The 57,671-nt window shown below is 52.7% G+C and carries 53 protein-coding genes and 2 pseudogenes (2 of these 55 running past the window's edge); 26 read left to right on the forward strand and 29 right to left on the reverse strand.

Annotation, left to right across the window (positions count from 1 at the left end; all coding sequences use genetic code 11):
• The 3 genes in view from RAC65_RS12320 to RAC65_RS12330 are tightly spaced (at most 59 nt apart) and all read right to left on the reverse strand, a layout consistent with a single transcriptional unit that may run on beyond the window.
• Positions 1 to 192 carry the start of a GNAT family N-acetyltransferase gene (locus RAC65_RS12320; RefSeq protein ID WP_006122039.1) on the reverse strand. The gene continues 273 nt to the left of window position 1, outside the view, so 192 of the gene's 465 nt are visible here — the first part of the coding sequence; it begins with the start codon at positions 190 to 192; its stop codon lies beyond the left edge, outside the window.
• A gap of 59 nt (positions 193 to 251) precedes the next feature.
• Positions 252 to 854 carry a LysE family translocator gene (locus RAC65_RS12325; RefSeq protein ID WP_054634070.1) on the reverse strand — a complete coding sequence of 201 codons (603 nt, stop codon included), beginning with the start codon at positions 852 to 854 and terminating at the stop codon, positions 252 to 254.
• Positions 855 to 906: 52 nt separating this feature from the next.
• Positions 907 to 1,281 carry a VOC family protein gene (locus RAC65_RS12330; protein WP_006122041.1) on the reverse strand — a complete coding sequence of 125 codons (375 nt, stop codon included), beginning with the start codon at positions 1,279 to 1,281 and terminating at the stop codon, positions 907 to 909.
• A gap of 65 nt (positions 1,282 to 1,346) precedes the next feature.
• On the opposite strand from RAC65_RS12330, the pseudogene RAC65_RS12335 reads away from it, so the two are divergent.
• Positions 1,347 to 1,741, forward strand: a pseudogene (locus RAC65_RS12335) (YybH family protein).
• Positions 1,742 to 1,758: 17 nt separating this feature from the next.
• Here RAC65_RS12335 and RAC65_RS12340 read toward each other — a convergent pair.
• A complete protein-coding gene (locus RAC65_RS12340; protein WP_039339591.1) occupies positions 1,759 to 2,172 on the reverse strand; it encodes an ASCH domain-containing protein in 414 nt (137 codons plus the stop codon).
• 59 nt (positions 2,173 to 2,231) lie between these two features.
• Positions 2,232 to 2,783: a thioredoxin domain-containing protein gene (locus RAC65_RS12345; protein ID WP_033742311.1), complete on the reverse strand. Its 552-nt coding sequence runs from the start codon at positions 2,781 to 2,783 to the stop codon at positions 2,232 to 2,234.
• Positions 2,784 to 3,126: 343 nt separating this feature from the next.
• Between RAC65_RS12345 and RAC65_RS12350 the strand changes: the two genes are divergently transcribed.
• From RAC65_RS12350 to RAC65_RS12360, 3 genes are all read left to right on the forward strand, one after another.
• A complete protein-coding gene (locus RAC65_RS12350; RefSeq protein ID WP_277284881.1) occupies positions 3,127 to 3,711 on the forward strand; it encodes a flavin reductase family protein in 585 nt (194 codons plus the stop codon).
• 12 nt (positions 3,712 to 3,723) lie between these two features.
• Positions 3,724 to 4,740: an NAD(P)-dependent alcohol dehydrogenase gene (locus tag RAC65_RS12355; protein WP_006122045.1), complete on the forward strand. Its 1,017-nt coding sequence runs from the start codon at positions 3,724 to 3,726 to the stop codon at positions 4,738 to 4,740.
• Positions 4,741 to 4,852: 112 nt separating this feature from the next.
• Positions 4,853 to 5,380 (forward strand): sterol desaturase family protein, encoded by a 528-nt coding sequence (locus RAC65_RS12360; RefSeq protein WP_033742309.1) that lies wholly within the window; start codon positions 4,853 to 4,855, stop codon positions 5,378 to 5,380.
• Here the strand turns inward: RAC65_RS12360 and crtB are convergent.
• The 6 genes from crtB to RAC65_RS12390 form a co-directional block, all read right to left on the reverse strand.
• Entirely contained in the window at positions 5,319 to 6,248 is a 930-nt protein-coding gene (crtB, locus tag RAC65_RS12365) for a 15-cis-phytoene synthase CrtB (RefSeq protein WP_162286577.1), read from the reverse strand. The genes RAC65_RS12360 and crtB overlap by 62 nt on opposite strands.
• Positions 6,245 to 7,723 (reverse strand): phytoene desaturase, encoded by a 1,479-nt coding sequence (locus RAC65_RS12370; RefSeq protein WP_375096759.1) that lies wholly within the window; start codon positions 7,721 to 7,723, stop codon positions 6,245 to 6,247. Before RAC65_RS12370 ends, crtB begins: the two co-directional genes overlap by 4 nt.
• A gap of 11 nt (positions 7,724 to 7,734) precedes the next feature.
• Positions 7,735 to 8,883 carry a lycopene beta-cyclase CrtY gene (gene crtY / locus RAC65_RS12375; protein WP_006122049.1) on the reverse strand — a complete coding sequence of 383 codons (1,149 nt, stop codon included), beginning with the start codon at positions 8,881 to 8,883 and terminating at the stop codon, positions 7,735 to 7,737.
• A complete protein-coding gene (locus RAC65_RS12380) occupies positions 8,867 to 10,162 on the reverse strand; it encodes a glycosyltransferase (RefSeq protein WP_277284861.1) in 1,296 nt (431 codons plus the stop codon). The genes crtY and RAC65_RS12380 overlap by 17 nt, the downstream gene beginning before the upstream one ends.
• 9 nt (positions 10,163 to 10,171) lie before the next feature.
• Positions 10,172 to 11,083, reverse strand: a complete 912-nt coding sequence (locus RAC65_RS12385) for a polyprenyl synthetase family protein (protein WP_033742307.1) — start codon at positions 11,081 to 11,083, stop codon at positions 10,172 to 10,174.
• A 246-nt stretch (positions 11,084 to 11,329) separates the two neighbouring features.
• Positions 11,330 to 11,860 carry a YtfJ family protein gene (locus RAC65_RS12390; RefSeq protein ID WP_039339604.1) on the reverse strand — a complete coding sequence of 177 codons (531 nt, stop codon included), beginning with the start codon at positions 11,858 to 11,860 and terminating at the stop codon, positions 11,330 to 11,332.
• A 96-nt stretch (positions 11,861 to 11,956) separates the two neighbouring features.
• Between RAC65_RS12390 and RAC65_RS12395 the strand changes: the two genes are divergently transcribed.
• On the forward strand, positions 11,957 to 12,247 hold the full coding sequence (locus tag RAC65_RS12395; RefSeq protein ID WP_375096760.1) for a hypothetical protein: 291 nt from the start codon (positions 11,957 to 11,959) through the stop codon (positions 12,245 to 12,247).
• 60 nt (positions 12,248 to 12,307) lie between these two features.
• Here the strand turns inward: RAC65_RS12395 and RAC65_RS12400 are convergent, their stop codons facing one another.
• On the reverse strand, positions 12,308 to 14,035 hold the full coding sequence (locus tag RAC65_RS12400) for a DUF2534 family protein (protein ID WP_277284854.1): 1,728 nt from the start codon (positions 14,033 to 14,035) through the stop codon (positions 12,308 to 12,310).
• 67 nt (positions 14,036 to 14,102) lie between these two features.
• Complete coding sequence (locus RAC65_RS12405; RefSeq protein WP_277284930.1) at positions 14,103 to 14,528, reverse strand: DUF2946 domain-containing protein; 426 nt, start codon at positions 14,526 to 14,528, stop codon at positions 14,103 to 14,105.
• Positions 14,529 to 14,734: 206 nt separating this feature from the next.
• Here RAC65_RS12405 and RAC65_RS12410 point away from each other — a divergent pair, with 206 nt between their 5' ends.
• The gene (locus RAC65_RS12410) at positions 14,735 to 15,676 is read left to right on the forward strand and encodes a D-2-hydroxyacid dehydrogenase (RefSeq protein WP_006122056.1); all 942 of its coding nucleotides are present in this window, start codon (positions 14,735 to 14,737) and stop codon (positions 15,674 to 15,676) included.
• A gap of 1 nt (position 15,677) precedes the next feature.
• On the opposite strand, the gene glsB is transcribed toward RAC65_RS12410, so the two are convergent.
• A complete protein-coding gene (gene glsB, locus RAC65_RS12415; RefSeq protein WP_277284851.1) occupies positions 15,678 to 16,598 on the reverse strand; it encodes a glutaminase B in 921 nt (306 codons plus the stop codon).
• Positions 16,599 to 16,620: 22 nt separating this feature from the next.
• Here glsB and RAC65_RS12420 point away from each other — a divergent pair, with 22 nt between their 5' ends.
• Together RAC65_RS12420 and clcA are read left to right on the forward strand one after the other, a co-directional pair.
• On the forward strand, positions 16,621 to 16,770 hold the full coding sequence (locus RAC65_RS12420) for a hypothetical protein (protein WP_155489655.1): 150 nt from the start codon (positions 16,621 to 16,623) through the stop codon (positions 16,768 to 16,770).
• 83 nt (positions 16,771 to 16,853) lie between these two features.
• On the forward strand, positions 16,854 to 18,248 hold the full coding sequence (gene clcA / locus RAC65_RS12425) for a H(+)/Cl(-) exchange transporter ClcA (RefSeq protein ID WP_033742298.1): 1,395 nt from the start codon (positions 16,854 to 16,856) through the stop codon (positions 18,246 to 18,248).
• Positions 18,249 to 18,420: 172 nt separating this feature from the next.
• Here clcA and RAC65_RS12430 read toward each other — a convergent pair whose 3' ends face one another.
• The gene (locus RAC65_RS12430; protein ID WP_006122059.1) at positions 18,421 to 18,594 is read right to left on the reverse strand and encodes a GhoT/OrtT family toxin; all 174 of its coding nucleotides are present in this window, start codon (positions 18,592 to 18,594) and stop codon (positions 18,421 to 18,423) included.
• Between the two features lie 342 nt (positions 18,595 to 18,936).
• On the opposite strand from RAC65_RS12430, the gene RAC65_RS12435 reads away from it, so the two are divergent.
• Positions 18,937 to 19,473 (forward strand): YbhB/YbcL family Raf kinase inhibitor-like protein, encoded by a 537-nt coding sequence (locus RAC65_RS12435; protein ID WP_006122060.1) that lies wholly within the window; start codon positions 18,937 to 18,939, stop codon positions 19,471 to 19,473.
• 58 nt (positions 19,474 to 19,531) lie between these two features.
• On the opposite strand, the gene proP is transcribed toward RAC65_RS12435, so the two are convergent.
• The 4 genes from proP to RAC65_RS12455 form a co-directional block, all read right to left on the reverse strand.
• Positions 19,532 to 21,007, reverse strand: a complete 1,476-nt coding sequence (gene proP / locus RAC65_RS12440) for a glycine betaine/L-proline transporter ProP (RefSeq protein WP_054687877.1) — start codon at positions 21,005 to 21,007, stop codon at positions 19,532 to 19,534.
• 332 nt (positions 21,008 to 21,339) lie between these two features.
• On the reverse strand, positions 21,340 to 22,542 hold the full coding sequence (locus tag RAC65_RS12445) for an MFS transporter (RefSeq protein WP_039339306.1): 1,203 nt from the start codon (positions 22,540 to 22,542) through the stop codon (positions 21,340 to 21,342).
• 218 nt (positions 22,543 to 22,760) lie between these two features.
• Positions 22,761 to 23,585, reverse strand: a complete 825-nt coding sequence (locus RAC65_RS12450) for a CDP-diacylglycerol diphosphatase (RefSeq protein WP_006122063.1) — start codon at positions 23,583 to 23,585, stop codon at positions 22,761 to 22,763.
• A 245-nt stretch (positions 23,586 to 23,830) separates the two neighbouring features.
• The gene (locus RAC65_RS12455; RefSeq protein ID WP_006122064.1) at positions 23,831 to 24,733 is read right to left on the reverse strand and encodes a LysR family transcriptional regulator; all 903 of its coding nucleotides are present in this window, start codon (positions 24,731 to 24,733) and stop codon (positions 23,831 to 23,833) included.
• Positions 24,734 to 24,832: 99 nt separating this feature from the next.
• Between RAC65_RS12455 and RAC65_RS12460 the strand changes: the two genes are divergently transcribed.
• Entirely contained in the window at positions 24,833 to 25,900 is a 1,068-nt protein-coding gene (locus tag RAC65_RS12460) for an SDR family oxidoreductase (RefSeq protein ID WP_375096761.1), read from the forward strand.
• An 89-nt stretch (positions 25,901 to 25,989) separates the two neighbouring features.
• A complete protein-coding gene (locus RAC65_RS12465; RefSeq protein ID WP_375096762.1) occupies positions 25,990 to 26,643 on the forward strand; it encodes an SDR family oxidoreductase in 654 nt (217 codons plus the stop codon).
• A gap of 44 nt (positions 26,644 to 26,687) precedes the next feature.
• On the opposite strand, the gene fumA is transcribed toward RAC65_RS12465, so the two are convergent.
• Both fumA and RAC65_RS12475 read right to left on the reverse strand, forming a co-directional pair.
• On the reverse strand, positions 26,688 to 28,334 hold the full coding sequence (fumA, locus tag RAC65_RS12470; RefSeq protein WP_006122067.1) for a class I fumarate hydratase FumA: 1,647 nt from the start codon (positions 28,332 to 28,334) through the stop codon (positions 26,688 to 26,690).
• Positions 28,335 to 28,491: 157 nt separating this feature from the next.
• Positions 28,492 to 30,003, reverse strand: a complete 1,512-nt coding sequence (locus tag RAC65_RS12475; protein WP_039339314.1) for a DASS family sodium-coupled anion symporter — start codon at positions 30,001 to 30,003, stop codon at positions 28,492 to 28,494.
• Between the two features lie 585 nt (positions 30,004 to 30,588).
• On the opposite strand from RAC65_RS12475, the gene RAC65_RS12480 reads away from it, so the two are divergent.
• Positions 30,589 to 33,366, forward strand: coding sequence for a flavocytochrome c (locus tag RAC65_RS12480; RefSeq protein ID WP_375096763.1), 2,778 nt, complete (start codon positions 30,589 to 30,591; stop codon positions 33,364 to 33,366).
• A gap of 67 nt (positions 33,367 to 33,433) precedes the next feature.
• Positions 33,434 to 34,489, forward strand: a complete 1,056-nt coding sequence (locus tag RAC65_RS12485; RefSeq protein ID WP_375096764.1) for an FAD:protein FMN transferase — start codon at positions 33,434 to 33,436, stop codon at positions 34,487 to 34,489.
• Here the strand turns inward: RAC65_RS12485 and dcuR are convergent.
• Together dcuR and RAC65_RS12495 are read right to left on the reverse strand one after the other, a co-directional pair.
• The gene (gene dcuR, locus RAC65_RS12490) at positions 34,395 to 35,114 is read right to left on the reverse strand and encodes a two-component system response regulator DcuR (RefSeq protein WP_006122071.1); all 720 of its coding nucleotides are present in this window, start codon (positions 35,112 to 35,114) and stop codon (positions 34,395 to 34,397) included. The genes RAC65_RS12485 and dcuR overlap by 95 nt on opposite strands.
• Positions 35,111 to 36,700 (reverse strand): sensor histidine kinase, encoded by a 1,590-nt coding sequence (locus tag RAC65_RS12495; protein WP_226374860.1) that lies wholly within the window; start codon positions 36,698 to 36,700, stop codon positions 35,111 to 35,113. The genes dcuR and RAC65_RS12495 overlap by 4 nt, the downstream gene beginning before the upstream one ends.
• 287 nt (positions 36,701 to 36,987) lie before the next feature.
• On the opposite strand from RAC65_RS12495, the gene RAC65_RS12500 reads away from it, so the two are divergent.
• On the forward strand, positions 36,988 to 37,920 hold the full coding sequence (locus tag RAC65_RS12500; protein ID WP_205952993.1) for an Rpn family recombination-promoting nuclease/putative transposase: 933 nt from the start codon (positions 36,988 to 36,990) through the stop codon (positions 37,918 to 37,920).
• Positions 37,921 to 38,291: 371 nt separating this feature from the next.
• Entirely contained in the window at positions 38,292 to 39,941 is a 1,650-nt protein-coding gene (gene mqo, locus RAC65_RS12505; RefSeq protein WP_006122074.1) for a malate dehydrogenase (quinone), read from the forward strand.
• Between the two features lie 74 nt (positions 39,942 to 40,015).
• On the opposite strand, the gene RAC65_RS12510 is transcribed toward mqo, so the two are convergent.
• The 4 genes from RAC65_RS12510 to RAC65_RS12525 all read right to left on the reverse strand — a co-directional run bounded on the left by RAC65_RS12510 (position 40,016) and on the right by RAC65_RS12525 (position 44,400).
• Positions 40,016 to 40,303 carry a VF530 family DNA-binding protein gene (locus tag RAC65_RS12510; RefSeq protein ID WP_033742281.1) on the reverse strand — a complete coding sequence of 96 codons (288 nt, stop codon included), beginning with the start codon at positions 40,301 to 40,303 and terminating at the stop codon, positions 40,016 to 40,018.
• Between the two features lie 185 nt (positions 40,304 to 40,488).
• Complete coding sequence (locus tag RAC65_RS12515) at positions 40,489 to 41,955, reverse strand: aspartate aminotransferase family protein (RefSeq protein WP_006122076.1); 1,467 nt, start codon at positions 41,953 to 41,955, stop codon at positions 40,489 to 40,491.
• 14 nt (positions 41,956 to 41,969) lie between these two features.
• Entirely contained in the window at positions 41,970 to 43,352 is a 1,383-nt protein-coding gene (locus tag RAC65_RS12520; protein ID WP_375096777.1) for a diaminobutyrate--2-oxoglutarate transaminase, read from the reverse strand.
• 463 nt (positions 43,353 to 43,815) lie between these two features.
• Positions 43,816 to 44,400, reverse strand: a complete 585-nt coding sequence (locus RAC65_RS12525) for a TetR/AcrR family transcriptional regulator (RefSeq protein ID WP_205954630.1) — start codon at positions 44,398 to 44,400, stop codon at positions 43,816 to 43,818.
• Positions 44,401 to 44,490: 90 nt separating this feature from the next.
• Here RAC65_RS12525 and RAC65_RS12530 point away from each other — a divergent pair, with 90 nt between their 5' ends.
• The 6 genes and pseudogenes from RAC65_RS12530 (at position 44,491) to RAC65_RS12555 (ending at position 50,780) form a co-directional block, all read left to right on the forward strand.
• Positions 44,491 to 44,658 (forward strand): ABC transporter six-transmembrane domain-containing protein, encoded by a 168-nt coding sequence (locus RAC65_RS12530; RefSeq protein WP_232371852.1) that lies wholly within the window; start codon positions 44,491 to 44,493, stop codon positions 44,656 to 44,658.
• A 46-nt stretch (positions 44,659 to 44,704) separates the two neighbouring features.
• Positions 44,705 to 45,181 (forward strand): annotated as a pseudogene (locus RAC65_RS12535) (ABC transporter six-transmembrane domain-containing protein).
• 321 nt (positions 45,182 to 45,502) lie between these two features.
• The gene (locus RAC65_RS12540) at positions 45,503 to 46,006 is read left to right on the forward strand and encodes a sugar dehydrogenase complex small subunit (RefSeq protein ID WP_033742279.1); all 504 of its coding nucleotides are present in this window, start codon (positions 45,503 to 45,505) and stop codon (positions 46,004 to 46,006) included.
• 24 nt (positions 46,007 to 46,030) lie between these two features.
• Positions 46,031 to 47,635, forward strand: a complete 1,605-nt coding sequence (locus tag RAC65_RS12545; protein WP_375096765.1) for a GMC family oxidoreductase — start codon at positions 46,031 to 46,033, stop codon at positions 47,633 to 47,635.
• Positions 47,628 to 48,986: a cytochrome c gene (locus RAC65_RS12550; RefSeq protein ID WP_375094256.1), complete on the forward strand. Its 1,359-nt coding sequence runs from the start codon at positions 47,628 to 47,630 to the stop codon at positions 48,984 to 48,986. Before RAC65_RS12545 ends, RAC65_RS12550 begins: the two co-directional genes overlap by 8 nt.
• Positions 48,987 to 49,235: 249 nt before the next feature.
• Complete coding sequence (locus tag RAC65_RS12555) at positions 49,236 to 50,780, forward strand: sensor domain-containing diguanylate cyclase (protein ID WP_058708856.1); 1,545 nt, start codon at positions 49,236 to 49,238, stop codon at positions 50,778 to 50,780.
• A 50-nt stretch (positions 50,781 to 50,830) separates the two neighbouring features.
• On the opposite strand, the gene RAC65_RS12560 is transcribed toward RAC65_RS12555, so the two are convergent.
• Positions 50,831 to 51,571, reverse strand: a complete 741-nt coding sequence (locus tag RAC65_RS12560) for a nitroreductase family protein (protein ID WP_054687887.1) — start codon at positions 51,569 to 51,571, stop codon at positions 50,831 to 50,833.
• A gap of 320 nt (positions 51,572 to 51,891) precedes the next feature.
• On the opposite strand from RAC65_RS12560, the gene RAC65_RS12565 reads away from it, so the two are divergent.
• From RAC65_RS12565 to RAC65_RS12585, 5 genes are read left to right on the forward strand one after another with little or no spacing between them, the layout of a single operon-like run.
• Positions 51,892 to 52,995 (forward strand): ABC transporter ATP-binding protein, encoded by a 1,104-nt coding sequence (locus RAC65_RS12565; RefSeq protein ID WP_058702465.1) that lies wholly within the window; start codon positions 51,892 to 51,894, stop codon positions 52,993 to 52,995.
• A 20-nt stretch (positions 52,996 to 53,015) separates the two neighbouring features.
• Positions 53,016 to 54,293, forward strand: coding sequence for an ABC transporter substrate-binding protein (locus RAC65_RS12570; protein ID WP_039339326.1), 1,278 nt, complete (start codon positions 53,016 to 53,018; stop codon positions 54,291 to 54,293).
• A 4-nt stretch (positions 54,294 to 54,297) separates the two neighbouring features.
• The gene (locus tag RAC65_RS12575; RefSeq protein WP_375096766.1) at positions 54,298 to 55,215 is read left to right on the forward strand and encodes a carbohydrate ABC transporter permease; all 918 of its coding nucleotides are present in this window, start codon (positions 54,298 to 54,300) and stop codon (positions 55,213 to 55,215) included.
• Positions 55,212 to 56,030, forward strand: coding sequence for a carbohydrate ABC transporter permease (locus RAC65_RS12580; RefSeq protein WP_058708854.1), 819 nt, complete (start codon positions 55,212 to 55,214; stop codon positions 56,028 to 56,030). The genes RAC65_RS12575 and RAC65_RS12580 overlap by 4 nt, the downstream gene beginning before the upstream one ends.
• A 10-nt stretch (positions 56,031 to 56,040) precedes the next feature.
• Positions 56,041 to 56,949 (forward strand): metallophosphoesterase, encoded by a 909-nt coding sequence (locus RAC65_RS12585; protein WP_058708853.1) that lies wholly within the window; start codon positions 56,041 to 56,043, stop codon positions 56,947 to 56,949.
• A gap of 388 nt (positions 56,950 to 57,337) precedes the next feature.
• Here RAC65_RS12585 and RAC65_RS12590 read toward each other — a convergent pair whose 3' ends face one another.
• A protein-coding gene (locus RAC65_RS12590) for a LysR substrate-binding domain-containing protein (protein WP_375096767.1) crosses the window boundary here: on the reverse strand, positions 57,338 to 57,671 show its end. The gene runs 542 nt beyond the window's last position; only the last 334 of its 876 coding nucleotides appear in the window; the start codon falls outside the window, past its right edge; it ends in the stop codon at positions 57,338 to 57,340.

Here is a 57,671-nt window from a genome sequence, read left to right on the forward strand (position 1 = left end):
TCCGATCTGCTGTTGATGATGAAAAAGGCCAAAATTTAAGCTGTTCTCTACCGACAGGGCCACGGTTTCTCCATCAATACCGGCTGCCCATGTTGAGCGGGTGAGATAGCGATGAATCGCCTCAATATCCATCCTTGCGCGATCTGTCGTGATCAGATAATCGTCTTTATACCATTGCTGAACGGCTACCATCTGTTTCCCTCTGCCTTCCGATATGAATGAAAGTTATGATGACCGCGTTGAGCTGACGATCAGGATACCAGGTTGTGTACGGCAATCACTATCAGCAAAAGGCCCCCTGCCATGTTTACATAGCGTTTCAGAACAACGGGATTCACGCTTTGCGCTGAAAAAACCAGTAGCTGGCTGATAAGCGTGAGCCAGAGACACATCACTACAATGTGTACGGTGGCCAGGCTCAGGAAGGCAGCCAAATCGGTTCTGTCGCCTGTAAACTGGGAAACCACCGTCAGGTAAAACAGGATAGCTTTAGGGTTAATGACGTTGGCCAGCCAGGCGCCTTTTATCGTCACCGCGCTGTCCATGGCGTTCAGCGTAAAGGTTTTTGTCTTTATCCCGGTGATAAACAGCAGTCCGCCAAGCCACAGTAAATAAACGCCCCCCACGATTTTTAACCAGGTGAACAGTGTGGATGACGCCACCAGCGCCGTCGACAGCCCCAGTCCAATCAGCAGCGCGTGCGTGTAAATACCCAGCGCAGTGCCGAACAGTGTTTTAAACAAGCCTCTGTAGCCTGATGTAAGTGCACTGTTCATCGCCAGAGTGAAACTCGCCCCAGGTGACAGCGCAATCGGCAACAGTGCAGGCAGAAAGCCAGCGAGATTAATATCCAACGGCTCTCCGTTTACAAGGCTTTTTCGCTGCGTGTACAGAACCGATCATACTCTATGACGGATTGTAAAAAGCACACAGCTTGTTACCGGTGGGATCTCTGAGATAAGCGACACAGCGACCATCGGTCTCTCTGATATGCGGTGGGGATTCAGCCGAGGTTCCACCGTTTTCGAGACCCTGCTGATGCCAGCGGAAGACGGCGTCAGATGAGGGCATCGCAAAGCCAATGGTTCCGCCATTGGCAAAGGTGGCCGGTTGACCATTAATGGGCTTAGTGACAATAAAACGCTGGTTATTTTTCGAATAAAAAGGGCGGCCTATGGCATCAATTCCCTGCTCTTCACACGCTATTACGGCAAAAATGGCGTCATAGAATTTTTTAGCCTGTTCAATATCGTCTGTACCAACAACCATATGACTAAACATGATTAACTCCTTTTAACATCGGTAAGCATATACTTAACATACCCGCAATGTGTGCGGAAGAGCTGATGAATGAGCTACCTGTTTTACAGGTTATCAAACGATGCGACAGGGCGATGACTTCCCGTGATTACGACGCATTGATGCAGCACTATGCAGAGGGTGCCAGCCTGATGATAAAGCCGGGAATGACGGTAACGGGCAAGGCCGCCATGCGTCGTGCTTTTAAGGCCATTGTTCAGGATAAGCGGGTGGTTGAGCAGGGCAGAATGGCGGTCACTGAGGGGGGGAAACGGCGCTGGTGATCATGGAAACCGTGCTGCGTTATCCCTGTCAGCAGGAAAACCATGTTGAAACGACCCGGCGCGCCACCTATTTGTTTCGCCGGGACAGCGATGGTCAATGGCGCTGCACCGTTGATTCGGCCTGCTGCCGCGGAATGAAACCGCCCGTTCGGATATAATACGAACGGGCGGTTAGTCAGATGACTTCCACCAGTTGGAAGGTTTCAAAGATCAGCTCCATTTCGGGACTGAATCCGCCGTTGCGCTGGAAGAAGCGTTGATGTTCACGCTGCCAGTACTCAAGACTCAGGTCGCCTTCTCCTTCCATCATGGCCATTTCCGGCGTGACGCGATCAAAGCGCGTCAGAAAAAGCCCGGTCGTTCTGACGACGCACAGCGGTTTTTTCTCGCCATCTAAAATAATGTTGTAACCGCCAGGTAGCGGCCTGACGTCGTCATCGTACCAGCCCTGCAGTGAGCTGCAGGTGGCAATTTTCTTCCCGGTCAGGACCAGGGTCGCCAGTTCATTCGCCAGCGCAGGTGAATCGCCAAATGACCACGACAGTGCGCCAGGATATTTAGCCTTTATTTGTTCCACATTCATTGTCATGGGAATATTACGTCCGTTTATGGGTTATCCACTCAGTTTGTGTGCATCGCAGGGGAATATCAGGCCAGAAGGCGTTCTGCCCACTGTTCAACCGAATCGCCGCTGCCGATATCGGGCTGGACCAGACCATTAATCATGAAGGTTGGCGAAACATGAATCCCGTTCTGACGGGCATACTTACAGTGCCATTTCACCAGATTTTGTAAGTCAGGGCGATCGAAAGCCGCATAAGCATCAATGCCGCTGTAATCCCTGAGCCGTGCCAGGAGTTGGTTAGGCGTGGTGTCCATGTTAGGACCACGGCAGTGGTCAGTGAACTCAAACGCTTCGCGGTGATCGGCCACCGCCTGGAGGACGGCTTTAGCCGCCGCTTTACCTTGTACTGAGGCGGCAAGAATATAGCGCACAATAACCCCGGAATACATATGCCAGGGCTGGGACTGAAGATGGACTTTAAGCGTCATCTTATCTTCTCCGACCAGGCTCAGGAGCGCATCCAGCTTATTGAAAGCCCGAACGGAGAAAGGGCAGGTGGGCTCGATAAAAACTTCAAAAAGATGAGGCCCATGACCCCAGGTAAGCGGTTCTGCCCGTAGTGTTTCAGTGTTCATAGCGGCTCCTGTTGTAAAGCATGAAAGTGGGTTTCAATGACTGTGACAAACTTAGCCAGGTTCTGCCAGTGCAGACCTTATTTTAAACTGATAAGGATTAATCTCATTTCTCTCACATCAAACCAAACCAAACTAGAATTAGCTATCCGGCGGTTTCGCTTCAAAGGCGAGCACTATCAGATTTCATCAATGTTAAATCATGATATTAAACATTATTTTTAACGTTAAGGCACAAAGCGGCAAACTGAAGCGAAATAAAAGCCGCTAAGGTAACGCGCTTTATTCCCTGATATTGGGGTTCAGTCGCGTCATTTATGCCTGGTTCAGGTCTGAGGAACACTGCATGTCGCATTTTCGTCCGGTAGCGCTGGAATACGCAAGCCGTCTGCTTAATCACGGTCCCACGGTGTTAATTACCAGTCGCGACAGTCAGTCAAAGCGCCGCAACATCATGGCCGCAGCCTGGTCGGTACCCGTTGAGTTCACACCAGCAAGAATGGCTATCGTTGTGGATAAATCCACATTGTCACGTGAGATCATTGAAGCCAGCGGGGCATTTGGCATTTGTGTACCGGCGGCGGGTTTTGTGGATATGGCTTATGCGGTGGGCAGCACGTCCGGGCGCGATCAGGACAAGTTTGCCGACTTCGCTATTCAGGCTCACGAAAGTCCGCACTATGGCGTGCCGTTGCTGGAAGAGAGCTGTGTCGCGTGGATGGAATGCCGTCTGCTGCCTGAAACGGAAGCGCAACAGGCCTATGACACGCTGTTTGGTGAGGTGATCACTGCGGCGGCTGACAGCCGGGTATTTTATGACGGCCGCTGGCATTTCGAGGCCGTGGATCCCGCGCTCCATACATTACATCATCTTGGCGGTGGTCAGTTCGTGACCGTTGCGAATACGCTGACTGCCAAATCAACGCGTTAAAAGAGGTACAGAATGACAATTAAGAGTTACGCAGCCATGCAGGCGGGACAAGCGCTGGAGCGTTACGACTATGATCCCGGCCCGTTGGACGCTGAAGATGTTGAAGTCGAGGTTGAGTATTGTGGTGTCTGTCACTCCGACCTGTCGATGATCGATAACGAGTGGGGAATTTCGGCTTATCCCGTGGTTGCTGGTCATGAGGTCATCGGACGCGTAGCCGCACTGGGCGACAGTGCAAAAAATAAAGGGCTGAAAGTCGGTCAGCGTGTGGGCATTGGCTGGACGGCCAAAAGCTGCCAGCACTGCGATCCCTGCATCAGTGGCGATCACGTTAACTGTGCACAGGGTACGACGACGACCATCGGCAACCACGGCGGTTTCGCTGAGAAGCTGCGTGCTAACTGGCAATGGGTCATTCCGCTGCCGGAAAAACTGGATCCTGCCACGGCAGGCCCACTGCTCTGCGGCGGTATCACGGTATTTAAGCCTCTGCTGATGCACAACATCACGGCGATGAGCCGGGTTGGTGTGATCGGGATTGGTGGACTGGGTCATATCGCCATTAAAATCCTGCATGCCATGGGGGCGGAAGTAACGGCGTTCAGTTCATCTGAAAGCAAAAAGCAGGCTATCCTCGACATGGGGGCAGACCATGTGGTGAACAGTCGCGATCCCGAGGCGCTGAAAGCGCTGGCCGGTCAGTTCGATCTGATTATCAGCACTGTCGCGGTCGATCTTGACTGGCAGCCGTACTTTGCGGCACTGGCTCCTCGCGGCAAGTTCCATACGGTCGGCGCGGTGCTGAAACCTTTCGATGTCCCGGCTTTTAGTCTGATTCTGGGTGACCGTGCCGTTACTGGCTCGTCAACAGGCTCTCCGGCTCAGTTACGTTCACTGCTGAAGCTGGCTGGTCGTGCAGATATCGCCCCGACGGTAGAGTACTTCCCAATGTCCAAAATTAACGATGCGCTGGCGCACGTACGCGCGGGTAAAGCCAATTACCGCGTGGTTCTGAAGGCGGATTTCTGATGCCAGGCGCGCCTTTCTGGCGCGCCTTTTCTCTTTCCCGTAAGTAGACGGGCTAATCTCTGTTAAAATTAACTCCTCACGCTTGATGCCGGACGTCTGTACTGGAGAGATTATGTTGTGGATTTGGAATGCCCTGATCGTGTTTATCACCGTGGTCGGCATGGAAGTGGTTGCTGCACTGGCACATAAATACATCATGCACGGCTGGGGTTGGGGCTGGCATCTTTCACATCATGAACCGCGTAAAGGCGCATTTGAAGTTAACGATCTCTATGCCGTGGTATTCGCCATTGTGTCGATTGCCCTGATTTACTTCGGCAGTACAGGAATTTGGCCGCTCCAGTGGATTGGTGCAGGCATGACCGCTTATGGTTTACTGTATTTTATGGTCCACGACGGACTGGTACACCAGCGCTGGCCGTTCCGCTACATACCGCGCAAAGGCTACCTGAAACGGTTATACATGGCCCACCGTATGCATCATGCTGTAAGGGGAAAAGAGGGCTGCGTGTCCTTTGGTTTTCTGTACGCGCCACCGTTATCTAAACTTCAGGCGACGCTGAGAGAAAGGCATGCGGCTAGATCGGGCGCTGCCAGAGATGAGCAGGACGGGGTGGATACGTCTTCATCCGGGAAGTAACTGCCTGACCGGATGCCGTCAGCAAAAGCGTTAATTTTTCGGCGGTGGACGTGGACTGGCGATGATCCCAGGCCTGCTTACCGGCCTGTTCAACTTTCACGCCAATTTTACGGTACACCTGCTTCGCTGTCGCGATGGCCCAGGCCGAGCGTAAGGGTAATTGTGCCAGACCGGCCATTGATGATACGTAATAGGGTTCCGCTTCCCGTACCAGTCGCCCGGCGATACGGCTTAAGGCCTGCCGGTTTTCTGGCGTAGCATAATTCGCTTTCGTCAGTCCTTCCTGTTCCAGCCAGCTTTCAGGCAGATAACAGCGGCCCACCTGAGCATCGTCGACAATATCACGCGCAATGTTGGTCAACTGGAAAGCCAGCCCGAGATCGCAGGCGCGATCGAGCGTGGCGTTATCGCGAACGCCCATAATTTGCGCCATCATCAGGCCCACAACACCGGCGACGTGATAGCAATAACGCAGCGTATCGTCCAGTGTCAGGTAGCGCGTTTCGCGCACATCCATGGCAAAACCTTCCAGATGGTCGAACGCGTAGGCGGGAGCGATATCATGCGCCATCGCGACTTCCTGAAACGCGGCAAAAGCGGGCTCGTGCATTTGCGAACCGGCGTAGGCCTGACGCGTTTTCATTTCAAGCTGCTGCAGGCGCTGCTCAGGCATCTGCGAAGAGGGCTGGTCGGCATGAAAGCCCAGTGTTTGATCGTCAATGACGTCGTCGCAGTGGCGGCACCATGCGTAAAGCATCAGCACGCTGCGACGGGTTTTGGCGTCGAAAAGCGTCGATGCAGTCGCAAAGCTTTTCGAGCCAACCGCCATGGTTTCGACGGCATGATTCAGTAATGACGTATTCGTCAAATCAGGTCCTCCAGCATTAAGCCTGCCGTCGCCTTCGCCGAGCCGATTACGCCGGGAATGCCCGCGCCAGGATGGGTGCCTGCGCCAACCAGATAAAGATTATCAATGTGCTTATCGCGGTTATGTGGTCGGAACCAGGCGCTCTGGGTCAGAATAGGTTCAACCGAGAAGGCCGAACCTTGCCAGGCATTGAGCTCGTCGCGGAAATCGAACGGCGTAAACATACGGTGCGTCACCAACTGGCTTCGCAAGCCAGGCATGTAATGTTGCTCAAGGTAGTCAAAAATACGATCGCGCAGTCGGGGTCCTTCTACCGCCCAGTCGAGGTTCGCCGTGCCTAAGTGTGGAACAGGCGCCAGCACATAATAGCTGCCGCACCCTTCCGGTGCCAGTGACGGATCCGTGACACAAGGTGCGTGTAAATAAAGCGAAAAATCCTCAGCCAGACCATCATGGTTAAAAATTTCGTGAATCAGTTCACGGTAGCGTGGCCCAAAACAGACGGTATGATGGGCGAGCTGATCGTGATGATGGTTGAGACCAAAATAGAGTACAAACAGTGAGTTACTCATACGCTTGGATTGCAGTTTTTTCGCCTGCTTAGCGGCTGCGGGATGCTGAGACAGCAGATCGCGATAGGTATGTACAACATCAGCGTTCGACGCCACCGCGCAGGTTTCAAACCGTCTGCCGTCTTCCAACTGCACGGCCTGAATCTTGTCCCCAACGGTTTCCATATGAGTGACCCGGGCGTTAAGCACGACTTCGCCGCCCAGCTCCTGAAACAGCTTGATCATGCCATTGACCAGCGCACCGGTTCCACCGCGTGGAAACCAGACGCCCCATTCCCGTTCTAACGCGTGAATCAGCGTATAAATGGACGAGGTTGCAAACGGATTCCCCCCCACTAAGAGCGAGTGAAAAGAAAACGCCTGCCGAAGATGCTCATCCTCAATGTAGCTGGCAACTTTACTGTAAACGCTGCGCCACGCCTGCAGCTTTGCCAACTGGGGCGCGGCCCGAAGCATGTCTTTGAACGATAAAAAAGGCACAGTGCCGAGCTTCAGATAGCCCTCATTGAATACGGCACGCGAATAGTCAAGGAACGCTCGATAACCCGCAACATCGCGCGGATTAAACTGCTGTATCTGCGCTTCTAACTGGGCCTGGTCGTTATCGTAATTGAAGACCTTGCCGGACTCCCAGCACAGGCGATAAAACGGCGTGACCGGCAACAGCTCGACGTAATCCTTAAGCTGTTTACCGGCGAGAGCAAACAGTTCTTCAATCGCGCTGGGATCGGTGATAACGGTAGGGCCTGCATCAAAAATAAAGCCCTGCTCCTGATAAACATAAGCCCGGCCACCCGGCTTGTCGCGCTGCTCAAGCAGCAAAACAGGAATACCTGCGGCCTGTAAACGAATTGCCAGTGCCAGGCCACCAAAGCCCGCACCAATTACCGTAGTTGGTTTCATGTAGTCGCTCTTCAACGATGAGTCGTCATAATTGCCTGCAATGCCGCGAAAACGGGAACGGGCGGCTTGCCGCTCAGAATGCGTAGCCGATCGGTCACGGTGAGTTTTCCCGCATAAAAGCGGGCAATCAAATCCTCGGGTAAGCCATAGAAACGCTGCATCACACGCCAGCGTGACTCGGCCGGTCCGGCTAAAAACAACATGCGATTCAGCATGCGGAAAAACCCCTGTTGCTGCCAACGTTGCTGGGCAAAGTGAGCAATCGTCTGGTGAACAGAGGAAGAGGTAAACACATCCAGCGCGCTGAGACGATCGGCCAGTGCCACCGCGAGCGGTAGGGAGTAGCCGGTTGTCGGATGAAACAGCCCGGCGCGTAATCCGCTACAGGCTTGTGGTTGCTGTTGCCAAAACTGACGATTATCGCCCGTTAACGTAATGGGCAATGCACCCTGTTCTTCCCGCAGCAACGTCTGTAACGGCCAACCCTGTCGCGCAGCATAATCGCGAATGTTCTGACGCGCCCGTTCGGCCTGAAGATTAGCCTTGTCAATGTAGTGTGTGTCTTCGATCAGCAGTGCGGTTGCGGAAAGCGGCAGGGTATAAACAAAGCGGTAGCCATTTTGCTGATCGACCGTCGCATCCATGATAATCGGTGACGATAAACCATGCGGCGCGCTCAGTTGCCACTCCTGACCGATAAATGCCTGGAATCCTACGCGTAGTGCAGAATCAGGCGTGTAACCCCGTCCGTCGATCACTGTACTGGCATGAATAATCCGGCCATCCGCTAACTGGACCGATTCAGCATGAACGGCTGAAACCGCGGTATGCAGCCATAAATGTTGTCCAAACTGTTGCCGGAGTATCCCGGCGAAATGCCGGGAGGTCACGCAGTAGTAGCCACTGTTCACATGGCGACGGCGCTGGGGGAAACGAACCTGGTAGTCGGGCCAGTGATGGACCACAAGCGGCGCTATCCAGCGATGCTGGTTCAGCGTTAAATCCTCTTCATGAAAGGACCAGGTATGGTTCCCTCCCGCCTCAGGACCCGCCTCAATAAGCAAGATCCGCATATCCGGATGCTGTTGCTGAAGCCGGAGCGCGATAAGGCCGTTAGCCAGACCGGCACCGACCAGAATGAGATCATAGTGCGGTTGCATAATCCTGCCCACTGAGTACTGGCTGACAGGTCCGCATCGCCTGTTCAACAATATCGGCGGCGGCTGGTGTGCCGCCTGCCAGACGCAATGCGGCCTGAATTTTTGTCATACGCTGCGGGTAATCGGTGTTAGTCAGCAGCGATCGAATCTGCCGCGCCAGCGCATGGCTGGTGGTAAACCGAGACGCACGCTTGCCGATGCCATGATAAACAATACGTGATGCCACGCCAGGTTGATCAAATGCCAGCGGCAGCGCCAGTAGCGGTGTGCGGGAAGCAATAGCATCCAGTACCGTATTCATCCCACCATGGGTGATTGCCAACTGTGCCTGTGAAAGTGCTGCGGATTGATCGGCAAAATCCACAACCTGAATGTCCCCGCCCCGGGCCAGTTCACCTGCGTGCGTGGCTGAGAGGCCGCCACAGTGTGCCAACAGTAACTGCGCATCCACTTCTTCGCAGGCTTTGGCGATGGTCCTGAACAGGCCATAACGATGCCCCTGCAGGGTGCCCAGCGAGGCAAAAATACGGGGTTTGTCCGGGGACGGAAAATAAGAAGTTGCTGACCCCGGCGTCCCCTGGGGTTGCCGTAACGGTCCAACCGCATGAAAGCAGTCGGGCAGCGCTTTGCGGGGAAAATCCAGTTCGGGGATCAACTGGCTGATTTGTGCCAGTGGAGAAAAGCAGTGATGCAGTTTTTCACGCGGGGCTAAACCCATTCTGCATGCATGATGCGCGATCACACGATCGTGACGTCGCATCAGCCAGTCATAAATTTTTTCGCTGGTGGTATAGCGTTCCCGAGCCGCATCGCTGGTGCCGTACTCGAAAGGCATCACCGCCAGAGGCAAACCCGGTTCGCGGTTGAGCGGCAGCGCGCAGGCCACCGAAACAAACGGCAGACCTGACGCTTCTGCGACTACTGCACCTGCCGGCTCCATTTGATCAACGATCACGCCCTCTATCTGCAACGCATGAAAAGCGGCGGGCAGTTCCCGGCAAAGCATATCGCTGGTACGTGCCATTTCATTGATCAGTCGTAACATCGAGGGTCCGAGTGGGTGCGCGGCCAGGTGCAGCAGGTGCGATAAGGAACCGGGAGGATGCGTTTGCAGTCCGACGGTCTGGAATCCGATATCGCTGCCCGTTACCAGCGCTTTGCAGTCATGTTGCTGAAAAAACGTAACACGATGACCGCGGGCCACTAATTCCTGAGCAAGGTTTTGCAGAGCGCGAACATGGCTGAAAAAGGGCGGTGCAATCACCGCAAAATGGCTCATGCAGCATCCTTAACTGACGGCAGCGAGTTTTTTGTCAAACCAGGCCTGAATAAAAAGTTGGGTGGTGGAATGGCCGTTTTGGCATGCCGCGGAAAGGTGTTCACTGGCCAGGCGCAAATGCTGTCGCAGGCGTTCTTCGACCGCGCCTGAGCCTAATAAATTGACCAGCGTTGATTTACCTGCATCCTGATTGATGTCTTTGCCGGTATCGGTCATGCCATCGGTAAGATCGTCAAGCAACTGAAAGGCCTGACCGAGATCGAGCGAGAAACGATGCAGGTTCTCACGCGCTTCGCAGGACGCGTTGGCCGCAATGGACGCCATTTGCGTTGACGCGCAAAACAGCGTGCTGGTTTTAAACTGATTGGTTAGCAGTATGGCATCGGCGCTGCGGGGTTTATCGCCTTCCGAGAGGTCCTTAAACTGGCCCTGAACCAGACCCTGCATGCCAATCGCAGTGGACAGCTCCGACACCGCGCGAGTTTTGGCTATCGGCGTCAGACCTTCAGCCTCGGCAATCACCCCAAACGCTTTGCTGAGTAAAGCGACCGCCGCCAGAATCGCCACATGTTCACCGTACTGCGTGTGAATGGTGGGACGCCCCCGACGCATCTGCGCATCGTCCATGCAGGGCATATCATCCAGAATCAGCGAGGCAGCATGCACCATTTCAACCGCGCAGGCTAAATCCAGTAATCCCCCGTGACTGATCGCACAGCCAAGATCGCGCGCTGTTAATAACAGCAGCATCGGACGAATACGTTTGCCCGGTGCCAGCGTGCCTTCACGCATCGCGGCACCCACACAATCCCGCTCACCCTGAACCGGCAGTAACTGATCAAGGCGGCTATCAATATCAGCCAGCAACTGCTCAGCCGAAATGCCAGTAAGGTGAACGTGTTTTTTTGCGCAGACCGTCATTCGGGCTGTCCTTATTAACGGATACATTTACGACAACGCTAAAACGTGCGATGCCATTTTAAAAGACACTTTAACTGCCAGAGCATCGTTGGCAGGGCTACCCGTTTTTTTACCGTTCGGGTTTTCAGTTTTTATTGGGCTAAACCCATATAATTAATACTAGTTGAGCTTTAAGAAAAGAGGGGAAATTCATCAACCTCCGTCACTGCCCTCTGCCGGACTGGCCTTAATCACCTGGATCGTTCTTCAGCGCGTCAGCGCCCGTAATAGCGAAATAATCTGTGAAATGTCATCCGCGCTCAGGGGAGTGTCTTTGGCAAATTGCACATTGCCTTGTGCGTCAAGAACAATTGCCGCCGCCCCGCCCGGTTTAAGCTGCCAGCGATGGCGGGCAAGGCCACTGCTGTCAATGATGAACTGCTGCCACGGCGACGCTTTTTTACTGGAGCGAATGCTGTTAACCACAAAAATACTGCTGCCCGGCAGCGCATCGTCGGTATTAACGATGGTGGTTGTCTGAAAGGTCTTTTCCGGCAGACTGGCCTGCTGAATGGCGCTGATGAGGCCTGCGGACTGCTCTTTAGCCGATAACCGGCCAGCCACATGAATAAGTAAACGGGCTTTTCCTGTAAGTGACTGACTGTTCCAGGTTTGGTAGTGAATTTGACCGTTGCGTAACTGCATTTCACCTTTATCTGCGACAGAAACGGCCGGAACAGGTTTGCCCATCGTAAATGTGTGAGCATGAGACCAACAGGAAACAAGAAAAAGCACCATCAATCCATAACGTTGCACGTGGTCTTCTCATGTTGTCTTCAGGAGAACTTCCAGCTTAGCAACTTTCTCCCTCTTTCGTCTGTTTAATGCGTGTATATGACGCAGATCAATAAGAACTGCCCTGAATTGAACAAAAATGCAGCATTAACGACAGGTTGGGAGGTGAACATGCATGCAGAGTTTATGACATTACCCGAAATGGCGACCTATCTGGGTATTTCGCAAACAAGCCTGGTCAGAGCGCTTTGCAATCGTGGGGCGTTATATGGGGTACCATTGCCTGAGGGGCTGGAGCATCTGCCTTTGACGCAGCGTCACTGGTTACGCGAGGATGTGCGGCAGTTTAAACATGCGCTACAACGTGCCCATGTTATCCATCATCACTGAACGGACAAAACGTTATTATGCCTGACAGCACTGTCGCCCGCTTTTAGCGGGCGACATTGTTTATTTACCTTGCTCGTCGCTTTCACCCAAGAAGAAGTACCAGAGCGGAATGGACATTAAGCCTGTAAACACTGTTGTATAAAGCAAAATCATCAAGGCCTGCGTGATATACATCATCGCGGTCCAGTCGCTGAACGGAATATTGTATTGCTCAATTACACCACTCACCATGGCGCGAGCCATCACCGTTCCGACAATAATGGCGAGAATGGCGACACTGCGCAGGAAATAGCGCATCTCTTTACGCTTTACTGCAAAACGGGACTGCACAATCGCCAGCGGCGATTGTTGATCTTCCGGCGTAGCGACCACCTGGCGTACCGCACGCTGCGCTTTACGCCAGCGTTGCAGATCCAGCAGCACAAAGACCACTAAACTGACGCCCATCAGCGGCAACGCATAACCCAGAGCCATGGCGAGAATCAGGCTTGAGCCCTGAAGATAGCGGGGTAACGCCAGCCAGGCCGCGAGCAGCGTTTGCACTGGATTGGCCTGCGGCAGTGCCGGGCGTCGAATCCACCACATGCGGTAGCCGAGCACGATCATGGCGCACAAACCAAAACCAAAGAACGCGAGAAGCAACTGATTGGGTAAGCCAAACAGCACGCCCATATGTGCATCCACGCCCCAGCGCGTAAGTTTTGCGACCAGCGGGAAACGGGCAAACTCAACGTGATCAACAATGCTGAAGTCATGCGGATTTACGGATACCGAGTCGACCTGCGTCGGCCAGCGACGATCTATCTCACTGACCGTCCAGGCCTGGTCAGGGTTTTTGGGCTGGCGCAGCTCAATTTTGGCAGCGTGTAAACCGGCCAGGCGCGCGGCGTGTTCAACGCTGTCCCAGTCCGCGTCCGGCTGATTGAATACGGCGGGCATACTGGCATGATGACCCGGCATTGAAGTCTCCATCACCATGCCGTCCATGTCGGAATGATGATCGGCGTGGGGATCGGCAGGCGCAGAGGGTGCAGCCCCGTTTAATGCCGTTCTGACCTGCGGTGTCAGCCAGCCAAGATCGCTACGCATTTTATCAATATTGCTCCCGGCCCACTGCGACCAGGTCAATCCCGTAACGGAGAAAAAGATCAACCCCAGAGATAACACCAGGCCCAGCGTAATATGCCAGTATCGTGTCAGTGCAAAACCCGTCTTGCGCGTTTTTACCTGACGCCGGGGCCGGGTACCAGACCACAACACGATCCCGCCCAGCGCCGCTACCCACAACCACGACGCCGCGAGTTCACTGTAGTTGCGGCCAACATCCCCCAGCAGCAGTCCACGATGCATCTTGTCAAGCCACATCCGCAGAGGTAACACGCCGCTGGTGCCGTATACGGTCATATCACCTTTGACGCGAAGCGTATAAGGATCGATGAAAACAGAGCGTGACTCTGATGGGCCTGACTGTGCATCCGTAAATTGCACGCGAGTGGTGTCATGAGCGCCGGGCGCAGGCCGTACCGCATAAATCCGCGCATCACCAACATATCGCCGCGCCGCAGCAATCTGAGCGGACAGCGGCTGAGCGGCACCCACAGGTTCCGCGGTTAACGCATCTTTATAAATTACGTTTTCTATCTGTGGCGTCAGGACATAAAGCGTGCCGGTTAATGCCGCAATAAAAATAAACGGCGCAATAAACAGGCCAATGTAAAAATGCAAACGGCGCAAAACATTCAGTACCGTGCCGCGCGGCGGCGATGTTATTTCTTGTGAAACACTCATAGCGATTCCATATTTCGAGAATACCGGGCTTTTCTTCTTCGTGGATGACGAAGAAGAAAAGATCACATTAAGCTGAGGCGCGCATTTGCAATGGTGGGGCGCGCTGCCGGTAAACCCGCTTGTGGCGCGGTAACAGAGGGCAAAACGTATCGGGAGTCGGTGGGGCCCGGCTAATTAAACACATTAACCAGATGAACGGAATAAACACCCACAGCATAAAGGGGATATGGACCAGCAGATCGCAATAACCACATGCACTCATCATCATGCTGTGATCGCCCATGGCCATATCGCTATGGTGATCCCCCATCGGCATGTCGGCCATGATCATATCGTTATGCTGATCCAGCATCGACATGTCGGACATCGCCATCGCGTCACGATTTTTAGCCAGATTTTTGGATACCATCGGTGCAATGAACAACAGCAGTACCGCCAGTATCGCAAGACAGGCGGTAAAACGTTGTCGATTATAATGGGTGGCGTTAATCATCTGAACGGCGGTAGTCGGGTACACGATAGAGGCGGCAGTGTAACGCGTCAGAGAGTTTAGGGTTAAAAGAAATGCCTTTTTGCCCCAAAAAATTAGCACCTTTTGAACACCTTCACTTAATTAGATATTAAGAATAACTTATCTGTTACTGCTGCCATACATTTGAGCAACATTATTCATCCGCAAAACGTGATAAAGGATACGTCATGAAAATCGTAACGCTTGATGGCGGCACGCTGCCCGTCCCTCCTCCTCAACCTGACTGGTGCAGCGACTGGTGTTTTCGTGAAGAAACGCACGACAATGAGATTATTGAGGCGTTAAAGGGCGCAACGATTGCCATCACTAATAAAGTCCCGCTGCGTGCGGCGACGCTGGCGCAGCTTCCTGACCTGCGCTACATCTGCGTCACCGCCACGGGCTTTGATTGCATTGATATTCCGGCGTGTCGGGAACGTGGAATCGTCGTGAGTAATATCCCCGGCTATTCAACGCAAAGCGTTTCAGAATGCGTGATCGCCTTTATTTTTGCGTTGCGTCGCCAGATAGTGGAATACGCAACGCTCACGCGTGAAGTATGGCCTGCCTCTTCTCATTTTTGTTTTCACCGTTCACCGATTCAGGATATTGCGGGGGCAACATTAGGCATTGTGGGAAAAGGAGACATTGGTATCGCCGTGGGCAGGCTGGCACAGGCGCTCGGCATGAAGGTGTGCTTTGCCGAACGCAGGGACAGCACCAGGGTGCGTGAGGGCTATGTAAGTTTTGACGAGATGCTGGCCGCAAGCGATGTGATTTCGCTGCATTGTCCCCTGAGCGAACAAACCCGGCATCTGATTAACAGTGAAACCCTGAATAAGATGCAACCCCATGCGCTGTTGATCAACACAGCGCGTGGCGGTCTGATTCATGAAGCTGATTTGGCGGAGGCATTGCAACAGGGCACGATAGCCGGAGCGGCACTGGATGTGCTGAGCAGTGAGCCGCCGCCAGCCGATCATCCTCTGCTTCAGGCCGATGTGCCGAATCTGCTTGTCACGCCGCATATTGCCTGGGCAAGCAAAAGTGGTATGCACAATTTGTTGCAAGGCATCATGGTCAATCTGGCTGGCTTTGAGCAAAACCGGCCTGTAAATGTTGTCAGCTGAGTCAGAATATTGAGCGGCCCAGCCTGTCAGTCAGGCACTCCAGCACGGCAGTGCCTGCCAGCGAGTTGCCTGCACTGTCCAGCCCGGGTGACCATACCGCTATACTCATTTCGCCCGGGACCACGGCAATAATACCGCCACCAACGCCCGATTTTGCGGGCATGCCGACACGCCAGGCAAATTCACCCGCCCCATCGTACATGCCACTGGTGATCATCAAGGCATTGATTTGCCGGGCCTGACGGGAGGTGATGAGCGCCGAGCCGTCAAGCGTTTTTCCCTGGTTTGCCAGGTAAATAAAACTGCGGGCCAGTTCAATACAGTTCATGGACAATGAGCAGTAGTGAAAGTAGGTCTGCATCACGTTGGTCACGTCGTTGTCAAAATTGCCAAATGACTTCATTAACCAGGCGATAGCCGCGTTGCGGGCTGAGTGTTCAAACTCTGAACGCGCGACATGACGATCGTACTGAATATCAGGTTGCTGGCTCAGTTGACGGATAATCTCAAGCATACGCTGGCGCGGTGCTGTAAGACGCGTTTCAAGCAAATCACAGATCACCAGCGCGCCGGCGTTAATAAAAGGATTACGCGGTTTTCCCTGCTCAAGTTCAAGCTGAACCAGTGAATTGAACGGCTGACCTGAGGGCTCTTTACCCACGCGTTGCCAGATCTCCGCATCCTCATAGCGCGTCAGTGCAACAGTTAAGGAGAGGACTTTAGAAATCGACTGGATGGAAAAGCGCGTTTCAGCATCACCCGCCCGAAAGACTGTGCCGTCACGCAGACAGACGGCAATACCTAAATGATCGGCAGCGACGTCGGCCAGTGCCGGAATATAATCGGCTACCTTACCGCGATGAATTAAGGGACGAACCTGTTCAAGAACCTCTTCCAGCAAGGCATTACTCAGCGTGGTCACACGTTTCACTCCAGAATAAGCGATGATGGCGCAGGATGATGAGCGCCCTTCAGGCGCAAATCAATGGTTTATGGATAAAATTGCCGTGCACATCCTGAAATCATGTTCTTCGCGGGTGGCGAGTGGCAGAACAGCAGGCGTTGCTGGCGTAGTAAAATCCAGAGATAAATAAAAGCGAGGAATAATGCTGCAAATACGCTAACCTCTCGATTTAATTTGGGTCGTCAGTTTTCAGCAGGATATTTGAGGTCAGGCATGCGCGCTTCTGTTTCAAACCGACACGGGATTTTTCGGCCTCGTCGGCTTCGTCTGTTGCAATATATTATACGTCGAGACAAAACACCGGCCGCGTTGCTGCTGATGGCCGCGCTGGTGGGTGTGCTGACTGGCCTGACCGCGGTGGCGTTTGATAAAGCCGTTGGCTGGGTGATTCATTCGCGGGTCAACTGGCTGAGCCAGCATGAAAATAATGTCTTTCTTCTTGGCTGCTACGCTTTTATTTTTTCCGCCGTGCTGGCCGCGACAGGCTATTTTCTTGTCAGGCGCTTTGCGCCGGAAGCAGGCGGTTCGGGCATTCCTGAAATCGAAGGTGCGCTGGAAGAACTTAGGCCAGTGCGCTGGTGGCGCGTGTTGCCGGTTAAATTCTTTGGCGGACTTGGCGCAATTGGTTCTGGCATGGTGCTGGGTCGTGAAGGCCCGACGGTTCAGATTGGTGGTAACATCGGGCGTATGTGCCTCGATATCTTTCGCATGCGATCCTCTGAATCCCGCCACACTATTTTGGCTACCGGGGCCGCATCAGGTCTGGCCGCAGCCTTTAATGCACCGCTGGCGGGCATTCTGTTTATCATTGAAGAAATGCGTCTGCAGTTCCGCTTTAGCCTTATCTCCATTAAAGCGGTGTTTGTAGGCGTCAGTACCTCAAGCATCGTTTTTCTTGCGCTGAACGGTAATCAGCCCATTATCAATATCGGTCAGTTAAAAGATGCTCCGATCCAGACGCTCTGGTTATATTTACTGCTGGGGATTTTATTTGGCGGTTGTGGCGTCGCTTTTAATCGCCTGATATTTACCCTTCAGGATCTGTTTCAAAGGCTGCATCAGGGACGGACATCACGCTGGGTCCTGGGTGGGGCGTTATTGGGCGGCTTATGTGGCTTACTGGGGCTGATATTGCCCCAGGGCGTAACCGGCGGGATTACGCTCATCCCCGACTTTACCGCAGGAAACTATACGTCGATTGCCTTACTGTCCTTATTTTTATTGCGGGCGGTCGTCACGCTACTGTGTTTTGCCTCTGGCGCCCCAGGGGGCATTTTCGCCCCCATGCTGACGCTGGGCACCTTACTGGGTACCTGCGTGGGGCAACTGTGCGTTAACCTGTTCCCAGCCTATCATCTTGAAGCCGCGACGTTTGCCGTAGCAGGCATGGGCGCCTTGTTTGCCGCTTCTGTTCGGGCACCGCTCACCGGAATTATTCTGGTACTGGAGATGACCAACAATTATCAGTTGATCCTGCCGATGATTATTACCTGTCTCGGTGCGACACTCTCTGCACAGTATTTCGGCGGTACACCGCTGTATTCAACGATACTGGCACGTACGCTGGCAAAACAACAACCTCAGGAGGAGGGGGCAACGGCGCGGTAAAAGCATCCCGATTACGGCAGGCAGGGCGCGCGCCATCTGTAAAAGGATGGCGTCCGTATGTAAAGCAGACTGCGCGGAACAGGTGCGATATCACGCAGGCTTGTGCAGGGAAACGTCTGGCAGAGAGAAAAGCGATCAGGAAAAGCCAGCCGGCACGGGCAGGAGAAAGGCCTTAAAACAACGCGAACATAAGGGCGACGGGGAAACTCATCGGCCAGGTTGCACCCACCAGAAAGGCACTCAGTAATTTAATGCTGAGTTTGTCGCGGGCGATAAAAAACGTAATGAGCGCGGCAACAAAAGCAACCACGCCGTAGAAAACCAACATGTGTTGATAAAGTGTCATTTGAGCCCTTATCCCTGATTCATGATTTGTTACGATCATGCGGTTTTTTGTGACTTAGATCAAGTATCAGACCTTTTGTGTAAATAAAAAAACAATGCCTCTCTAAGAAGGTAAACCGTAGAGCAGACAAGGTGAGCTGGCGATTTCATGCTGAAATCGTCGAAAGTTCAGGCGATTATGTAACAGCATGCTCGCGCTTACCGTAAGCCTTCAGGCTAATGACAGCCCTCGCTTTCATAGCGCCTCATGCTTCTGCACAGCCAGGCTTTGCGACATATACTGTTTACGGCAACGTGCCTCACGCTTACCTCCTCTCAATACGGTTTCGCACAGGAGTACCCGGTGAATAAACTGATTTCTCTGCTATTAATTTGTTTGAGTCCTGCGGCATTGGCTTTGACGCTGCAGTCAAAAGATTTTAGTGATAACGGTGTGCTGGATAAGAAGTTTGCGGGCGCAGATAAAAGTAAGCCAGCCTGTACCGGGCAGAATGTTTCTCCTGAACTCAACTGGTCCGAAACACCGGCGGGCACAAAAAGCTTTGCCTTGCTGATGACCGATCCTGTTGGCGCAAAAGGGCTCGGGGTTACGCATATGGTGGCGTACAACATTGCCGCTGAACGCAGCGCATTTGCTCAGGGCGAACTGACGCAGGGGAAAGGCTATACCGGCGGTAAGAATTCACCGGGTACGGCGCACTATTATGGTCCTTGTCCTCCTGTGGGATCTGGGCTTCATCACTACAACTTTGTGCTTATTGCCACAGACCTGCCGCCGTCTGCGCTTGAAGCCGGTTTAACGCATGATCAACTGCTGAGTAAACTTAAAGGGCATGCGCTGGCTGCTGCAAGCACCGTCGCCCGTTTCGGCAATGACTAACGTGCTATGCGATCAAAAAAACACCCTGCATGTGCAGGGTGTTTTTCGTGAGTTTGCTTTATTTCGCGTCGGCTGGTGAGGGTGGCACTGGTTCTGCGCTTTTATCCAGTTTTCTAATCAGGCTATGCGCTTCAGCTTCAGTTGCCACAGCGGGGGATGAACCGCTTAACGGCTTACGGGCGGTTTCCCTGACCGTCAGAATCGTCAGTAATCCAATCACACCCGCCACCATCATATAGTACGCTGGCATCATGGTATTCTGCGTGGTATCGACCAGCCATGCTGTCAGTAACGGGGTTGTCCCGCCAAACAACGATACAGACAGATTAAAGCCGATGGCGAGCGCACTGTAACGAATATCCGTGGTAAACAGTGCCGGTAATGTCGAGGGCATTGTGCCGCTGAAGCAGGTATGGAGCACGCCCAGAATCAACAGTCCCGCAAAGACGGCCCACATATTATGTGTCCCGATCAACATAAAGCAGGGGATGGAGAGCAAAATCAGCCCTACCGCACCGAAACCAATCACCGGGCGGCGCCCAATGCGATCGGTCCAGCGGCCCCACATCAGCGTGAGCGGCATCATCACAAACATGACAACCATGACCAGTAACAGACCGCTCAGTTCAGGTAAACCCAATACGCCGGTCAGATAGCTGGGCATATACGACGTCAGCATATAGTTCGACACGTTAAATAACAGGACCAGGCCGATACATTTCATCATCGGGACACGATGCTTACTTAACATCTTAAACAGGCTCAGGCGCGGTTTGCTTTGCTCCAGTTCCTCCTGCTTTTGCATGTGCTGTTTGAAGGCCGGCGTTTCTTCCAGTTTCAGACGCACATACAGGCCGAACAAGCCCAACGGTGCGGCGATAAAAAAGGGTACGCGCCAGCCCCACGACATCATCGCCTCGGACGAGATTACCGAAGTCATGACCGTCACCAGACACGCGCCCAGCAGGTAACCGCCAAGCGTTCCAAACTCCAGGAAGCTACCCATGAAACCGCGACGTTTGTCTGTTGAATATTCTGCGATGAAGGTGGCTGCACCGCCGTATTCGCCACCCGTTGAGAACCCCTGCACCAGGCGGGCGACCAACAAGAGGATGGGTGCCATGATCCCGATAGAGGCATAAGAAGGGATAATGCCGATACAAAATGTGCCAATCGACATCATGATCATCGTTATCGCCAACACCTTCTGGCGTCCAATCCGATCGCCAAGTGGACCAAAGACCATTCCACCCAGTGGACGCACTAAAAAGGCGGCCGCAAAAGTACCAAAGGTGGCGATAAGCTGAATCGCGTTATTGGCATCGGGAAAGAAAACCTTACCGATGATCACCGCCAGATAGCTGTAAACCCCGAAGTCGAACCACTCCATGGCATTGCCTAATGCCGCGGCCCCTACTGCCCGCTTCAGCATGTCATTATCAATAACGGTAATATCATCAACAGTGAGTTTTTTTGGCCTTTTATTCCAGAAATGCTTTTTTGGCCTGGTTGACGATGAATGGTTAGTATCCATATTTTCCTCATACGACTTAAATGGGACGACCTATAGCTTTCGCAGCCAGTCAGCGAGGTTAACGGAAGAGAAGGAAGTGAAAGCTATAAGAGGCCAGTAACTTTAATGATAGAGCGTTCTTAACCGCAGCGTAGAAACATAGTCGATGAATGTCATTTTTTGCAAGCCTCTGGGAAAAAAGACTGTCCTATAAATGAGATAGCAGAAAATGAGTTTTTACTTTTATTTACATTTTGCCATGTTTTCGAAAAGGCACTGAGAGTGACCCGGGAGCCCGTTAAAAGTGGTGCGCGAAGACTCTCTGCCAGCCAGGGCTGGCAGAGAAGGGCACATCAGGCAGGCTTCGCCTCGGGCGTCCGGCCCGAGAACCACCACAACATCAAGGCTACCAGGGCAATGCAGCCTAATGCGCTAAAGGCAATACTGTAAGAGTAACGGGCCACAATCAGGCCTGTCATGGCTGGGCTCATGGACGCCCCAACGCCCTGCATCAGCATTACCACACTTTGGCCAGCGTTCACGTGCCCACTGCCGCGCAACAGCGACACGATATAGCCCGGCACGGCGACGCCCAGTATCCCGGCCGCAATACCGTCCAGGATTTGTACGGGAACCACGAAAAAGGTCTCCGGAAATTCTGCTGCAATAACCGCGCGCAGTGGCATCATTAACAGTGCGGTCATGATTAAACGGCGATAGCCAATGTGATCGACACGTTTAGAGACAAAGATCGCGACAGGGATCATCACTAACTGGGAAATTACGACCGTTGCGGCAGCATACAGGCCGGGATCCACCGTATCAGGTCCGGTTGAGGAGGCCACACGCATGCTCAGCATGGGCAACAGCGCAGCGTTAGCCAGATGGAACAGCAGCAGCGTCAATCCGGCCACCAGCAACGCCGGTTTGCGCGCCAGTATCCACAGGCTGAGCGTAGGTTTATCCGACGATTTATCGTCCAGGCCACGCGCCACATCATGGTCAATATCGTCTGCACGAATAGCCAGGGTGGCGATAGCCGCAAATACCGCCATGACCATCATCAGGATGAACACCGCACCCAGCCCCCATTTCCAGGCGGCAAAACCTGCAAGGACAGCCGCCAGCGTATTACCCGCATGGTTATAGGCTTCGTTGCGTCCCATCTGACGGTTGAACCCTTTTTGCCCGGTCAGGCCAAGCGTTATTCCTGCCACCGTCGGACCGATGAAGGCGGCAGCGATGCCCGCGACGATTTGCGAAATAATCGCCGTCCATGACTGATTGCTGTACCAGAGCAGTAAGGTAGCGACCGTGATGACGACACAACCCGCCAGGATAATAAAGCGTTTGTAACGTGTGGCGTCGGCAACCACACCCGCCGGTAACGTTGAGAGCAGTCCGGCGATACCGCCTGAGGTCATCACCAGGCCTATTTCATCCGGGCTCCAGTGGCGTTCTGTCAAAAAAATGCCTAAAAAGGGCCCAAGGCCGTCTCTGACGTCGGCCAGAAAAAAACTCATCAGGCACAGCGCCTGAAGTGACCGTTGTGACATGTGCTTTTCCCTGTAGCTGATAAGAAGGTGTGGGTAACGACCACATTTCAATGCGTAACGCAATGCATCATGGCAGTAAAAATACTCAGTAACATAACGTTAAAGTTACAAAATGAAAAAATTCACGTTTTGTGTAATTTAGTCTAATGACTGGCTGACTGTGTGAGGGGCACTGAGGCTGCCAGCGGTCAGGCTTTATGCCATAGCGTGCCATCCCCTTATTGATGCGGCACTGTCTTCATCGTTGCCACTGGGGAGGCCTGCGGAGGGAGCAGTGTTGGGTCGTGCAGAATTTCACAATTTTTATCCAGAAGCGATTCGACGGATGCCCGGTTCCCTTTATCCCAGCCTCGTCGCGTCACCAGCAGGATAAAGCCGTTTTTTCCTGAAAACGTGGCAGGAACAACGGCAATCCCGTATTCCGCCAACTGAGGCGGAGACAGATGAAAATCGCGGGCAACGGATGCAACAGGATAAATGCCCATCACACTGGGCTGCAGGACGCGTCGTGCATAATAAGTGTGCGTTAACAATTTGTCTGGCAGGGGATGCCAGTCATCCTGAATATAAGGGCGTTCAGCCTGTAACTGGCGATAGACATCTTCCCGCAGGCAGGTGAGATGAATATGCAGTTGATTCTGGCTGCGCCCCCAGGCGGAATTGACAGCCATGCCCAGCCTGTCTTCCGGCACCGTTCCGCCATACGCCGCCATTACGCGATAACGCATCAGCCACGCATAACCGAAATAGTCTGTGCGGGTCGTATACGACAATAAGGGGCTTTCGATACCAGATAACAAAAGTGTGGGCACCAGAATAAAATGATACGGATAACGTGGATTTTGAATAACGCTGAAGCCCTGCTGTTCCCCTTTTGCAAGATAGACTTGCTGGCAGGGGGCAGCATAGCCAGTGTACGCGTAGTTCACCCTGCAAACGTCGTTCGTCACCATCCACAACGCATCCTGGCGCGCACAGCCTGACAGCGCAAAAGCTATCCCTGCCAGAATACTCAGGCGGCACAGAAGGGGCAGGAGAGGCATCAGACTGCCGCCGGTGTTAACGTGCCGCGTGGCGCCGTGCTATGTGCATAATCCGAAGTGTTCGCGCTCTGAAATGCCATACCTTATTTGTCCTTACAGGCTTATCCGTTCCACCGGCTACACAATAAATTAGCGACACACCACAATAAAGGCCACAGCGTGTGTGACAGAAGATCATCCCGTGCGTGTTTCTGCGCTGGCAGTGCCGAACGCCCGTCGGCCGCAGAGGTGAGATCTTTGATCACTTAGCGAATCACCAGCTGTGTCAGTGCGGATAACAAGGCATCTACCTTCGGCAGCAGTTGCTTACGGCGTGGCCAGATGACGCTCAGGGCCAGACCATCAGGCTGTAATTGTGGCAGGATAATCTCCAGTTCGCCTTTAGCTACGGCACTGTTTACCAGCCAGGAGGGCATTTGCGCTATGCCAAGTCCGGCTATGACCGCCTGGAGTTGCGCATCTACATCACCCAATGCCATCCGAAACGGCATATCTCGCCACTGGACATGTCCTTCTTCACGGGGGAATAACCAGGGTTTGGGCGTGTTATCCGCGCGTTCGTAAAGAATGGCCCGATGTTGCATCAGCGCCTGTTCGTCCTGTGGCCGGCCTTCGCGATCCAGCCAGGCTGGCGATGCACAAAACACCATTCTCTCTCGTCCCAGGTAGCGACTGCCCATTGAGGCTGGTAAATCGGCGGATCCGCCAATCCTGACCGCAACATCAATACCTTCGTCGAAGAGATCAATAAAACGATCTGAAAAGCTCACTCTGAGCTCAAGCTCGGGATGCTGCTGGCAAAACGGAATCAGCAACGGCATCACATTCAGGCGACCATACGTATGCGGCACAGCGAGTCGCAGGCGTCCTGACGGAATAATACGTTGTGCTGCCAGAACTGACTCAGCTTCAGCAAGCTCCTCCATGATGCGTATGCAGGTTTGGTAATAGGCGTTACCGGCATCGGTGAGCTGCAGCCTGCGTGTTGTGCGCTCCAGCAGGCGCGAGCCCAGCCGCGCTTCCAGCCGACTGACGCTTTTACTGACGGCGGAGCCGGTGACATGCAGACGTGCTGCCGCAGCAGTAAAACTGCCGCTTTCAACACTGGCAACAAAGGGAACAATATCCTTAAGACGTTGATCGTGCATGATTGATGAACTCAGGTTGAGAATGCTGTGAATAATTACCAATAATAGGAATTAAATTCTCTATTACGCTTAGCATTACGCAAAACGAGGAGAATTAACATGCAAAAACAGGCTTTGATTGTCGGAATCAGCGGGGTTATCGGGCGAGCGCTGGCTGAAAGATTAATGAAAGACGGATGGCAGGTCAGCGGATTATCCCGCGGTCGCGGCGCTGTTCCGCAAGGCTGCCACAGTCTGACGGCCGATTTGACCGATCCCGATGCGGTGCGCGCTACCCTGAAAGATACCAAACCCGATGCGGTATTCTTCAGCGTGTGGGCGCGTCAGGACAGCGAAAAAGAGAATATCCGCGTCAATGGCGGGATGATCCGTAATGTTATTGAGGCACTCGACGAGCGCTTACAGGGGGCGCATGTTGCCCTTGTCACCGGGCTGAAGCACTATCTGGGGCCGTTCGAGGCTTACGGTAAAGGTGAGGTGCCGGTTACGCCTTTCCGTGAAGAACAAGGTCGTCAGCCCGTTGATAACTTTTATTACGCGCAGGAAGATGAGGTTTTTGCAGGCGCTGACAAGTACGGCTACCGCTGGAGTGTCCATCGTCCCCATACCATCATTGGCTATGCGCTCGGCAATGCCATGAACATGGGGCAGACGCTGGCCGTTTACGCGACCTTGTGTAAAGAAAAAGGCTGGCCGTTTATCTTCCCGGGCTCACCTGAACAGTGGAACGGCGTTGTGGATATGACCGATGCGGATCTCCTGGCTGAACAACTTGAGTGGGCGGCAACCAGTCCAGATGCGGCCAATCAGGATTTTAACGCTGTCAATGGTGATGTGTTCCGCTGGAACTGGATGTGGCCGAAACTGGCTGAATATTTTGGTATTGAAGCCGCTGCTTATCCGGCAAAAATGATGCCGCTCGATGGCCGTATGCAGGACGCTGCCAGCGTATGGCAGGCCATTGCCGGGCGCGAAAACCTGCGCGAGAGCGACGTCACCCGACTGGCGTCATGGTGGCACACTGACGCCGATCTGGGCCGTCCAATGGAAGCCTTTACCGATATGAGTAAAAGCCGTAAAGCGGGGTTTACCGGCTACCGCAGCACGCTGGATTCATTCATCCAGCTGTTCGATAAGCTGAAGCAGGAAAAAATCATCCCGCAGTAACGGGATTCGGCCCTGTCAGCGGAAGGCCATCGTCGCTGCGCTAAGGGTTATACTTGTAGTCTGACTGACGTGATATAAGGACCAGGACGATGGTAACGTGTTTTATCATTGGCGCGGCGGGAAAAGTAGGTACCCACCTGACGAAACAGCTTTGCGCCAGACAGCATGCGGTCTCGGCGCTGCACCGTAAACCGGAGCAGGCCGAAGCCATCACCGTTGTGGGCGCGACACCGATCATGGGCGATCTTCAGAAACTCAGTGTTGAGAAGCTGGCGCAGAAAATGACCGGTCATGAGGTGGTGATTTTCAGCGCAGGGGCGGGTGGTGCTGGCATTGAACTCACCAATGCTATTGATGGTCAGGGTCTGGCGCTGGCGGTTGCTGCAGCAGAGAAGGCGGGGGTTGACCGTTTTTTGCTGGTGTCGGTTTTTCCGGATGCGGCGCGGGGCGAAAAAACGTCTGAAGGCTTCGAGAACTACATGCATGTGAAGCGGCTGGCGGATGTTCGTCTGGTGGAAAGTCAGCTTGACTGGGTAATCCTGCGTCCCGGGACGTTAACGGATACGGCGGGTAGTGGCACCGTACGAGCCGGTTACGCCATCCCCTACGGAGCGGTTCCACGTGAAGACGTTGCCGCCACGCTGGTAGCGCTCGTTGAAACACCGCAACTGAATCACAAAATCATTGAACTGACCGCAGGTGATGAAAGCATCAGTCACGCTCTGCAACGTTTGCAGCGCTAAAAAAAACGGCCCCTGTCAGGGGGCCGTTTTCTGTTACTGCCAGCTTATTTTACACAGCGCGAGCAGTGTTCACGTTCGATATGCTGGAAAAAGTCATTTCCTTTGTCATCGACCAGAATGAAGGCCGGGAAATTTTCTACTTCGATTTTCCAGATTGCTTCCATTCCTAACTCAGCGTATTCCACACACTCCAGGCTCTTGATGCTCTGTTGCGCCAGAACTGCCGCGGGTCCGCCAATGCTGCCCAGGTAAAACCCGCCGTGTTTATGACAGGCATCAGTAACCTGCTGGCTGCGGTTGCCTTTTGCCAGCATCACTTTGCTGCCGCCATTTGCCTGCAGAAGGTCAACATAGGAATCCATGCGGCCTGCTGTTGTGGGGCCCAGTGAACCCGATGCATAGCCTTCAGGCGTTTTTGCCGGTCCGGCATAGTATACCGGGTGATCCTTGATGTACTGCGGCAGGCCTTCGCCGTTATCAATACGTTCTTTCAATTTCGCATGCGCAATATCGCGGGCCACGATAATGGTGCCGGTCAGGGACAGACGGGTGGACACCGGATACTCAGAAAGCTGTGCAAGAATCTCATTCATTGGGCGGTTCAAATCGATATGCACCACCTCGCCTTCACCCTGTTTGCGCAGCGCTTCAGGAATATAGCGCCCAGGATTGGCTTCCAGCTTCTCAATCCAGATACCGTCGCGGTTGATTTTGGCTTTGATATTGCGGTCAGCGGAGCAGGAGACGCCCATACCGACGGGGCAGGATGCGCCGTGACGTGGCAGACGGATAACGCGGATATCGTGGGCGAAATATTTTCCGCCAAACTGTGCGCCCAGCCCTAACTGCTGTGCGGCTTCCAGTAATTCCTGTTCCAGCTGAACATCGCGGAATGCCTGGCCATGCTCGTTGCCTTCTGTTGGCAAGCCATCGTAGTAGTGCGTTGACGCCAGCTTCACGGTTTTCAGCGTGCTTTCAGCGGAGGTACCGCCAATGACAAAGGCGATATGGTAAGGCGGACAGGCGGCGGTGCCCAGGGTGCGCATTTTATCGACAAGATAATTCTTCAGCTTACCCGGGCTGAGCAGGGCTTTGGTTTCCTGGTACAGATAGGTTTTGTTGGCTGAACCGCCCCCTTTGGCGATGCAGAGAAATTTGTATTCGTCACCATCCACGCTGTAGAGATCGATCTGGGCGGGCAGGTTAGTCCCGGTGTTGACCTCTTTATACATGTCCAGCGCCGCGTTCTGTGAGTAACGCAGATTGTCTTCGATATAGGTATTGTAGATCCCCTTTGACAGGGCGGCCTCATCACCTCCACCTGTCCACACGCGCTGACCTTTTTTCCCCATAATGATGGCTGTACCGGTGTCCTGGCAGGTTGGCAGAACACCTTTGGCCGCGATTTCTGAATTGCGCAGGAACTGGAGTGCCACGTACTTGTCGTTATCGCTGGCTTCAGGATCATCAAGAATAGAGGCCACCTGCTGCTGGTGGGCCGGGCGCAACATAAAGGAAGCATCATGAAAAGCCTGTTGTGCCAGTAGGGTTAACGCTTGAGGCTCTACTTTCAGCACCTCCTGCCCGTCAAATTCAGCAACGGAAACATAGTCAGGGCTGAGCAGGTAGTATTCGGTATCCTCGTGGGTAAGAGGGAAGGGGTTCTGATAATAAAAAGGTTTGTTCGACATGGTATCTCACTTAATGACGTGCTGGCTCCTTTTGAGATAGGCTGACAGGAGCAACATCACAGGCGAATTCGTTGTTTATTATGCTTGCCAGCCGTAAGCGCAGGCTGGCAAGTAATGGCATGTTATCGTATGACGCGCTGGATTGCACAGGGCGCGGTCAGAACATCCACACCATCCAGGGATAAGCAATCAGCATCATTGCAATCAGGAAGATAGCGCCGAAGATAGTTCCCAGTCGCCAGTAATCCTTAGTGGGTAAGTAGCCGCTGCCGTAATAAATAGGGCTTGGACCTGTACCGTAAGGTGTGATGATGCCCATCACGCCCAGAGAGGTACACAGCATCAGACAGAACACGGGCATATTGATGCCAGGAATCGAGGCGGCAATCGTCAACATGGCAGGCAGTAACGCCGTTGTGTGCGCGGTGGTACTGGCGAACAGGTAATGCAGCAGGAAAAAGGCAATTAACAACACGACCGCCGAGATCTGGGGATCATAGCCTTGCAGTAATATTCCTCCTTCTTTACCCAGCCAGGCGATAAAGCCCACTCTGGCCAGACCGTCAGCCAGGGCTACCAGCGTGGCAAACCAGGCAAAAGTGTTCCAGGCCGCTTTGTTGCTGGTGATATCATTCCAGTTAAGCACACCAGTCCACAGCATCAGGATGATGACTAACAGTGCCGCCATGGCCGGTTCGATCCAGGCAGTAGCAAAAATCCACATCAACAGCGCACAGACCACAAACACCAGTAACAGGATTTCATTGCGGGTCAGTTTACCCAGTTTTTCAAGCTCTGCCATCGCCCAGCGTGGCACCTCATCATTCACTTTGACTTCAGGTGGATAGAACCAGTAAGCCAGCAGCGGCATGGTCAGAATCAGCAGCAGACCTAAAGGAATAAAGGCAAGAAACCACATTCCCCAGGAAATATCGAAGCCAATGACGCTTTTGACTAAAGCAAGGGCTAACAGATTCGGCGCCAGTGCAGACAGGAACATGGAGCTGGTAATACAGGCCGCCGTGATGGCAACCCACATTAAGTAGGATCCGATTTTGCGCGCGCTGGGATCGTTGGGTTTAGATCCATACAGCGGTGGCAGGTTGGCGATAATCGGGTAGATGGTACCGCCACTGCGCGCGGTGTTAGACGGAGTAAAGGGTGCTAACAGCAGGTCAGCAAAAGTGATGGCATAACCTAATGTTAAGCTGCGGCGGCCCAGATATTTCACCAGAATCAGGGCCAGACGACGACCAAACTGCGTTTTATCGTAGCCAGCAGCAAACATGAATGCGCCAAAGATCAGCCACACGGTTGAATTACCAAAGCCGCTGACGGCCCATTTAAAGGACTCCGTTGCGAGTTTAAATGTCGGATTGGCCAGTTCTGTCGGACTAAACAGCAAAAACTGACTGAAGAGGGCGATCACTACGACGCCTGTCAGACCAATTACGGCACCGGGCAGCGGCTCAAAAATCAAGCCTACAATCACCCCAACAAAGATGGCGAAGAAATGCCATGCATAAGGTTCAAGACCGGACGGTACGGGGACGAGTAATAAAAGCACTGCGACGATGACAGGCAGGGCTAGCATCAGTGCTTTATTTTTTTTGCCCGCAGCTGCAGGGGCTGCTTTAGGGGGCTCTTTCATGTTTGAGAGTGTTTTCATAGTGTTTTTCTACGAGTTAAGGATAATACGATTAACGCCCCGGCGAATTCTTCAAGACATTTTATTTATTCTACATTATAAGAATAACCCGTGGTGTTTTATATTCTTTTAACGTTTCTACTCGTGCGATGCAGAAAATTTAAGAAACCATGTGAATATGATGCGACTTCTGGAAAATAAAATTTTGATCTGGATCAAACAAGTTAAATTGTATTTTTTATTTTTTAACAAATTAAACAATAATCAATGAGGAACAGGTGAGTAAGATAGCATTGAATACTTTTTGCAACCACATCAGGAAGAAAAAACACAGAGCGTCAACTTTAAATTATTGTTTTTATTGATTTTATTTTACTGCTATTTCACTATTGCTTTTTGGTAACTATTGATTAACAATAACCATACATCACGAAATCACTCCAATCAAACAAAAAGTCTAAAGATATTTAAAAGTTAAATAATTAAAATTATATCTTATGAAACTAAATTAACTGATATATTAGAAGCATGAAATCGGACCACTTAAATTAAATTAAAAACGTCCAGAAAGAATTCCCGGTTTTTGATATTTTGGAGTTAATCGCAATGAATACACTCACCCCAATTCTTAATCCCCTTACCTTGCCGCGTGGTGCAGTTTTAAAAAATCGTCTGATCATGGCACCAATGACAACCTGTACCGGATTTTATGATGGTACGGTGACCAGCGAGTTGGTTGAATATTACCGTGCACGTGCGGGCAGTATCGGAACAGTGATTGTTGAGTGCTGCTTTATCGATCCAAAAGGCCCGGCTTTTCCGGGGGCGATCGCCATCGACAGCGACAACAAAATACCCGGCTTAAAACGCATCGCTGACGCCATCAAGGAAAAAGGATCCACCGCGATTCTTCAAATCTATCACGGCGGACGCATGGTTGAGCCTGAACTGATTGGCGGTAAAACCCCTGTCGCGCCCAGCGCAATTGCGGCACCCCGTGAAGGGGCAACGACGCCCCGCGCCTTAACGGCAGAAGAAGTGGATACCATGATCACCAAATTTGGTGATGCCGTTAACCGCGCCATCAAAGCGGGTTTCGATGGCGTAGAAATCCATGGCGCTAACACCTATCTGATTCAGCAATTCTACTCACCTAACTCAAATCAGCGTAAAGACAAATGGGGCGGCAGTCGTGATAACCGCGCCCGCTTCCCGCTGGAAGTGCTGGACATCACGCATAAGATGGCCGAGCGCTTTGCGCATAACTCGTTCATCATCGGTTATCGTTTTTCGCCGGAAGAACTCGAAGTGCCCGGCATCCGCTTTGACGACACAATGTACTTACTGGAGAAACTTGCAGCACGGGGCCTGGATTATGTGCACTTCTCTGTCGGGCAGTTGATGCGCCCATCCATCGTGGATACCACCGATCCTACACCGCTTATTGAGAAGTTTATTGCCATGCGGTCAGAAACCCTGGCGAAGGTCCCGGTAATAGGTGTCGGCGGCGTGGTTAACAAAGAGGATGCAGAAAAGGCACTGGAAAAAGGCTATGACCTGGTCGCCGTCGGTAAAGCCTGCATCGCTTATCCAGACTGGACTGACCGCATCATCAATAACGAGCACCTTGAACTCTATATCGACAGCAACAAACGTGAAGCTTTACTCATCCCCGAGCCTCTGTGGCGTTTCTCACTGGTTGACGCCATGATTCGTGACATGAGCGAAACCGGTCGTAAATACAAAGCGGGCGTTTATCAGGAGAAAGTTGAGGCTGAAGCGCTGAAGCTGAAAATCAACGTTACGCTGGATACCGATCGTATTACCGATATTTCCCTGGTTCCTGATGACACGCTGGATGTGGATTTCACCACCACGTTTGAAAGTCTGCGTAATCGTATTCTGGTGGCAAACAGCCCACATGTTGACGCGATTACCGGTGCGACGACACAGAGTGAAGCGCTGAAAAAAGCGGTCTCACGCGCAATGACCACATCGAACAAAGCACACGTCATTGAAGAGGGCGGCAATCCCAACGCGCCACAGCAGTATGACGTTGTGGTTGTTGGCAGTGGTGGTGCAGGGCTGGCCGCCGCCATTCAGGCCCACGATGAAGGCGCTAAAGTGGTGGTCATTGAGAAGATGCCGACCATTGGCGGCAACACCATTAAAGCCTCTGTCGGGATGAACGCCGCAGAAACGCGTTTTCAGAAGCTGAAAGGGATTCAGGACAGCAAGGAGCTGTTTTATGAAGAAACCCTCAAAGGCGGTAAATTTAAAAATAATCCCGCGCTGTTGCGTGAGTTTGTTGACTTAGCGCCGGAAGCCATCGACTGGCTGGCAGATCACGGCATTGAGCTTAACGATATCACTATCACAGGCGGTATGAGTATCGACCGTACGCATCGCCCTGCAGACCGCTCCGCTGTCGGCGGCTTCCTGATTAGTGGTCTGGTGAAAAATATCAACAGCCGTAATATCGACGTGCTGCTTGAAACCGCAGTTGAAGAGATCCTGTTTGAAAATGGCGCGGTCAGCGGCGTGAAAGTGGTGGATGAATACAATGACAGCCGTATTCTGAACGCAAAAAGCGTGATTGTGGCGACAGGCGGTTTCAGTGCTAACCGGGAAATGGTGGTGAAATATCGCCCGGAACTGGATGGTTTTGTCACCACCAACCATAAAGGCGCTACCGGTGCAGGCATCGCAATGCTGCAAAAAATTGGGGCGGATACAGTCGATATGGGCGAGATTCAGATTCACCCGACCGTCGAGCAGACGACATCTTACCTGGTCTCAGAATCAATTCGCGGTGGCGGGGCGATCCTGGTCAGCCAGGCAGGCCAGCGCTTCTACAACGAAATGGAAACTCGCGATAAAGTTTCGGCGCAGATTATTGCGCTGCCAGAAAAAAGTGCCTGGATTATCTTTGACGAGCAGGTCCGTATGAACAACAAGGCCGCTGATGAATATATTGCGAAAGGCTTTGTTATCAGCGCCCCGAGCGTAGCAGAGCTGGCGGTTAAGCTGAATATGGAACACCGTACGCTGGAAGAGACACTGCAACGCTACAACGGTTTTGTGATTAAACAGAAAGACGAGGATTTTGGCCGTCAAACCGCGCTGCGTCATCCGTTAAGCGAAGGGCCTTTCTATGCCATTCGCATCGCGCCCGGCGTCCATCACACAATGGGCGGCGTGACTATCAACACGGCGACTGCAGTACTGGACACCAATAAGCAGGTTATTAACGGTGCCTGGGCTTGTGGTGAGGTCGTCGGTGGTATCCACGGTGCAAACCGTATCGGTGGAAACGCGGTTGCCGATATCATCATCTTTGGTATTCTTGCTGGCGCAAACGCAGCGGCTTTTGCCAAACGCTAAGCCGTGATATCCGGCATCCGTATAACATCGGATGCCGGTTCTTCTTTCTCCCCGAGTCCTGTCGCTTATGCAAACTGATTCACACGTGTACGCCTATTCCGCCGTCCTGATGGGCTCGCCCATTCTGCTTAAGCTGTATGAGCATAATGAGGCGCTGGCAGGTCAGGTTTTTCGCTTGATCAAACAGTATGAGAATGTGCTTACCGTCAATCGTGAGCACTCCGAAGTGATGGCGATTAATCATGCGGCCGGTCAGCGTCCCGTCAGCGTCAGCCAGCCCGTGTTTACGCTAATCGAGCGTGCACTTGCGGTCAGCCTGCTGCCTGAAAGTAGTTTTAATCTGGCCATCGGACCGCTGGTCAAATGCTGGAAGATCGGCTTTCAGGGGAAAAGCGTTCCGGCGCGGGCAGAGATACAGGCAAAACTCGCTTTAACCCATCCTGAGAACATTGAACTTGATGCGGCGAACCGTTCGGTCTTTCTGAAGCAAGCGGGCATGGAGATTGATCTGGGTGCGATTGCCAAGGGCTATATTGCCGATCGGGTGCAGGCATTTTTACATGAGCAGGGTGTGGACAGCGCGCTCATCAATCTTGGCGGCAATGTGCAAACGCTCGGCGCGCCGCCTGATGCACCGCAGGAAGGCTGGGCAATTGGTTTAAAAAAACCCTTTGCCGCTTCGGACGCGCTGCTTGGGGTGATTAACGTAACGAATAAATCCGTAGTGACTTCCGGGATTTACGAACGTTACTTTGAACAGGAAGGGGTCTGCTACCACCATATCCTGGACAGGCATACCGGCTATCCGCTGGATAACGCGCTACTCAGCGTAACCATCGTGTCAGATCACTCAATTGATGGGGATATTTTTACCACGCTGATCTATGGCATGGGCATTGAAAAGGGGAGCGACTATCTGAAAGCCTATCCCGGCATAGAGGCTATCTTCGTGACGCGCGACAAACTCATCATCTGCTCGTCACAACGTCACTTTGATTTTACATTGCTGGATCACAGCTTCCGCTACATCACTGGCAGTACTGACGTAAAAGTGCGTGATACTCAGGCTGGAGACGGTAACGATAAACCGGACGACCTGTCACACCGTAATGAATGCTCGTAAATAGAATATTGCTTTGTGCCAGCCAAATCAGGTATTTGCGGCAAGATACACGAGAAATATTGACCTCCGTTGCCAGCTCATCGGTGGAAAATTCCGTTCCGGGATGCGCATCAATCCACAGGCAAAGCGTACGCAGTGTTTGCGGTGTCAGTCCTTTCGGCAGACGTTTTGTCTCGTTGGCGTTCGCCGGGTTGCCGTGCAGCAACTGGTCGACATCAGATTGTTGATAAAACTGATGATTATCCATGAGTCGTTTTTTTTGTCGCCAGCCGGTTAATGCTTCTTCAAAGCGCGAAAACTGAAACGGTTTAATCAGGTAATCCACAACACCATAATTCAGCGAGGTTTTGATGGTTGCCGCATCCGCTGCTGACGAGATGATAATCACGTCAATCGGACGACCGGCGCTGCGCAGCTCCGGCAGCAAATCCAGTCCGTTTTCCTGCTGCATATAGATATCCAGCAAAATAAGATCAACGGCCGGATCGGTCTGCAACAGGCGTTCTTTGGCTTGCAGTAACGTGGACGCAGTGCCACAACAGGTAAAACCGTCTATCTGACCGATATAGCATCGGTTCAGCTCGGCCACCATGGCATCATCGTCTACAACTAACACATTGATCATTCGTTAATATTTCCTCTTTCCCACGGAAGCTGTACTAAAAACTGCGTGTACACGCCTGGCTCGGATTCGACGCTGACGTTACCGCCCAGACTTTCCGTTTGTTGCTTGAGTAAAAACAGTCCAACGCCACGATCTTCACCTTTGGTGGAAACGCCACGTTCGAAAATGGTTGTCAGCTGATCGGCAGGAATACCGGGACCATCGTCGCTGACCTCACATGACAACCAGCCGTTTTGGTAGTGCAGCATGACGTGAATTTCACCGTCCATATCCGGGTCAAGCGCCTCAAGGGCGTTTTCGATCAGGTTACCCAGCACCGTTATTAATGCGGCAATTTGCTGTTCACTGCCGCTGTCTGGCAGGTAGCTGGCTTCGCTCAGGATTAGCTGATGGCCTTCATCCGTCACACGATTAATTTTGCTTAACAGGAAACCCGCAATGACCGGTGATTTAATCTTCTGCAACAGCGAACCGATTTCGGTCTGGTAGTTATTGGCCGTTTTAAGGATGTACTCTTCCATCTGCGCATAGTTTTTCATGTGCAGCAGCCCAAGAATCACGTGCAGTTTGTTCATGAATTCATGGGAACGTTCACGCAGCGCATCCACATAGTTTACCATGCCGTCGAGACGCTGCATTAGCTGACTGATCTCTGTCTTGTCCCTGAAGGTGCTCACCGCGCCAATGATACTGCTGCGACTGCGCACGGGTACGGTGTTGCTGATCAGTATCTTGCCGCGCACATTAAGTTCTTCATCATATGCGGCTTTGCCTTCATGCAACGCATCACGCAGATGGGTCAGCATTTGTGCATTTTCCGGCACGCGATCGCCACTCAGAAAGGCTTCACGCGTCGTCTCTTTCAATAATTGTGACGCTGCCTGATTGATCAGGCTGACGCGGGACTGATCGTCGACGGCAATGACGCCTTCCTTAATCGAATCCAGGATAGCCTGACGCTCTTCAAACAAACTGGAGATTTCGTACGGCTCTAACCCCAGCAAAATGTGCTTCAGGCGTTTTACTAAAATGAAAATGCCCAGCATGCCGACCAACGCGCCTAATAATACCGTCCAGAAGATATTCCAGCGGCTTTTTGTGACTTGCGCGGCAACGTCATTCACTGAGATGCCAATAGCCACAACGCCGATTTGCTGGTGTCTGGCATTAAACACGGGTGTGAACACTCGGAGTGCTTCGACCAGAACGCCATGATTAACCGCAACGTTCTCATGACCCTGTAAAGCAGGGTTAATATCCTCACCGACAAAATGTTGGTTAACCACATCAGGATTCGGATGCGAAAACCGAATACCGCGCATATCTGTTACCACGACAAACAGCAAATCATTACGTTTACGCGTTGCCTGGGCGATAGGCTGAATGATTTTGCTGCCATCAGGCTGGGTCAGCGCCTGCTGGATTTCCGGGCTGTCAGCCAGCGTTCGCGCCACGGCCAGGGCCTTATCTTTCACATGCGCACGTGTGAAGTTATCAATCTGCACATAGTAAAGCAGATGTACGCTTAACAAGACGGTCATCAACACAGCAGCCATCATCAGAGACGAGAGCGTGCTGAGTTTCATGGGGCGTTTTTTAGACGAACGGTGGGGCCGGGAGTCATTCATAGTGAGTATCAGCAATAGTAAGGTTCGCGATGCAACATACGCGAAGTCGTACCACCAGTACAGTTTCATGGCCAGCGATCATCAGTTTAAAAAAACTCACCACACAGGCAGGACTGATTCAGGTCAATGCTGCTCCCCAAAAGTAAAGCTATCGTGCGTCATTGCGCGTGTTTTCCGTGCTTATCCCCCAGAGGCTTCTTATTGCCACAATGAAATGTCAGCTTGTTATTCTGGAGTCAGGGTTGATGAAGAAGAAGAACGGCACACCAATGCCTCACGATGCAACGTTTCGACAATTTCTCTCGCAGCCCGAGATTGCACGTGACTTTATGGAATTGCATCTTCCCGCCGAATTACGCGCTATTTGTGATCTGAATACATTGAAACTGGAATCCGGCTCTTTTGTGGAAGACGACCTTCGCCAGTATTTCAGTGATGTTCTCTACAGTCTGAAAACGACACGAGACGAGGAGGGCTATATCCATGTACTGATCGAACATCAGTCCTCCCCGGATAAACTGATGGCTTTCAGATTACTGCGGTATGCGGTGGCGGCCATGCAACGTCACCTTGAAGCCGGCCACAAAAGTCTGCCGCTGGTGATTCCTGTCCTCTTCTATACCGGGAAACGTAGCCCCTATCCCTACTCGACCCGTTGGCTCGATGCATTCAGCGATCCCGTACTGGCTGCCCGACTCTATGCCGAACCCTTCCCGCTGGTGGATGTCACCGTGATTCCTGATGAAGAAATTGCGGGTCATCGCAGTATGGCCGCGCTGACACTGCTCCAGAAGCATATCCATCAGCGTGATTTTGCGGAGCTGATGGATACGCTTGTCCCGGTATTGCTGGCAGGCTATCTTTCTTCATCACAAGTCATATCATTGATACACTACATTGTGCAGACAGGGGAAACTTCGGATGCCGAAGCCCTGGTCAGAGAACTGGCACAACGTGTGCCGCAACATGGAGACGAACTAATGACCATCGCGCAGCAGCTCGAACAAAAAGGCATCGAAAAGGGCATTCAGCTGGGACATGAAGCGGGTCGTTCTGAAGGGGAACGTGAAGCTACCCTGAAAATTGCCCGTACTATGCTGCAAAACGGCCTGGATAACGAGACGGTAATGAAAATGACGGGTCTTAATGCGGATGATCTGGCGCAGATCCGTCACTGAGAATCCCCTTGACCGGTCAGTGATAAAGAGCCGCTTTTATCACCATTGAGAGACTCACTATCCGTAATATCTTATCTGAAACGGCGCGCTTTCCTCTTTGTGTTTTAGCCTTCCTGCGAGTAAAAGCTGTCGCATCATTTCTCATCACCGCGCGCTGAAAATATTTGCCTTAGGGCATTGTATATTGCAAAAAGCCCCTTTATTGTGTGGTTAAAATATATCGATAATGAAGTTAACCTTTTGTAACTAAATTAATCGAAATAAAGAAGCTTTTAATTTTTTAACTATTTTCACATTAACTACGCAATAACAATATTTTAAACTTTCGGGACTTTTTTTAACTACTTCTCCACGTTAATTGTAGATTCCGAATGATTAAATCAACTAAATTCGTACCTGCACTTTCGCTTGCAGCGTTACTCGTTTCTTCAGTCACCCATGCTGAAAATTCACCAGAAAAAACAGACGTTCTGCTGATCGGCGGCGGTATCATGAGTGCTTCTCTGGGCACCCTGCTGGAAGAGCTACAACCGGGCTGGAAACAGATCATGGTTGAGAAGCTTGATGGTGTGGCACTTGAATCCTCGAATGGCTGGAATAATGCCGGTACCGGCCACTCCGCCAATATGGAACTGAACTACACGCCTGAGCGTGCTGATGGTTCAATTGACGTGACCAAAGCGCTGGAAATTAACGAAGCCTTCATGATCTCCCGCCAGTTCTGGAGTTCTCAGGTGAAAGACGGCGTGTTAAATAACCCGCGTTCATTTATCAACTCTACGCCGCATATGAGTTTTGTATGGGGCGATAATGTGGATTATCTGACTAAGCGCTACGCGGCGTTGCAGAAAACCGTCCTGTTCCAGGGTATGCAGTTCTCCACCGATCACAAACAGATTGCGCAGTGGGCACCTCTGGTGATGGAAGGTCGCGACCCTCAACAAAAAGTGGCGGCAACCTGGACGCCTGTCGGGACCGACGTTAACTACGGTGAAATTACCCGTCAGTTGATTGGTAGCCTGAAGAAACATGATAATTTCCGTCTGGAAACGTCTTCTGAAGTCACTGACTTCAAACGTAACAGCGATAACTCCTGGCACGTGACCATCAAAGATGCCAAAAATGGCGGCGAACGCACGGTAGACGCAAAATATGTGTTCATCGGCGCGGGCGGCGGTGCGCTGAAGTTACTGCAAAAAACCGGCATTCCCGAAGCGGATAATTATGCAGGTTTCCCGGTTGGCGGCTCATTCCTGGTCACCAAGAACCCGCAGATTGCTGAGCGTCATTTAGCCAAAGTTTACGGTCAGGCTTCTGTGGGTGCGCCACCGATGTCCGTTCCACATCTTGACACACGCTACTTCGATGGCAAACGTGTCGTGTTGTTTGGACCTTTCGCCACGTTCTCAACCAAGTTCCTGAAAAACGGTTCGCTGTTTGACTTGCTGAGCTCGACGACGACTCACAACTTTATGCCAATGACCCATGTGGGCCTGGATAACTTCGATCTGGTGAAATACCTGATTGGTCAGGTCATGTTGAGCGATGATGACCGCTTTGCTGCGCTGAGAGAATACTATCCTGATGCGAAGAAAGAAGACTGGACGCTGATCCAGGCCGGTCAACGTGTACAGATCATCAAGAAAGATGCAGAGAAAGGTGGCGTGCTGAAACTCGGTACAGAAATCGTGACCGATCAGCAGAAAACCGTTGCTGCACTGCTGGGCGCATCGCCAGGCGCATCAACCGCTGCACCTATTGCGATTAACGTTATGCAGAAACTGTTCCCGGAGCAATTCAAGTCTGCGGAATGGCAGGAAAAAATCCGTAAAATTGTTCCTGCTTACGGTCAGAAACTGAACGACAATCCTGCACTGACCCAGCAGGTATGGGATGAAACGGCTGCAACGCTGCAGCTGACGAAGCCACCGGTTATTAACATGGGCACTAAGCCTGCTGAAGCTCCCGCGGCGAAAAGTGATAAAACACCTGAACCAGCGAAGCACGATATGGCGCTGTAATGCCATAATATGAAAAAGCCCGCGTCAGTGATGACGCGGGCTTTTTTACGTCTGAAGCGTGCGCGCAATCTTCATCAGGTTTTATCACGGCGCCAACTGGACCACGGATCTTCATCGGATGACGGTGCGGAATCCGGTTGCGCGTCATCCCGTGAAGCCAGGTACAGGGCTTCCACTTCAGCACGCGCCCAGGGCGTCCGGCGAAGAAACTTCAGGCTGGACTTTACACTGGGATCGTTTTTAAAACAGTTGATATTGATACGCTTGCTCAGTTCAGCCCAGCCATATCGTGCCACCAGGCTGTTGACCTGCATTTCAAGTGTAATACCGTGCAGGGGATCGTTAGAGACGTGAGCGGTCATGGTCTTTCCGGTAAATGCTGTAAAAGTCTTATCCTGCAGCACGATGCTGCGTGGCGCAAGTCAGTTCAGTCAGGGGCGCGGTGGGGCGACATTGTCCACCGACACGCTAAGCCTTGCGGACAGTCTTCACAAATAAATAAGGCCGGTAAAAATTACCGGCCTGAGTCAGGCAGAATAAGAAAGGCTTACAGTAATGACTGTGCTGTTTTCTCCAGGAGTGCCAGCAGGACAGTAATGTCCTCCAGGGTCACCGTTGGGTTCAACAACGTCATTTTCAGGCAGGTCATACCGTTATGCTCGGTCACGCCGACATTGGCCCGGCCGGATTCCAGCAATGCATCGCCGATGCGCTGGTTGAACAGCGCAATGTCAGCATCGCTCCAGCCCGCGGACTGATGTGGGCGATAACGGAACAGGACGCTCGCCAGCTGAGGTTTCATCACCAGCTCCAGCGCATCCTGCTGTTCAATAAACTGCGCAACCTGCTGTGCCAGCGTGACGCCGTGATCGATAATTTCGGCATACTGTTTCTGGCCCAGCGCTTCCAGTCCCATCCACAGCTTCAGCGCATCGAAACGGCGCGTGGTTTGCAGAGATTTTGATACCAGGTTTGGTACGCCCTGTGCCTCATCAAATTCAGAGTTCAGGTAAGCGGCCTGATAGCGCATCAGCTCATAGTGACGGGCTTCTTTTAACAGGAAAGCGCCACAGCTGATTGTCTGGAAGAATTGTTTATGGAAATCCAGCGTAACGGAATCCACCAGCTCCAGACCATCCAGGTAGTGACGATATTTCTCGGACAGCAGCAGCGCGCCGCCCCAGGCCGCATCAACGTGAACCCAGATGTGCTGCTCAGCCGCCAGCCTGACAATCTCACGTAACGGATCGATAGCACCGGCATCCGTTGTGCCCGCCGTCGCGACAATCGCCAGCACCTGCTCGTTGTTGGCTTTGGCCTGTGCCAGTTTCTGAGCCAGGTCCGTCATATCCATGCGCGCAAACTCGTCGCATTTCACCAACGTGACCGACTGGTAGCCTAAGCCGAGCAGGGCCATATTTTTCTGCACTGAGAAGTGCGCGTTTTCCGAACAGAAAACTTTGATTTTTTTCAGATCGCCAGTCAGGCCGTCCTGCTGCACGGAATGACCCTGACGGGCAAAGAAGGCATCGCGTGCCAGCATCAGCCCCATCAGATTGCTCTGCGTGCCGCCACTGGTAAAGACGCCTGCATCACCCGCCTGATAACCAACCTGCTCGCGCAACCACTCGATCAGCTTCATTTCGATAAGCGTGGCAGAAGGTGCCTGATCCCACGAGTCCATACTCTGGTTCGTGGCGTTGATCAGTACTTCAGCGGCCTGGCTGATAACCAGACTTGGGCAATGTAAATGCGCAACACACTGTGGATGATGAACAGACAGGCTGTCTTTCAGGAAATACTCAATCGCGCGCTCAATGGCGGCCTGGTTACCCAGGCCTTCTGGATTAAAGTCCAGCTTGATGCGTTCGCGGAGTTCTGCAACCGTTTTGCCCTGATACATTTCAGGCTGTTCCAGCCACTTAACAACGGCCGCGCTGCTTTGAGCGATAGCCTGCTGATAAGCCTCGGTGCTTTGCACCGAGGACGCCAGAATAGGATTTGACCGTGACATCGAACTTACTCCACTTAAACTGCTTCGACGCCTGCGGCAAGCAGGGCGTTTTCAAACTTATCCAGGAAAACCTGAAGCTCATCATGGTTGATCAGCAGAGAAGGCAGCAGACGTAATACGCTGCCGTGGCGGCCGCCACGCTCCAGAATCAGACCATTTTCGAAGCATTTTTTCTGCACCAGCGCAGACAGATCGCCATCAGCCGTGTAGCAGCCCATGTGATCCTGTGCTTCGTTTGGTTTGACCATTTCGATACCGATCATCAAACCCAGACCACGGACGTTGCCAATCGCAGGATAACGTTTTTGCAGCTCGGCCAGTTTGCCTTTCAGCCACTCACCTTTTTCTGCCACGCTGTCAGCGATGTTGTTTTCTTTCAGCAATTTCAACGTTGTCAGACCGGTTGCCATGGCCAGTTGGTTGCCACGGAATGTACCGGTATGGTGGCCAGGCGACCAGGCATCAAATTGCTTTTTAATACCCAGTACGGCTAATGGCAAACCGCCACCGACGGCTTTTGACATAACGATAATGTCGGGTTCAATGCCGGCGTGTTCAAAGGCAAAGAATTTACCGGTACGGGCAAATCCGGCCTGAACCTCATCCAGGATCAGCAGAATGCCGTGCTCCTGGGTGACTTTACGGATACGTTGCAGCCACTCTGCTGGCGCAGGATTGACGCCGCCTTCACCCTGAACGGCTTCCAGGATGACCGCAGCCGGTTTACGTACGCCACTTTCAACGTCGTTGATCAGGTTTTCGAAGTAGTAGGTCAGCGCTTTAACACCGGCTTCGCCGCCAATGCCCAGCGGGCAACGGTAAAGGTGCGGATAAGGCATGAACTGCACTTCCGGCATCATGCCGTCCACGGCTTCTTTCGGTGACAGATTACCTGTCACTGAAAGCGCACCGTGGGTCATGCCATGATAACCGCCGGAGAAGCTGATCACGCCTGAACGGCCCGTGTGTTTTTTCGCCAGTTTCAGCGCGGCTTCAACTGCGTCCGCACCAGAAGGACCAGTGAACTGCAGGCAGTACTCTTTGCCCTGACCCGGTAACAGAGAGAGCAAATATTCTGAGAACGCGTCTTTTAATGGCGTGGTCAGATCGAGAGTATGTAACGGCAAGCCGCTGGTAATGACATTTTGGATGCTTTGCAGTACGTCAGGATGATTATGACCCAACGCAAGCGTTCCGGCACCGGCAAGACAGTCAAGATACTGTTTGTTCTCAACGTCTGTGATCCAGACACCATTAGCTTTTGCGATCGCTAACGGCAATTTACGCGGATAACTTCGAACATTTGATTCAAACTCGGCCTGGCGGGCCAGATAAGACTCATTGTTACCGTTTAATGTATTCGCATTCAAACTATCAATACGGACTTTATCCGTCATCATATCTCTCCTACAACCGGGCGTGGCATCACGCTGCAGTTGGATAAGTGAATAAAATTTAGAACTCATGTTAAAAACGCGGCCAATATATTGTTTTTTAACACAGGACTCAATGATTAATTTTATGTCTTTTTATTAATTCATTTGTTATATAAAACAGTTGCTTACCGTTAATTTCGTCACTAAGTAAGCAACTTTTCTTAAAACAGATAATCAATAAAGTGCCAAAAAACACGCGCTTATCGGATCACGCATGCGTTTTACTAAGTAAAAATAAAGTGTGTTAGCAACCGTTTCGGTGCGGATAAGCGATAAAATTTGAGATTAATCAACCATCAAAATGTAAAACGTGCGCCATAGAGATGAAACAATATAAGGATAAGAGTAAATAGAATTATAACTTCTATTTAACATTCCTTTAATGTCGGTGGGCGTCAACGCCACGCTGTTGTTGCGGATGCGGTTAACGCAGCAGTTTTACAAAGTGATGAATATCAGACATCACCTGCTCGACTCTCTCAGGCGAAGACTTAATACTGAGCAGATCGGCATAGCCATTCAGCATGGCGTTGAGCTGACGCGCGCTGCGCGCAACATCCTCAATCCGAAAGTATCCCTGTGCGACGCCAGCCTCAAGAATGCGACAGAGCAGGGCATCCCAGCCGGCCGTAATTTTATCGGCCAGTCCGGCATAATCATCGTGATGGCCAGCCATCTGCCACACTGAAGCATAAAGTTGCCAGCCGGAATCCGCCGCATCAGGAATATGTCCTTCGATTAAACAGTATAGTTGCTGCTCAGGATCCAGCGCGGCCAGTTCACGGGCGAAGTCGTCGAGTTCGCCTTGCATAAAGCGCTCCAGCGCCGTTAAGGTCAGCGTGTGCCAGTCAGGAAAATAGTGATAGATATGACTGCGTGAAATGCCCAGCGTCGCGGTGAGCTCGCGTGTGGTGGCCTTTTCGAGCCCCTTTTCAAGAAAAAGCGCGACGGCGCCCGCCAGAATTTTTTCTTTCAGTGTTTCCCCGGCGGATTGGGTTGATGCTTTCATCCTGACTCCTGAATTAACTTCGAGCAATCAATTATGATGCTCTGGTACTTGAGCGAACGCTCAGTTTTAACAGTTTACAAAAAGAAAATCATGTGTTCTTCCAGAGCGACACTACCGAATACCGCGCCACATACCGCCATTGCAACCCTGAAAACGCTGGGGCGACGTCACAGTAAAAAGTTGATTCTCACCCTGTTGCGGGTCATGGCGGAAAATGTCACCAGTTTGCTTTACCCGCTGTTAGGGGTTCGCGATTAGTGCCATTATCACCGGGCATGCGCTCCAGGCCATGCTTCATGCGGTAATGGTCTTTACAATGTGGGGAAACGGTGCGGCAAGGCGTAGCGTGGAAACCCGAACTTTTGCACGGATCTATGCAGAGTTGGCAGTGCCGGTGACCGTGGCGCAACGTGAAGCGTAATGCCTCAACGGTTGCTGCTTCTGTGACGCTGTCACGTGAGTTTGTCGACTTTTTGAGCTGCATCTGCCTGTCTTAATAACATCCGTTGTATCCATCAGCGGTGCCGCCATCGTGTTGCTGGCAATTGCGTTCTGGACGAGCGTCGGCTGCCCGATCATTTTGCTGAGCCTGGCATGTTTCCTGCCGGGATTCTCACACAAAAATAAAGCCTTGTTTGGCCGGCTAAATAACCGACTGGAAAAAGAGATCAGCTTGCCGCCGGCACAACACGCAGGACAGCCTGACGTAACAGGTTCACACACCTCACCCGTCTCAACAGTCAGTACCGCTTCGTATCAAATTTGTTTACTATCCATTTAATATATTCATAACCCAAATAACCATCTGGTTTAACGACTGCCAACAGGATAACGCTGTCCAGGCGCTGGTGAAGGATCACACAGCATCATGCTGGGTTTACCGCTGACAGGAAAAAGATTTCTTGCATGCCTAACGTAAAGGACAGTGGCTGGCTTGTCGATAGAGTTAATCAGAGCAGGTCGTCGCAGTCATCACTTCGTCAAGTTTAGCGATGACGTAAGGCAAAGCATCTAGGACGCGATGCATTCTGGCAACACACTATTCGTATGCCAAAGAAGGATTTGCTGCCAGAGAAAGGCAGCTTTTTGACTGGATAATATGATGAATCACTATTCACGCCGACGCGTGCTGAAGATGGTTGGGCTTGTCGCTGTGGCCAGTGCGACCGGCCATCTGTTCCCTTTGGCGCCTCTCAACGCCGCGCAACCGAACATGCAGGCAGATGCCCTTGATGTGTTTATGCTGGTTTCACAGCAACTGACACAACAGAACGAGCTCAATGACACGGTAGGCAGTGCGCTGTTTGATGCGTTCAGTCAGACGCAGAAAAACTTCAGCGCGGCACTTTTTCATCTCAGCAACCTGTTAACGCATCAGCCCGACCTGTTACAACAGGCACGCCTGCAGTTTGCTGAAACTGAGGCGGCAAGCGCCAGGCTGGCCGGGGCGATTCTGAGCAGCTGGTATACCGGCATTGTCGGCAAAGGCAAAAATGCGCGCTATATCACCTATATCAACACGCTTGCGAATCGGGTCGTTAACGACAAACTGGTTCCACCGAGCTTCTCCTATGGCGTTTGTGGCAGTTGGGCGAGCCAACCGTGACCCTTTTCAAGAGTAATGTTATCCATGAAGAAGAATAATTCGGCTGATGTGGTCGTTATCGGCGCAGGCGTGAATGGCGCGTTGCTGGCGACGCGTCTGGCGAAAGCCGGGAAGTCCGTTATCCTGCTTGAATCCGGACCTAAGATCAGCCGTGGAGAACTGGTGGAGCGCTTCCGCAGTTCTGCCTTTAAGTCTGACTTTATGTCACCGTACCCCTTTTCACCGATGGCACCCCAACCGCGCTATACCCCAGAACCCAATGATTACCTGCAGCAACTGGGGCCTCAGGCATTTAATGCGCAATATATTCGTATTTTTGGCGGCACCAGCTGGCACTGGGCGGCTCAGTTGTGGCGCTTTGTCCCGAATGATTTTCAGCAACATTCGCTGTATGGCGTGGGAAAAGACTGGCCGATTAGCTATCAGGATCTGGAACCTTATTACTATGAAGCCGAAGTCATCGCTGGCGTCGGCGGATCGCCGGACAACGGCTCGCCTCGCAGTAAGCCGTTTCCGATGGAACGGGTGCCGGCCTCCTGGTTGCAGCAACGTGTCACGTCCCGACTCGCGCCAGACTTCACCGTACTGGATGACAGTACCGGCCGCAACAGCCGAAGTTACGATGGCCGACCGGCCTGCTGTGGAAACAATAACTGCATGCCCGTGTGCCCCATTGACGCGCAGTATCACGGTGGCCTGGCCGCTCAGCAGGCGGAAGACAGCGGCGTACAGGTAATCACTGAAGCTGTCGTTTATCAACTTGAGCACGATGCGCAGGGGCGGATTGTGGCCGCAAACTATTATGACTGGAATAAAACCCGCCATCGCGTGACGGCGCAGACATTTGTTCTGGCGGCCAATGCGATTGAAACGCCTAAGCTGCTGCTGATGTCCACCAGCGAGAGATTCCCACAGGGCATCGGCAATGCCCGGGACACTGTGGGCCGTAACCTCTGCGATCACCCCGCGATTGGCGTCACGTTTGATGTGGATGAAGAAATCTGGCCCGGACGCGGCCCCGTCAGCCCGTGCTCAATCGGGCAGTTCAGGGACGGTGAGTTCCGTCGTGAACACGCGCCATTCCGTCTGGATATTTCCAATGCCTCGCAGGTCGCCGCGGTGACGAAAGAAGTGCTGGAGGAAGGCTATTTTGGCAAAAAACTTCAGGAACAGATTCGCTTCCGTGCGGCACGTCGTCTCAGCATAAAGAATGCCCTGGAACAGCTCCCGGATCCCACCAACCGCGTCACGTTAAGCAGTAACAAAGATGCTCTTGGGCTGCCTACCCCGGCACTGTACTGGAATGTGGACGAGTATGTGCAAAAGGGCACGGCGAAAACCCGTGAATGTTATGACGCGATTGCCGCAAAGCTGGGCGCGACCAATATTCGCCACAGTAAAAGCGGCAAATTTTCTAATCGCCAACATATTACTGGCACGTTGTCGATGGGCCTGGATCCCGCTACCAGCGTCACGGATGCCTGGGGACGGGCGCACGATCATGAAAACCTGTTTATGGTGGGCACTGGCGTGATGCCCACGGTCGGAACCTGTAATGTCACACTGACCGCGATGGCGCTTGCGTTGCGCACGGCTGATAAAATTTTGCAGGAGACGCAGCATGGATAAGTTACTGAGGCGCCTGGTGGTGCCGATTGCCCTTATGCTCAGCCTCATGCAGACCACTGCGCATGCCGAAAGCCAGGGCGATCTTATTAAGCGGGGAGAATACCTTGCCGTAGCCGGGGACTGCGCGGCCTGCCATACAGAAGAGGGCAAAGCACCGTTTACCGGTGGCCATGCGATTGGCAGCCCGTTAGGGATCATCTTCAGTACCAACATTACGCCTTCAAAAACGGCAGGCATTGGTCACTACAGTGAGAAGCAGTTTGCCGATGCCTTACGCAAGGGCATTCGCGCGGATGGCAGCCATCTTTATCCGGCCATGCCGTATACCGCCTATGCCCGGATTAACGACAGCGATATCTCCGCGCTTTATGCCTATTTTATGTACGGTGTAAAAGCAGATGATACACAGCCAGAAAAAACGGCGTTGCCGTTTCCGTTTAATCTCCGCTTCAGCATGGCGGCGTGGAATCTTCTGTTCCTTGACGGCAAGCCTTTTACTCCCGATCCCAGCCAGTCTGCTGAATGGAATCGCGGCGCGTATCTGGTGGAAGGGTTAACCCACTGCAGCACCTGCCATACGCCACGTAATTTCCTGATGGCGGAGGAGTCGGATAAATCGTTACAGGGCGCTTCTCTCGGGACCTGGTATGCGCCAGCGATTACGTCTGCTGCGTTACAAAGTGACGATCAGTGGTCACGCGAGTCGCTGGCAGCCTATCTCGCCAGCGGTCACGCCGATAATGGTGCAACGGCGGCCGGTCCGATGCTGGAAGCCATCGACAAAAGTTTTTCGCGGATGACGCCGGACGATCGGGCCGCTATCGCGACCTACCTGTTGCCTGCTGTCGATCACGAAGACGACAGCACGGATGCCGATGCCGACAGCGAGGAGCCCACTGTCGGTCTGACGCCCGTCACCGGGGACGATACACCTGATATGTTATCGGATATGACGGACGGCGAGCAGATTTACCGTAATAACTGCGCATCCTGCCATAACCTGGAAGGACAGGGACTTAACGGCCTGCCTGCCTTAACCAAACATCCGGTACTGGAGAAATCCAATGCGGATAACGTGGCGATGGTCATACTGGACGGTGTCTGGCCTGCAAAAGGGCAGGGCATGCTCAGTTTTGCCAAGACCTTAAATGACACACAAATTGCCGATGTCACGAACTACGTGATGCAGGACATCGGCAACAGTGCAGTGCGCATCACTCCGGAGCGCGTGAAAGCATTGCGTCAGGGCGGTGAGCCTTCACTGCTGCTGCCGTTGGTCCGGGGGGCGATGGTCGCAGGCGTGCTGGTGGTCATTGGGGGGCTGTTTTGGTGGTGGCGTCGTCGACGTTAAGGCATCTTCCCCTCTGTCTCTGAGGGCAGAGGGGAAACCTGATAATCAGCTCACTCGCCCTGCCGCATTATGCTTCCACCGCCGGAGAAGATTCTCTTTCCTCTCGCTGACATGCACAGCATGCGCGTGAAAGCGTAACCGTCATCTACACTAAACACAGTTGGCAGAAATGGCCTGTGTGGTTGTCATTGTTAACATGTTATTTCTGATATGTTGCGGTATCCCATAGCGAAAAAACGGTAAACCGGCATGGAATTACGTCGTAAAAAAGATGCTGCAATGATGCGCCTTTCCCCGCTGCTCAGAAGCATAACACTGGCCTGTAGTTTACTGACGCTGGGCGTGATTGTGGTTAATGCCTGGACGCTGCACATGGACTGGCAGAGAACCGTCCGGTCAACCGAGGAGCGTGCGATTGATCTCTCTGTCGCACAGGCCCGTCAGGCAGAAGATACCTTTTTGCAAATCGAACTTTCTCTGCGCGAGGTACAGCGCGTTATTCAGTCCCAGCCCGGAACGGATATTGACGTGGCGGAAGTCAATAACATCATGCGCACCTTACAAAGTCGTCTTCCTCAACTGGAGGACATGTTTTACTTTGACTCACAAGGGCGATGGACAGCCAGTTCGCTTACTGAGATGCCCAAAGGAAATAACAATGCTGACCGGGAGTATTTTATTTTCCATAAACATAATCTTCGTAGCAGCGTGCATGTCGGTCCGGCGCTCCGCAGCCGCAGCTCGGGACGCTATGTCATCCCGGTATCCTTACGGATTAATGACGACTATGGCGGCTTCAAAGGTGTGCTGCTCGCCACGATTAGCATTGATTATTTCCGCCATTATTACGATTACTTTGTTATCGGCCCGCAGGATTTACTGGTGCTTATGCTGGCAGACAGTACGGTGCTGTATGCGCGCCCGTTGCCAGACAGCTATATCGGCAAAAACCTCTCCTCCAGTCCACTTTTCCATCAGTTATTAGCCAACGCCGAGCGCGGAAGCGGCCAGTGGAAAGCCGAACTGGATGGCGAAAAGCGAATATTTGGTTTTGTCAGCTCCAGCCGTTATCCGGTAGTTGTGACCGCGGGATTTGATACCAAACGGCTTTTTTTAGAGTGGATGCAAAGCCGCGTGCAGGGGGTTTTACTGAGCCTTGTATTGCTGGTGGGCATTATTCTGCTCTGGATATTTATCCGGAATGAAGCCAGGCGCAGCCTGCGTTATCAACTTGAACTGACGCATCTTCGCGATGAGCTCACCGCCGCGAATCAGTCGCTGAAGAGTCTGGCAAACGCGGACGGGCTTACAGGGCTGGCAAATCGTCGCTATTTCGATCAATTCCTGAAAAAAAGCCTGCTCCATGCGCGCAGCAGCGGCGGGCCGATGTCGCTGATCCTTTTCGATATCGACTATTTTAAACGCTACAACGATACTTATGGTCATGTGTCAGGTGACGAATGCTTACAGCAGGTCGCCCAGATACTGAAAACATTTGCCCAACGTCGCACGGATATCGCGGCCCGTTATGGCGGCGAAGAATTTGCGATTGTGTTGGCCGATACGTCGGCCCGGGATGCGTTGACCGTTGCCTTAAGTGTGGTCGAGACCGTCAGACAACGGGCCATACCTCATGTCTCAACGGGGCTCACAACGGGTTGCGTTACGCTCAGTGCGGGGGTGGCGGCTACGGAGGCTGGCGAAGGGCCAGAGCATGCAGAATCACTGATCAAGCGTGCGGATGATGCCTTGTACCGGACAAAACACGAAGGGCGAAACGGTGCTAGTCTGTAACGTCGCGCCATTCAGTGCCGCTGCCCGGATTAGCACCGGGCAGTGGTGTCTTACTTGTCGCTACCGAAGCCTTGCTTATGCAGTGCGGGCAGGACTTTGGGGAAATAGATGTGTTGGTAATAGCCACTCACGCTGTCACTCCAGCTTTCGCCGTCGGCGCGGCCTGTATCTTTCCAGTGCTGCACCATCTCGGCGTTATAGTGGGCAATCTGTTGTTCCAGGCCTTCGGTATGGTAGCTTTCCTCATGACGGAAAGTCTGCATTGGCAGGCGTGGCTTCTGAAACGCGGGTTGATCAACATAGCCGATAACCACACCTGCGACCGGGAAGGTATATTCTGGCAGGTTAAGCAGTTCGATCATGGCGTCAGGATCGCGGCGGATACCACCAATCGGCACAATGCCCAGTCCTTCTGAACGGGCTGCAGCCATGATGCTTCCCAGGGCAATACCCACATCCGTCGAGCCAGAAACAATACTTTCAATGCTTTGCTGGGCAATTTGCTCTTTGCCTACGGCGGCCATCGCCATCCGTGATTTATGCATATCCAGCACCACAGTGATAAAGACAGGGGCTTTAGCGATCCACGGTTGGCCGCCCGCGATTTGCGAGATAGCCTGGCGTTTAGCCGGATCGCGTGTCACCACCAGAGAAACCTGCTGTGAGTTTACGGAGGTAGGCGCGCGATAAGCAGTGCTGATTATGCGATCCAGAATGGCATCATCGACCGGCTGATCGGTGAAGCTGCGTTCGCTTTTGTGACGGGTAAACAGGTTAATTATCTCGCTCATCATCTCTCCTGACATCATCCTTTAAAAATCGTGTCGTGAGGATAACAAAAGAGTGCGCTGTGCTCTTTAACCGTACTGGCTTTCACCCGCCAAAACAGGTTAACTGCCTTCAAACGAATCAGATCAGGTCCTGTCAGCAGCACGGCACGAAGGGCGTCGATAGCCTGTCGGCACAACGCTTAACCGTCTCTGCACCTTGCAGAACCGTTAGCCGCCATAATCACATCACGTTCTGTCATTATGCTGACACTTTTCAGCCATAAATCTTTCATTTTGCTCCGCTAGCTTACTGCCATTCTCATTGGCAGAGCGGCGAAGCTATGAGCCATTTGGCGCTTCACAACATCACTAAACGCTGGGGCGAAAAAACTGCTCTGGATAACATTTGTTTCGAAGCGGAAAAAGGAACCTTTGTAGCGCTGTTAGGTCCGTCAGGCTGCGGTAAGTCGACGCTGCTTCGGACGATCGCCGGACTGGAAACCGCGGATGAGGGAACGGTCAGTTTCAGTCATCGCGATATCACGCACCTGCAGCCATCAGAGCGCAAACTTTCGATGGTTTTTCAGTCGTATGCGCTGTTTCCGCATCTCAGCGTTCGCGAAAATTTGCTGTTTGGTTTAAAAGCGCGCGGTGAGGACAGGCAGACATTTGCTGGCCGCCTGAGCCGCGTCAGCAAATTAATGGAACTGGAGACGTTGCTGGATCGGTTACCTGCACAGCTTTCGGGCGGCCAACAGCAGCGCGTTGCACTCGGACGTGCCGTGATTGCCAACAACACCTTATGCCTGATGGATGAACCCCTTTCTAACCTTGACGCGAAACTGCGCCAAAGTATGCGTCGCGAAATTCGTGCGCTGCAGAGAGCGCTGGGCCTGACGATGCTCTATGTCACCCACGATCAGACGGAAGCGATGAGCATGGCTGACCGCATCATTCTGCTGAATGATGGCCGGATTGAGCAGCATGATACGCCAGACAACCTGTATAACAATCCGGCCAGTATTTTTGCGGCGCAGTTTATCGGTGCGCCGCCCATGAATATTCTGCCGCTGACCTCTGTCAACGGCAGGCACTTTTTGAGCCAGCTCACTCAGCCTGTGGTCAGCGAGTCGTCTGAGACGGCGCTCAGTCTGGGGATCAGGGCGGAAGATATCCAGTTCATTGATCCTCACAGTGCGGGGTTGACTGCCAACGTCGTGAACTACGAATACATGGGCGCAGATACGTTAGTGGTCTGTCAGCTAACAGGCAGCCAGGCCGTTTTAACCGTTACCGTGCCGGGCATGAAACGTTTTAACGAAGGTCATCTGACCGGGCTGCAATGGCCTGTCGATAAGCAATACCTGTTTTACACTGCGAGCGGTAAACGCTGTTTACACGCTGAACAGCAGATGTCTGCCTCTTTCAAACAATACGCCGTTTAACTTTTACCTAAGGGAAAATCATGCCAGCCATTCGTCTGTCACGTTTGCTTTCAGCCTTACTTATCGCGACGAGCACGGCAGTCTTTGCCGCCGAGCCGGTCAAACTGCAAATGTACTACCCTATCGCGGTCGGTGGGGAGATCAGCCATACCGTGGAAGCGCTGGTGGCCGATTTCGAAAAAATTCATCCTGAGGTCAGCATTCAGCCTGTTTATACCGGTGACTACGCCACAACGGTTACGAAAGCCTTAACCGCCTTTCGTGGCGGGAATGCGCCGCAAATGGCGGTCATTGGTGATATCGAAGCCTACTCTCTGATGGATGCAGGGGCTATTGTGGCGGCCAGCGATCTGGCTCAGGATGACGCCGGTAAAAAATGGATCGACAGCTTTTACCCCGCTTTTTTGCGCCACATCAACGGCAAAGTCTGGGGCGTGCCTTTTCAGCGCTCGACGGTGGTGTTGTACTGGAACAAACAGGCGTTTGAAAAAGCGGGTCTGGCTGCTGATACAGCGCCTGCGAACTGGCAGCAGGTGGTGGATTTCGGTAAAAAACTGGTCGTGAAAGACGGCGATAACGTCAGTCAATGGGGTATCGAAATCCCGACGACACCCAATGGTTACTGGGTTTTCCAGGGTTTTGCGGCCACGAACGGCGCGCATCTGGATAACGGCAAGGGCACGGCGGTCTATTTTAATACGCCCAACAATGTCGAAACGCTGCAATGGCTGACCGATTTAGGCCAGAAGGCGGGCGTTTCCCCGAAAGGCGCGATTGCCTGGGGCACGACGCCACAGGATTTCCTCAGTGGCAAAACGGCCATGATGGTTACCACCACCGGCAACCTGAGTGTGGTGCGCAAAAATGCCAAATTCCCGTTTGGTGTTGCCATGTTGCCTGAAAAAACACAGCGCGGCAGCCCAACGGGCGGCGGTAATCTCTACGTTTTCAAAAGTGCTTCACCGGAACAGCAAAAAGCCGCCATGGAATTTATCCGTTGGGTCACCGCGCCAGAGCAGGCGGCGCGCTGGAGTATTGCGACAGGCTATGTCGCTACCTCCCCGGCAGCATGGGAAACGCCAGCGATGCAAGACTATGTCAAGCAGGTTCCTCAGGCGCTGGTCGCTCGTGAACAACTGAAATATGCCCAGCCTGAACTCTCTACCTACAACAGTGTGCAGATACAGGAAGCCCTGAACCATGCCATTGAGGCGGCGGTGACGCAGTCTAAAACCCCGGCTGAGGCACTGGAAGCGGCACAGAAGCAGGCCGATCGTTTACTGAAGGCCTATCAGTAAGGGGATGGCGATGAACGTGGCGGCAACAGCAACGCCCGCACCGCGTGTGCGGCGCGGTTCACTTCAGCTGTGTGGCTATTTGCTGATTTTACCGGCGCTGGGTTTTCTGCTGCTGTTTACCCATTATCCTGCGCTGGCAACGGTGTGGGAAAGCCTGTTCAGCGCTGCCCGTGCAGGTCATCCGGCCCACTTTGTCGGGCTGGATAACTACGCTGCGCTGCTGGATGATGATGTGTTTATCCGGTCGCTGTGGAATAACCTGTTGTATGCCTTGATCACTATACCGCTTGCGGTTTCCCTGGCGTTACTGATGGCCCTGGCCGTTAACCGACGGCTGGCGGGTAACGCCGCTGTGCGTGCAGCCTTCTTTATTCCCTCTCTGCTGCCGATGATAGCTATCGCCAACCTGTGGCTGTTTTTCTACACACCACAGCTGGGACTCCTGAATAAGCTGCTCGCGCTTTTTTCTGTCGCACCGGTTAACTGGCTCGGCGAACCCGGCACGACGCTCGGGTGCCTGATGGCCGTTTCTGTCTGGCGCGAGGCTGGTTTTTTTATGATTTTTTATCTGGCTGCGTTACAGCAGATCGATCCGCGCCTCAGCGAAGCTGCACAAATCGAAGGGGCGTCAAATGGGTATTTTTTTCGCCGCGTCCAGTGGCCGCTACTGATGCCGACAACGTTGTTCGTGCTGATTAATGCCTCAATGAATGCATTTCGTATCGTCGATCAGGTGATTGCGATGACCAACGGTGGCCCGGACAACAGCAGCAGCCTGTTACTGTTTTATATCTACCGTACGGCATTCAGCTACTGGGATCTCCCTGCGGCAGCGGCGATGACCGTCGTATTGCTGCTGATTTTAGCCCTGATTGCGGTGCTGAAATTTTCCCTGTTGGATAAGCGAGCGCACTATCAATGAAGCCTGAATTCTCTGCGGGCCGACTGTGCCTGAATATGGTTATCTGGCTGGCGGCGCTGCTGTGGTTGTTACCGATACTGGTGGCGTTGTGGGTAGCGGTTCACCCGGCGGCCGATCAGGGAAGCTTCTCGCTGTGGACACCCCTGACGCTACAAAATTTCACGGATGCCTGGCACGCCGCGCCCTTTGGCCGCTATTTCCTGAATACCATATTGCTGGTGGTCATGATTGTGGTGTGTCAGCTTATCCTGGCCACGATGGCGGCGTACGCGCTGGTCAGGTTTCGCCTGAAATATTCGGGTTTTCTGTTCGCGCTTATCCTGTTACAGCTGATGATAAGCCCGGATGTCCTGATCCTGAATAATTACAAAACCATTGGTGCGCTGGGCTTGCGCGATACGTTGACCGGCATTGCCTTGCCGTATTTTGCTTCAGCATTTGCGATTTTCTTGCTGCGGCAGACCTTTAAAAGCATCCCTGTGGTGCTGGAAGAAGCGGCCATTGTAGAGGGCGCCAGTCGGTTTTATATCCTGCGCAAAATCTATATTCCGCTGGCCAGGCCAATCTATATCGCTTTTGCACTGGTCTCCATTAGTTTCCACTGGAATGATTTTCTGTGGCCGCTGGTTATTACGGATTCTGTAAAAGTCCGTCCGTTGACGGTAGGACTGCAGTTATTTTCGGCACCGGAGCAGGGCGTGCAATGGGCACTGATTGGGGCGGCAACGATCATGACAACGCTGCCGCTGTTGCTGTTGTTTCTGGTGTTCCAGCGCCAGTTTATCCAGTCATTTATGCGCGCAGGCATTCGCTAAGGAAAATAACATGTTAACGCCGCACACTCTCAGCCCGTCACAACGTACCTTGCTGGCGGATATTGCGTCGCTGTATCAGCCGCCATCGTTACGTGCGTTGCCCGTCAGAGATAATGGCATCCGTTTTGGTCTGCTTGCCGATCCTCAGTATGCTGATGTGGACCCGGATATCAGCAACAATCTTTACTACCGCAATGGCCTTAATAAACTCAGCCAGGTCATCAAGGCATTCAACGCGGAGCCGCTGGATTTTGTGGTGACGCTGGGCGATCTGGTGGATCGCCACTGGCAAAGCTATGCCGCCATACTGCCGGTTTTTGCTCGGTTACAGCATCCGCATGCCGTGGTACTGGGCAACCATGATGCGCAGACCATCGCTGAACGACTAGATAATCAGGCTCCCTTACCCAAAGGCTATTACGCTTTCCGTTTTAACGGTTGGCGCTTTGTTGTTTACGATGGCAACGATATGAGCCTGTACTGTAATACCCTCAACGGCCGAGATCGTGAAGAGGCCGCAGCCTTGTTAGCGCAACTGCAACATGACCAACAACCTCAGGCGCAGCCCTGGAACGGTGCCGTTGGCAGGCAACAATTTAACTGGATTGAACAGCAGTTACAGGCTGCCCAACAGTCACGGGAAAGCGTGATTGTTTTTGGCCACTATCCGCTGGCGCCCGTAACCACGCACCGCCTGATGAATGCCCCCGCGCTGGTGGCGTTATTCACACGTTATCGCGTACGCGCCTGCTTTGCCGGGCACGATCATCGTGGAGGTTATGCCTGTATCGACGGGACGAAATTTTTCACTCTGAAAGGCATGCTGGATGGCCCCACAGCGGTGCCCTTTGCGTGGGTTGATATCACGGGTGACCAACTCAGGGTGTCCGGTTTTGGTGGAGAAATCAGCCGGGGCTAGCGTTTTGTGGGTGCGGGTTCAGCGTGTCTGATGCAGGGGAAACGCGAACAGCGCTGTGTTATGCATTTTAGTTACATCATACTTTAACGATTTCCTGCCAGGGTGCCGGCATCAACTTTCGCGGCAAAATAGCGTTAGCAGCAGATAATCTGCGAACATACCTTTTCGCGGAAAACCCGCTTTCATCGGCCCGCCAGAAGTGTGTGCTATCCGTGACAGCGTAACGAGAAGCGGCAGCAGGGCAGAGATTAACGTGCAGTCTAATAAGGAAAACCCCCAGTTTCTTCACCACTATCACCTTGTTCATTCATCTGGTGGGGTGAATTCTTTGCACTGATTAGCGACTCACACCAGTGATGCCGCGCCCGAGGTAAAGCGTTCCGGTCCGTCACAGACCAGCAAAGTGCGCTTTGATCGACTCGCAGAGTGATGCGGCTGCAGGGGATAACGGTTTTTCAGCACAGTGCAGGCTGACGCCAATCGTGCCCATCTCCGGCAGAGCTGATGTCAGCAATGTTAGCGAAGACGGTAAGCCCATCTGTGTCCGCAAGGTAATACCCAGCCCTGCCTCCGCGGCGGCCCATATTCCGCTCAGACTGCGGCTGGTGAACGCAATGCGCCAGGGAATATTTGCCCTGTCTAACGCCGCAGTGGCGGCGCTACGCATAAGGCAGGGCGCGTCAAAGACCAGCAAGGGTAGTGGTTGTTTAGCGTCCAGCAGA

The sequence above is a fragment of the Pantoea sp. BS_8 genome (assembly GCF_041954965.1).
Lineage (GTDB): Bacteria > Pseudomonadota > Gammaproteobacteria > Enterobacterales > Enterobacteriaceae > Pantoea > Pantoea stewartii.

Coding starts and splice junctions, on each gene's coding strand:
- RAC65_RS12360 (WP_033742309.1), top strand. CDS start 4,853: ATGTTGTGGATTTGGAATGCCCTGATCGTGTTTATCACCGTGGTCGGC.
- RAC65_RS12550 (WP_375094256.1), top strand. CDS start 47,628: ATGGATAAGTTACTGAGGCGCCTGGTGGTGCCGATTGCCCTTATGCTC.
- fumA (WP_006122067.1), bottom strand. CDS start 28,334: ATGTCGAACAAACCTTTTTATTATCAGAACCCCTTCCCTCTTACCCAC.
- RAC65_RS12400 (WP_277284854.1), bottom strand. CDS start 14,035: ATGAGTGTTTCACAAGAAATAACATCGCCGCCGCGCGGCACGGTACTG.
- RAC65_RS12495 (WP_226374860.1), bottom strand. CDS start 36,700: ATGAAACTCAGCACGCTCTCGTCTCTGATGATGGCTGCTGTGTTGATG.
- RAC65_RS12380 (WP_277284861.1), bottom strand. CDS start 10,162: ATGAGCCATTTTGCGGTGATTGCACCGCCCTTTTTCAGCCATGTTCGC.
- RAC65_RS12485 (WP_375096764.1), top strand. CDS start 33,434: ATGCAAACTGATTCACACGTGTACGCCTATTCCGCCGTCCTGATGGGC.
- RAC65_RS12540 (WP_033742279.1), top strand. CDS start 45,503: ATGAATCACTATTCACGCCGACGCGTGCTGAAGATGGTTGGGCTTGTC.
- RAC65_RS12370 (WP_375096759.1), bottom strand. CDS start 7,723: ATGAAACCAACTACGGTAATTGGTGCGGGCTTTGGTGGCCTGGCACTG.
- RAC65_RS12500 (WP_205952993.1), top strand. CDS start 36,988: ATGAAGAAGAAGAACGGCACACCAATGCCTCACGATGCAACGTTTCGA.
- dcuR (WP_006122071.1), bottom strand. CDS start 35,114: ATGATCAATGTGTTAGTTGTAGACGATGATGCCATGGTGGCCGAGCTG.
- RAC65_RS12525 (WP_205954630.1), bottom strand. CDS start 44,400: ATGAAAGCATCAACCCAATCCGCCGGGGAAACACTGAAAGAAAAAATT.
- RAC65_RS12575 (WP_375096766.1), top strand. CDS start 54,298: ATGGCGATGAACGTGGCGGCAACAGCAACGCCCGCACCGCGTGTGCGG.
- RAC65_RS12430 (WP_006122059.1), bottom strand. CDS start 18,594: ATGACACTTTATCAACACATGTTGGTTTTCTACGGCGTGGTTGCTTTT.
- clcA (WP_033742298.1), top strand. CDS start 16,854: ATGCGCGCTTCTGTTTCAAACCGACACGGGATTTTTCGGCCTCGTCGG.
- RAC65_RS12445 (WP_039339306.1), bottom strand. CDS start 22,542: ATGTCACAACGGTCACTTCAGGCGCTGTGCCTGATGAGTTTTTTTCTG.
- RAC65_RS12510 (WP_033742281.1), bottom strand. CDS start 40,303: ATGACCGCTCACGTCTCTAACGATCCCCTGCACGGTATTACACTTGAA.
- RAC65_RS12585 (WP_058708853.1), top strand. CDS start 56,041: ATGTTAACGCCGCACACTCTCAGCCCGTCACAACGTACCTTGCTGGCG.
- RAC65_RS12385 (WP_033742307.1), bottom strand. CDS start 11,083: ATGACGGTCTGCGCAAAAAAACACGTTCACCTTACTGGCATTTCGGCT.
- RAC65_RS12530 (WP_232371852.1), top strand. CDS start 44,491: ATGTGTTCTTCCAGAGCGACACTACCGAATACCGCGCCACATACCGCC.
- RAC65_RS12350 (WP_277284881.1), top strand. CDS start 3,127: ATGTCGCATTTTCGTCCGGTAGCGCTGGAATACGCAAGCCGTCTGCTT.
- RAC65_RS12420 (WP_155489655.1), top strand. CDS start 16,621: ATGATGGCGCAGGATGATGAGCGCCCTTCAGGCGCAAATCAATGGTTT.
- crtY (WP_006122049.1), bottom strand. CDS start 8,883: ATGCAACCGCACTATGATCTCATTCTGGTCGGTGCCGGTCTGGCTAAC.
- RAC65_RS12460 (WP_375096761.1), top strand. CDS start 24,833: ATGCAAAAACAGGCTTTGATTGTCGGAATCAGCGGGGTTATCGGGCGA.
- RAC65_RS12480 (WP_375096763.1), top strand. CDS start 30,589: ATGAATACACTCACCCCAATTCTTAATCCCCTTACCTTGCCGCGTGGT.
- RAC65_RS12390 (WP_039339604.1), bottom strand. CDS start 11,860: ATGGTGCTTTTTCTTGTTTCCTGTTGGTCTCATGCTCACACATTTACG.
- RAC65_RS12395 (WP_375096760.1), top strand. CDS start 11,957: ATGACGCAGATCAATAAGAACTGCCCTGAATTGAACAAAAATGCAGCA.
- mqo (WP_006122074.1), top strand. CDS start 38,292: ATGATTAAATCAACTAAATTCGTACCTGCACTTTCGCTTGCAGCGTTA.
- RAC65_RS12520 (WP_375096777.1), bottom strand. CDS start 43,352: ATGACGGATAAAGTCCGTATTGATAGTTTGAATGCGAATACATTAAAC.
- RAC65_RS12340 (WP_039339591.1), bottom strand. CDS start 2,172: ATGACAATGAATGTGGAACAAATAAAGGCTAAATATCCTGGCGCACTG.
- proP (WP_054687877.1), bottom strand. CDS start 21,007: ATGGATACTAACCATTCATCGTCAACCAGGCCAAAAAAGCATTTCTGG.
- RAC65_RS12545 (WP_375096765.1), top strand. CDS start 46,031: ATGAAGAAGAATAATTCGGCTGATGTGGTCGTTATCGGCGCAGGCGTG.
- RAC65_RS12560 (WP_054687887.1), bottom strand. CDS start 51,571: ATGAGCGAGATAATTAACCTGTTTACCCGTCACAAAAGCGAACGCAGC.
- RAC65_RS12405 (WP_277284930.1), bottom strand. CDS start 14,528: ATGATTAACGCCACCCATTATAATCGACAACGTTTTACCGCCTGTCTT.
- RAC65_RS12555 (WP_058708856.1), top strand. CDS start 49,236: ATGGAATTACGTCGTAAAAAAGATGCTGCAATGATGCGCCTTTCCCCG.
- RAC65_RS12565 (WP_058702465.1), top strand. CDS start 51,892: ATGAGCCATTTGGCGCTTCACAACATCACTAAACGCTGGGGCGAAAAA.
- RAC65_RS12450 (WP_006122063.1), bottom strand. CDS start 23,585: ATGCCTCTCCTGCCCCTTCTGTGCCGCCTGAGTATTCTGGCAGGGATA.
- RAC65_RS12570 (WP_039339326.1), top strand. CDS start 53,016: ATGCCAGCCATTCGTCTGTCACGTTTGCTTTCAGCCTTACTTATCGCG.
- RAC65_RS12455 (WP_006122064.1), bottom strand. CDS start 24,733: ATGCACGATCAACGTCTTAAGGATATTGTTCCCTTTGTTGCCAGTGTT.
- RAC65_RS12465 (WP_375096762.1), top strand. CDS start 25,990: ATGGTAACGTGTTTTATCATTGGCGCGGCGGGAAAAGTAGGTACCCAC.
- RAC65_RS12515 (WP_006122076.1), bottom strand. CDS start 41,955: ATGTCACGGTCAAATCCTATTCTGGCGTCCTCGGTGCAAAGCACCGAG.
- RAC65_RS12410 (WP_006122056.1), top strand. CDS start 14,735: ATGAAAATCGTAACGCTTGATGGCGGCACGCTGCCCGTCCCTCCTCCT.
- RAC65_RS12345 (WP_033742311.1), bottom strand. CDS start 2,783: ATGAACACTGAAACACTACGGGCAGAACCGCTTACCTGGGGTCATGGG.
- RAC65_RS12580 (WP_058708854.1), top strand. CDS start 55,212: ATGAAGCCTGAATTCTCTGCGGGCCGACTGTGCCTGAATATGGTTATC.
- RAC65_RS12355 (WP_006122045.1), top strand. CDS start 3,724: ATGACAATTAAGAGTTACGCAGCCATGCAGGCGGGACAAGCGCTGGAG.
- RAC65_RS12475 (WP_039339314.1), bottom strand. CDS start 30,003: ATGAAAACACTCTCAAACATGAAAGAGCCCCCTAAAGCAGCCCCTGCA.
- RAC65_RS12330 (WP_006122041.1), bottom strand. CDS start 1,281: ATGTTTAGTCATATGGTTGTTGGTACAGACGATATTGAACAGGCTAAA.